Annotated in this window: 47 protein-coding genes and 3 tRNA genes (1 of these 50 cut by a window edge); 27 read left to right on the top strand and 23 right to left on the bottom strand. The window is 72.8% G+C overall.

Annotated features, from left to right (window positions below):
• Positions 1-962, top strand: partial view of an ATP-binding protein gene (locus GFH48_RS08310; RefSeq protein WP_153287648.1) — the 3' end only. It extends 1,720 nt beyond the left edge of the window; the window shows 962 of its 2,682 coding nt (coding positions 1,721-2,682); its start codon lies beyond the left edge, outside the window; the stop codon is at positions 960-962.
• Positions 963-980: 18 nt separating this feature from the next.
• Here GFH48_RS08310 and pcaDC read toward each other — a convergent pair whose 3' ends face one another.
• The 6 genes from pcaDC to GFH48_RS08280 all read right to left on the bottom strand — a co-directional run bounded on the left by pcaDC (position 981) and on the right by GFH48_RS08280 (position 6,614).
• A complete protein-coding gene (gene pcaDC, locus GFH48_RS08305; RefSeq protein ID WP_153287647.1) occupies positions 981-2,186 on the bottom strand; it encodes a bifunctional 3-oxoadipate enol-lactonase/4-carboxymuconolactone decarboxylase PcaDC in 1,206 nt (401 codons plus the stop codon).
• On the bottom strand, positions 2,183-3,529 hold the full coding sequence (pcaB, locus tag GFH48_RS08300; protein ID WP_153287646.1) for a 3-carboxy-cis,cis-muconate cycloisomerase: 1,347 nt from the start codon (positions 3,527-3,529) through the stop codon (positions 2,183-2,185). The genes pcaDC and pcaB overlap by 4 nt, the downstream gene beginning before the upstream one ends.
• Before the next feature lie 134 nt (positions 3,530-3,663).
• Positions 3,664-4,227 (bottom strand): protocatechuate 3,4-dioxygenase subunit alpha, encoded by a 564-nt coding sequence (pcaG, locus tag GFH48_RS08295; RefSeq protein ID WP_153287645.1) that lies wholly within the window; start codon positions 4,225-4,227, stop codon positions 3,664-3,666.
• Positions 4,228-4,229: 2 nt separating this feature from the next.
• Positions 4,230-5,000, bottom strand: coding sequence for a protocatechuate 3,4-dioxygenase subunit beta (pcaH, locus tag GFH48_RS08290; protein ID WP_153287644.1), 771 nt, complete (start codon positions 4,998-5,000; stop codon positions 4,230-4,232).
• Between the two features lie 187 nt (positions 5,001-5,187).
• Complete coding sequence (locus GFH48_RS08285) at positions 5,188-5,832, bottom strand: CoA transferase subunit B (protein ID WP_153287643.1); 645 nt, start codon at positions 5,830-5,832, stop codon at positions 5,188-5,190.
• The gene (locus GFH48_RS08280; protein ID WP_153287642.1) at positions 5,832-6,614 is read right to left on the bottom strand and encodes a CoA transferase subunit A; all 783 of its coding nucleotides are present in this window, start codon (positions 6,612-6,614) and stop codon (positions 5,832-5,834) included. Before GFH48_RS08280 ends, GFH48_RS08285 begins: the two co-directional genes overlap by 1 nt.
• Before the next feature lie 250 nt (positions 6,615-6,864).
• On the opposite strand from GFH48_RS08280, the gene GFH48_RS08275 reads away from it, so the two are divergent.
• Complete coding sequence (locus tag GFH48_RS08275; protein ID WP_153287641.1) at positions 6,865-7,329, top strand: MarR family winged helix-turn-helix transcriptional regulator; 465 nt, start codon at positions 6,865-6,867, stop codon at positions 7,327-7,329.
• A 297-nt stretch (positions 7,330-7,626) separates the two neighbouring features.
• Here GFH48_RS08275 and GFH48_RS08270 read toward each other — a convergent pair whose 3' ends face one another.
• Positions 7,627-8,622 carry a DUF3048 domain-containing protein gene (locus tag GFH48_RS08270; protein WP_407698703.1) on the bottom strand — a complete coding sequence of 332 codons (996 nt, stop codon included), beginning with the start codon at positions 8,620-8,622 and terminating at the stop codon, positions 7,627-7,629.
• Positions 8,623-8,938: 316 nt separating this feature from the next.
• Positions 8,939-10,009 carry an ATP-dependent DNA ligase gene (locus tag GFH48_RS08265; RefSeq protein ID WP_153287640.1) on the bottom strand — a complete coding sequence of 357 codons (1,071 nt, stop codon included), beginning with the start codon at positions 10,007-10,009 and terminating at the stop codon, positions 8,939-8,941.
• A 74-nt stretch (positions 10,010-10,083) separates the two neighbouring features.
• Between GFH48_RS08265 and ligD the strand changes: the two genes are divergently transcribed.
• Positions 10,084-11,106, top strand: coding sequence for a non-homologous end-joining DNA ligase (ligD, locus tag GFH48_RS08260; protein WP_153287639.1), 1,023 nt, complete (start codon positions 10,084-10,086; stop codon positions 11,104-11,106).
• 139 nt (positions 11,107-11,245) lie between these two features.
• Positions 11,246-12,292: a LacI family DNA-binding transcriptional regulator gene (locus tag GFH48_RS08255; RefSeq protein ID WP_153287638.1), complete on the top strand. Its 1,047-nt coding sequence runs from the start codon at positions 11,246-11,248 to the stop codon at positions 12,290-12,292.
• Between the two features lie 293 nt (positions 12,293-12,585).
• Here the strand turns inward: GFH48_RS08255 and GFH48_RS08250 are convergent, their stop codons facing one another.
• Positions 12,586-13,377, bottom strand: coding sequence for a VOC family protein (locus GFH48_RS08250; RefSeq protein ID WP_153287637.1), 792 nt, complete (start codon positions 13,375-13,377; stop codon positions 12,586-12,588).
• Positions 13,378-13,659: 282 nt separating this feature from the next.
• On the opposite strand from GFH48_RS08250, the gene GFH48_RS08245 reads away from it, so the two are divergent.
• The 5 genes from GFH48_RS08245 (at position 13,660) to GFH48_RS08225 (ending at position 16,903) form a co-directional block, all read left to right on the top strand.
• Positions 13,660-13,908, top strand: a complete 249-nt coding sequence (locus GFH48_RS08245; RefSeq protein ID WP_194280530.1) for a WhiB family transcriptional regulator — start codon at positions 13,660-13,662, stop codon at positions 13,906-13,908.
• A 195-nt stretch (positions 13,909-14,103) separates the two neighbouring features.
• Positions 14,104-14,175, top strand: a tRNA-Ala gene (locus tag GFH48_RS08240).
• Positions 14,176-14,206: 31 nt separating this feature from the next.
• Positions 14,207-14,278: transfer RNA gene (locus GFH48_RS08235), tRNA-Asp, on the top strand.
• Between the two features lie 28 nt (positions 14,279-14,306).
• A complete protein-coding gene (locus GFH48_RS08230; RefSeq protein ID WP_153287635.1) occupies positions 14,307-15,650 on the top strand; it encodes an SDR family NAD(P)-dependent oxidoreductase in 1,344 nt (447 codons plus the stop codon).
• Positions 15,651-15,727: 77 nt separating this feature from the next.
• Positions 15,728-16,903: a leucine-rich repeat domain-containing protein gene (locus tag GFH48_RS08225; RefSeq protein WP_153287634.1), complete on the top strand. Its 1,176-nt coding sequence runs from the start codon at positions 15,728-15,730 to the stop codon at positions 16,901-16,903.
• Positions 16,904-17,404: 501 nt separating this feature from the next.
• Here the strand turns inward: GFH48_RS08225 and GFH48_RS08220 are convergent.
• Positions 17,405-19,219, bottom strand: a complete 1,815-nt coding sequence (locus tag GFH48_RS08220) for a MoxR family ATPase (RefSeq protein WP_153287633.1) — start codon at positions 19,217-19,219, stop codon at positions 17,405-17,407.
• Complete coding sequence (locus GFH48_RS08215; protein ID WP_153287632.1) at positions 19,216-20,643, bottom strand: DUF2201 family putative metallopeptidase; 1,428 nt, start codon at positions 20,641-20,643, stop codon at positions 19,216-19,218. The genes GFH48_RS08220 and GFH48_RS08215 overlap by 4 nt, the downstream gene beginning before the upstream one ends.
• Before the next feature lie 90 nt (positions 20,644-20,733).
• Between GFH48_RS08215 and GFH48_RS08210 the strand changes: the two genes are divergently transcribed.
• A tRNA-Gly gene (locus tag GFH48_RS08210) sits at positions 20,734-20,808 on the top strand.
• A 22-nt stretch (positions 20,809-20,830) separates the two neighbouring features.
• Here the strand turns inward: GFH48_RS08210 and GFH48_RS08205 are convergent.
• From GFH48_RS08205 to GFH48_RS08190, 4 genes are all read right to left on the bottom strand, one after another.
• A complete protein-coding gene (locus tag GFH48_RS08205; RefSeq protein ID WP_153287631.1) occupies positions 20,831-21,697 on the bottom strand; it encodes a hypothetical protein in 867 nt (288 codons plus the stop codon).
• Between the two features lie 272 nt (positions 21,698-21,969).
• Positions 21,970-22,947 (bottom strand): acyl-ACP desaturase, encoded by a 978-nt coding sequence (locus GFH48_RS08200; RefSeq protein ID WP_153287630.1) that lies wholly within the window; start codon positions 22,945-22,947, stop codon positions 21,970-21,972.
• 366 nt (positions 22,948-23,313) lie between these two features.
• Positions 23,314-24,090 carry a dimethylargininase gene (ddaH, locus tag GFH48_RS08195; RefSeq protein WP_153287629.1) on the bottom strand — a complete coding sequence of 259 codons (777 nt, stop codon included), beginning with the start codon at positions 24,088-24,090 and terminating at the stop codon, positions 23,314-23,316.
• A 192-nt stretch (positions 24,091-24,282) separates the two neighbouring features.
• Positions 24,283-25,908 carry an ABC-F family ATP-binding cassette domain-containing protein gene (locus tag GFH48_RS08190; RefSeq protein WP_153287628.1) on the bottom strand — a complete coding sequence of 542 codons (1,626 nt, stop codon included), beginning with the start codon at positions 25,906-25,908 and terminating at the stop codon, positions 24,283-24,285.
• Positions 25,909-26,227: 319 nt separating this feature from the next.
• On the opposite strand from GFH48_RS08190, the gene GFH48_RS08185 reads away from it, so the two are divergent.
• The gene (locus tag GFH48_RS08185) at positions 26,228-26,908 is read left to right on the top strand and encodes a GOLPH3/VPS74 family protein (protein WP_153287627.1); all 681 of its coding nucleotides are present in this window, start codon (positions 26,228-26,230) and stop codon (positions 26,906-26,908) included.
• A gap of 259 nt (positions 26,909-27,167) precedes the next feature.
• On the opposite strand, the gene ssgD is transcribed toward GFH48_RS08185, so the two are convergent.
• Entirely contained in the window at positions 27,168-27,584 is a 417-nt protein-coding gene (gene ssgD, locus GFH48_RS08180) for a spore wall synthesis regulator SsgD (RefSeq protein WP_153292785.1), read from the bottom strand.
• Positions 27,585-27,852: 268 nt separating this feature from the next.
• On the opposite strand from ssgD, the gene GFH48_RS08175 reads away from it, so the two are divergent.
• The 3 genes from GFH48_RS08175 to mmpA all read left to right on the top strand — a co-directional run bounded on the left by GFH48_RS08175 (position 27,853) and on the right by mmpA (position 30,085).
• On the top strand, positions 27,853-29,001 hold the full coding sequence (locus GFH48_RS08175; RefSeq protein ID WP_153287626.1) for a WD40/YVTN/BNR-like repeat-containing protein: 1,149 nt from the start codon (positions 27,853-27,855) through the stop codon (positions 28,999-29,001).
• Positions 29,002-29,100: 99 nt separating this feature from the next.
• Entirely contained in the window at positions 29,101-29,841 is a 741-nt protein-coding gene (locus tag GFH48_RS08170; protein WP_153287625.1) for an endonuclease V, read from the top strand.
• A gap of 82 nt (positions 29,842-29,923) precedes the next feature.
• On the top strand, positions 29,924-30,085 hold the full coding sequence (gene mmpA, locus GFH48_RS38495; RefSeq protein ID WP_194280529.1) for a morphogenic membrane protein MmpA: 162 nt from the start codon (positions 29,924-29,926) through the stop codon (positions 30,083-30,085).
• Positions 30,086-30,390: 305 nt separating this feature from the next.
• Here the strand turns inward: mmpA and GFH48_RS08165 are convergent, their stop codons facing one another.
• Entirely contained in the window at positions 30,391-31,563 is a 1,173-nt protein-coding gene (locus tag GFH48_RS08165) for a saccharopine dehydrogenase family protein (RefSeq protein ID WP_153287624.1), read from the bottom strand.
• Between the two features lie 513 nt (positions 31,564-32,076).
• Here GFH48_RS08165 and GFH48_RS08160 point away from each other — a divergent pair.
• From GFH48_RS08160 to GFH48_RS08140, 5 genes are read left to right on the top strand one after another with little or no spacing between them, the layout of a single operon-like run.
• Positions 32,077-33,228 (top strand): CaiB/BaiF CoA transferase family protein, encoded by a 1,152-nt coding sequence (locus GFH48_RS08160; RefSeq protein ID WP_153287623.1) that lies wholly within the window; start codon positions 32,077-32,079, stop codon positions 33,226-33,228.
• The gene (locus GFH48_RS08155; RefSeq protein WP_153287622.1) at positions 33,228-33,497 is read left to right on the top strand and encodes a hypothetical protein; all 270 of its coding nucleotides are present in this window, start codon (positions 33,228-33,230) and stop codon (positions 33,495-33,497) included. Before GFH48_RS08160 ends, GFH48_RS08155 begins: the two co-directional genes overlap by 1 nt.
• Positions 33,494-34,636 (top strand): acyl-CoA dehydrogenase family protein, encoded by a 1,143-nt coding sequence (locus GFH48_RS08150; RefSeq protein WP_153287621.1) that lies wholly within the window; start codon positions 33,494-33,496, stop codon positions 34,634-34,636. Before GFH48_RS08155 ends, GFH48_RS08150 begins: the two co-directional genes overlap by 4 nt.
• 29 nt (positions 34,637-34,665) lie before the next feature.
• A complete protein-coding gene (locus tag GFH48_RS08145) occupies positions 34,666-35,880 on the top strand; it encodes an acetyl-CoA C-acetyltransferase (protein ID WP_153287620.1) in 1,215 nt (404 codons plus the stop codon).
• 47 nt (positions 35,881-35,927) lie between these two features.
• Complete coding sequence (locus GFH48_RS08140) at positions 35,928-38,132, top strand: 3-hydroxyacyl-CoA dehydrogenase NAD-binding domain-containing protein (RefSeq protein WP_153287619.1); 2,205 nt, start codon at positions 35,928-35,930, stop codon at positions 38,130-38,132.
• Positions 38,133-38,619: 487 nt separating this feature from the next.
• Here the strand turns inward: GFH48_RS08140 and GFH48_RS08135 are convergent, their stop codons facing one another.
• Positions 38,620-39,318, bottom strand: coding sequence for a MerR family transcriptional regulator (locus GFH48_RS08135; RefSeq protein WP_153287618.1), 699 nt, complete (start codon positions 39,316-39,318; stop codon positions 38,620-38,622).
• A gap of 197 nt (positions 39,319-39,515) precedes the next feature.
• Between GFH48_RS08135 and GFH48_RS08130 the strand changes: the two genes are divergently transcribed.
• The 4 genes from GFH48_RS08130 (at position 39,516) to GFH48_RS08115 (ending at position 44,143) form a co-directional block, all read left to right on the top strand.
• Positions 39,516-41,366 (top strand): AMP-dependent synthetase/ligase, encoded by a 1,851-nt coding sequence (locus tag GFH48_RS08130; protein WP_153287617.1) that lies wholly within the window; start codon positions 39,516-39,518, stop codon positions 41,364-41,366.
• Between the two features lie 186 nt (positions 41,367-41,552).
• Positions 41,553-43,022, top strand: coding sequence for an amino acid permease (locus GFH48_RS08125; RefSeq protein ID WP_153287616.1), 1,470 nt, complete (start codon positions 41,553-41,555; stop codon positions 43,020-43,022).
• A gap of 64 nt (positions 43,023-43,086) precedes the next feature.
• The gene (locus GFH48_RS08120) at positions 43,087-43,566 is read left to right on the top strand and encodes a macro domain-containing protein (RefSeq protein WP_153287615.1); all 480 of its coding nucleotides are present in this window, start codon (positions 43,087-43,089) and stop codon (positions 43,564-43,566) included.
• 100 nt (positions 43,567-43,666) lie between these two features.
• A complete protein-coding gene (locus tag GFH48_RS08115; protein WP_153287614.1) occupies positions 43,667-44,143 on the top strand; it encodes a F0F1 ATP synthase subunit B family protein in 477 nt (158 codons plus the stop codon).
• A 205-nt stretch (positions 44,144-44,348) separates the two neighbouring features.
• On the opposite strand, the gene GFH48_RS08110 is transcribed toward GFH48_RS08115, so the two are convergent.
• On the bottom strand, positions 44,349-45,848 hold the full coding sequence (locus tag GFH48_RS08110; protein ID WP_153287613.1) for a M1 family metallopeptidase: 1,500 nt from the start codon (positions 45,846-45,848) through the stop codon (positions 44,349-44,351).
• Between the two features lie 215 nt (positions 45,849-46,063).
• Here GFH48_RS08110 and GFH48_RS08105 point away from each other — a divergent pair, with 215 nt between their 5' ends.
• Positions 46,064-48,028, top strand: a complete 1,965-nt coding sequence (locus GFH48_RS08105) for a Xaa-Pro dipeptidyl-peptidase (RefSeq protein ID WP_153287612.1) — start codon at positions 46,064-46,066, stop codon at positions 48,026-48,028.
• Between the two features lie 120 nt (positions 48,029-48,148).
• Here GFH48_RS08105 and GFH48_RS08100 read toward each other — a convergent pair whose 3' ends face one another.
• A complete protein-coding gene (locus GFH48_RS08100; RefSeq protein ID WP_228120447.1) occupies positions 48,149-49,120 on the bottom strand; it encodes an FAD-dependent oxidoreductase in 972 nt (323 codons plus the stop codon).
• 452 nt (positions 49,121-49,572) lie between these two features.
• Between GFH48_RS08100 and GFH48_RS08095 the strand changes: the two genes are divergently transcribed.
• Entirely contained in the window at positions 49,573-51,213 is a 1,641-nt protein-coding gene (locus GFH48_RS08095) for an ABC-F family ATP-binding cassette domain-containing protein (RefSeq protein ID WP_153287611.1), read from the top strand.
• 498 nt (positions 51,214-51,711) lie between these two features.
• Here GFH48_RS08095 and GFH48_RS08090 read toward each other — a convergent pair whose 3' ends face one another.
• Together GFH48_RS08090 and GFH48_RS08085 are read right to left on the bottom strand one after the other, a co-directional pair.
• A complete protein-coding gene (locus GFH48_RS08090) occupies positions 51,712-54,111 on the bottom strand; it encodes a Tex family protein (protein WP_153287610.1) in 2,400 nt (799 codons plus the stop codon).
• A gap of 88 nt (positions 54,112-54,199) precedes the next feature.
• Entirely contained in the window at positions 54,200-55,066 is an 867-nt protein-coding gene (locus GFH48_RS08085; protein WP_153287609.1) for an SCO6745 family protein, read from the bottom strand.
• A gap of 125 nt (positions 55,067-55,191) precedes the next feature.
• Here GFH48_RS08085 and GFH48_RS08080 point away from each other — a divergent pair, with 125 nt between their 5' ends.
• Positions 55,192-56,145 carry a GlxA family transcriptional regulator gene (locus GFH48_RS08080; protein WP_153287608.1) on the top strand — a complete coding sequence of 318 codons (954 nt, stop codon included), beginning with the start codon at positions 55,192-55,194 and terminating at the stop codon, positions 56,143-56,145.
• Between the two features lie 17 nt (positions 56,146-56,162).
• Complete coding sequence (locus GFH48_RS08075) at positions 56,163-56,798, top strand: DJ-1/PfpI family protein (RefSeq protein WP_153287607.1); 636 nt, start codon at positions 56,163-56,165, stop codon at positions 56,796-56,798.
• A gap of 49 nt (positions 56,799-56,847) precedes the next feature.
• On the opposite strand, the gene GFH48_RS08070 is transcribed toward GFH48_RS08075, so the two are convergent.
• Complete coding sequence (locus GFH48_RS08070) at positions 56,848-57,612, bottom strand: enoyl-CoA hydratase/isomerase family protein (RefSeq protein ID WP_153287606.1); 765 nt, start codon at positions 57,610-57,612, stop codon at positions 56,848-56,850.
• Positions 57,613-57,671 lie beyond the last annotated feature (59 nt).

Genomic DNA, 57,671 nt, shown 5'->3' with positions numbered 1-57,671 from the left:
CGATGACCCGGGGCGAGAACGCCGAGGAGGTCGTTGAACTCTGCGACCGGTCCCTCGTCAACGGCCGCCTGGCACCCGGACTCGGCTGGACCGACAGCGAGTGGGGCGTCGAACTCCTGATGATGCTGGGCAGTTCGTACGCCTACGCCGACCGGCTGGACCGGGCGGAGAGCCTCTTCTCGGAGGCACTGCGCTCGTACACGACCGCCGGCTGGAGCGGTGGCCATCTCTCCCTGGCCCACGCCTTCGTCGGTCTCGCCCACCGCAGGCGGGGCCGGCTGAGGGACGCCGAGACCACGTTGCGCGAGTCCCTGCGCATCGCCGAGCGGGTCGGACGCGGGCTGCCCCTGTACTGGTCGGCGACCTGCGGACTCGTCGACACACTGCTCGCCCGCGGTGACGTCGGGGAAGCCTGGGCGATCGCCGAGCAGTACGGCTTCGCACCGCCGTACCCGACCACCATCGTGCTGCCCGACACCCGCTCCGTACGCGGCCGGCTGCTGATCGCCGTCGGCCGGGTCAAGGACGGCGTCAACGAACTGGAAGCCGCCGAAAAGGCCTCCGCGGTACGGGGCCACCACAACACGGTGATGGCGCCCTGGTCGATCGACCTCGCCCGCGCGCTCGCGTCGGAGGACCCGGTGCGCGCCGCCGCTCTGGCCGTCGACGCCCGGAGCCGCGCCGAGCGTTTCGGCACGGACACCGCCATCGGTGAGGCACTGCGCTGTGCGGCGGCCCTCGAGTCGGGCCAGCGCGCGGTGCGCCTCGCGGCGCAGGCCGTCGCCTATCTGGAGGCCTCGCCCTGCCAGTACGAACACGCGGCGGCCCGTGTCGAGTACGGCATCGCGGCACGCTCGGCCTCGGAGCTCAACAAGGGCCTGACGCTGGCGCGTTCGTGCGGGGCCGACGGACTGGTCGCCAAGGCGGAGGAGGTCCTGGCGACGGGTCGCGGACTGCGGTAGCCGGCCGCCGAGCGGGGATCACTCAGGCGTCCTCCGGGTCGTCGCCGCATCGGGTTCACCGGGTTCACCGCCTTCATCGCTGTCGGGCGCACCGGGCCCATCGAGTTCGTCGAGGACCCGCTGGGCCACGGCGAACGCCGAATTGGCCGCCGGGACACCGCAGTACACGGCTGTCTGGAGCAGCACCGCCCCGATCTGTTCGGGGGTCAGGCCGTTGCGGCGCGCCGCCCGGACGTGCATCGCCAGCTCGTCGAGGTGGCCGTGTGCCACCAGCGCCGTCAGTGTGACCAGGCTGCGTTCGCGGCGGGACAGCGTCGGGTCCGTCCAGATCTCTCCCCACGCATAGCGCGAGATGAAGTCCTGGAAGCGGGCGGTGAACGGGGTCTGCCGGGCCTGTGCGCGGTCCACGTGCGCGTCGCCGAGAACCTCGCGGCGTACCGCCGTGCCGCGTGCCGGGTATCCCTCGAAGTGCCCCCGCAGTGCGGTGAGTACGGCCTCGGGACGCTCCGCGGGCGCCAGGTGTGAGGCACCCGCGATCTCGGTGAGCGAGGCGCCGGGCACCGCGTCCGCGATCTCCCGCAGATGCGCGGGCGGTGTCGCGGGGTCCTCACGGCCGGCGACCAGGAGGGTCGGCGCGGTGATCGACGTCAGCCGGTCGCGCAGGTCGAAGGCGGCGAGCGCGTCACAGCAGGCGGCGTACGCGTCCGGGTCCGCGGTCCGGTGGTCCTCGATGAGCCGCGGAACACTGAAACCGGGCGTGAACCAGCGGGAGTTCGCGTTCTCAGCGAGTGCGGTCAGTCCCTCTTCGCGCACGGTGCGAGCGCGCTCCTCCCAGGGCTTGGAGCCGTTGAAGTGGGCCGAGGAGCAGATGACGGCGAGAGCGGCCACCCGGTCGGGGTGGTGCACGGCGAGGTGCAGACCGACCGCGCCGCCGAGTGAGACGCCCGCGTAGGCGAACCGGTCGACGCCGAGCGCGTCCGCGAGGGTGAGGACCAGTGCGGCGAGGTCGGCGACGGTCGCGCCGGGCCCGATCAGGTCCGCGGGGGACCTTCCGTGCCCCGGCAGGTCCCAGCGCACCACCCGGTGGGTGACGGCCAGCTCGGGCGCGACCTCGTCCCACAGAGCGGTCGACGTGCCGAGAGAGGAGCCGAGAAGGAGTGGGGGAGCGGTGGCGGCCCCTTCGGCGCGGTAGTACGGCAGCCTGCCTTCGGGATGGGTCTTCAACGTCGCTCCAGGGCACGGTCGGTGAGGGCTCCGGCGGAGCCCGTGCAGCGGGCCGGGTCGGTGAGGTCTGCCAGGTCGACGTCCTTGAGCGCCGGCTCCTCGTCCAGTACGTCCACGAGGGGTCGGCCCTCGGTGACGGCCCGTTCGGCGGCCCGGGCCAGCAGATCCCTGGCGCGGGCCCGTCCGAGCACGGGGGCGAGCTCGACGGCCAGCCGCTCGGAGACGATCAACCCATGGTTGAGGCCCAGGTGTTCACGCATGGCGTCCGCGTTCACCCTTAGTCCCTCTGTCAGTTCGGCCGCGTTGCGGGCGGCACCGCCGACCAGCCGCAGCAGCTCACGCAACGGCTCCCACTCGGCGTGCCAGGCACCGGCCGGCCGTTCGTCCTCGGCGGCCATCGACGCGTACAGGGTGGCGGCGAGCCCCGGTGCGCGCCGGGCGGCGGCCGCGATCAGTGTGGCCGCCACCGGGTTGGCCTTGTGCGGCATGGCGGACGACCCGCCGCCGCTTCCCTCGGCGACCTCGGCGATCTCGGTACGGGAGAGGGTGAGCACGTCGGCCGCGGTCTTGCCGAGGGCTCCGGCCGTCAGGGCCAGCGCGCCGGCGAGGTCACCGATCGGGGTGCGAAGGGTGTGCCACGGCAACACCGGTTCCACGAGCCCGAGTTCCCGGGCGTACGAGGAGACGAGGGCCTGCGGGTCGTCGGCACCGAACGAGGCGAACGCGGCCAAAGTGCCTGCCGCGCCGCCCAGTTGGGCAGGGAGACGCAGGGCGGCCAGCCGGTCCCGGGCGTCCAGGACCAGCGCGCGCCACCCCGCCACCTTCAGTCCGAAGGTCGTCGGGACCGCGTGCTGCGTCAGCGTCCGCCCCGGCAGCACCGTGTCCCGGTGGGTGGCGGCGAGAACCCGTAGCGCCCGTGCCGTGCGTTCGAGGTCTTCGAGGACCGGCCGCAGCGTGCGCCGGGCCACCAGCATCATCGCGGTGTCCATGATGTCCTGGCTGGTCGCGCCGCGGTGGACGTAGGGGCCGTACTCGCCGCCCACGGCCGCTGTCAGATCGGCGACCAGTGGGATCACCGGGTTGCCGCCGTGCCGGGCGCGCAGTGCGATCGACGTGGTGTCGAGGTCCGTGGCGGTGACCGCGGACAGGGCCGACGCGGCGGCGGCCGGCGCCAGGGAGAGTCCGGCCCAGGCCCGCGTCAGCGCCGTCTCCGCGTCGATCAGCGCCTGTAGGAACGCCCGGTCCGAGGTCGAGGCCGACGCGGGGGAGCCGGCCCATCCGGGGGCGAGCAGACCGGCGTCGATGCCGTCGGGGTCACCCCGGTCGCCGGACGCGCCGGACACGCCACGATCGTGCCGGTCGCCGGGAGCATCGGGAGCATCGGGAGCATCAGGAGCACCGGGAGCACCGGGAGCACCGGGGTCGCCGGGATCGACGGGATCGACGGAGCCTGCGGGATCGGCGGGGTCGGCAGGTGTCACTGGAACTCCAGGAAGACCGTTTCGCCTTCGCCCTGAAGACGGATGTCGAAACGGTACGTGCGGTCCGGCGCGCCGGCCGCGATCAGCGTGGCGCGCCGGTCCGCCGGGAGCGAGTCGAGCAGCGCGTCCGCGCCGTCGGCGAGATACGCGCGGGTGAAGAGGTGGTGCGTCAGACCGCGCGCGAACACGCACACGCTGAGGTACGGCAGCCCGGCGTTGCCCGGCGGCAGCGTACGCAGGGTCCAGTGCCCGTCCGCGTCCGTACCGGCCCGCCCGAAGCCCGTGAAGTCGACGCCGTTGCGGCCGAGGAATCCGCCCGTCGAGGGGTCGCGGCGCATCGAGCCGGGGGCGCCGGTCAGCGAGCCGTCGGGCGCCGCCTGCCAGAAGTCCAGGAGGGCGTCGGGTACCGGTCTGCCCGCGCCGTCGAAGACGTACCCGTGCACGGTGATCGTGTCGGGGTGCCCCGGGGGCGCCACCTGCTCGCCGCCGGGGAAGGGCAGGGCGTGGCCGTAGAAGGGGCCGATGGTGTGGGACGGGGTGGGGAGCAACCGCTCGGTCATGCTCAACGGCCTTCCTCGATCCAGGTGGCGGAGGGACCGTCGAGGACGATGTCCCATGCGTAGCCGAGCGAGAACCCGGGCTGGGAGAGAGCGTGGTCGTAGGCGGCGACCAGCCGGTTGCGGGCCGACCCGTCCGTCACGGACCGCAGGATCGGGTCGTACGGGAAGAGCGGGTCGCCGGGGAAGTACATCTGCGTCACCAGGCGCTGGGTGAACGCGGTGCCGAAGACGGAGAAGTGGATGTGCGCGGGCCGCCACGCGTTGGTGTGGTTGCCCCACGGGTACGGTCCCGGTCTGACCGTCGTGAACCGGTACCGCCCCTGATCATCCGTCAGGGTCCTTCCCACGCCGGTGAAGTGGGGGTCGAGCGGCGCCGGGTGCTGTTCGCGCAGGTGCGCGTAGCGGCCGGCGGCGTTGGCCTGCCAGATCTCGACGAGCTGGCCGCGCACGGGCCGCCCGTCGCGGTCCAGCAGCCGGCCGGAGACGGTCACGCGCTCGCCGACCGGCTCGCCCCGGTGCTGCCGGGTCAGGTCGTTGTCGATCTCGGTGATGTCGGTGACGCCGAAGACCGGACCCGACAGCTCGACCGTCTCCGGGTCGCCTCCCTCGACCGCGACGAGCGGCTGCCGGGGGTGGCGGAGCAGGGAGCCACGGTACGGGGCGTAGTCGCGGGCCGGATGGTGGCGGACCGGAGCGCCGGCGGCGACGGCCTTGTCGTACGCGTCCTGCCGGTCCTTGATCTCGGCGTCGATGTCCGACTGGGTGAGAGCCATGCGGGGGCTTCCTCTCGTGCGAGGCCGGCGGCGACGTCCTGGCGGACTCCGGCACACAGGGCGGCGACGCCGGTGCCGGAGTCCTTGCGGACGGGTCGACGGGGCCCGGCGTGTCCGGTGAGGCGGGTGGTGGACGGGCCGGAGGCATCGGGCGGGGTGCGGTCGGCGTGGACGACGCGGCCGTACCTCAAGACAACTCCCGCGGGATGAGCAGTCCGGCGCCGGTTCTGGCGGCGACCTCCCGGGCGGTGACGCCGGGCGCCGTCTCCACCAGTGCGAGACCGTCACCGGTGATGTCGAGGACGGCGAGGTCGGTGATGACCCGGTCGACACAGGCCTTGCCGGTGAGGGGCAGCGCGCACTCCTGAAGGATCTTCGGCGAGCCGTCCTTCGCGGTGTGGGTCATCACCACGATCACCGTCCGGGCCCCGTGCACCAGGTCCATCGCGCCGCCGATGCCCGTGATCATCTTTCCCGGGACGGCCCAGTTCGCCAGGTCACCCCCTGCCGAGACCTGCATGGCGCCCAGCACGGCTACATCGATGTGCCCGCCGCGGATCATCGAGAACGACAGCGCCGAATCGAAGTAGGAGGCGCCGGGCAGGACCGTCACGGTCTCCTTCCCCGCGTTGATCAGATCCGGATCGACCTGGTCCTCGGTCGGGTAGGGGCCGGTGCCCAGGATCCCGTTCTCCGACTCCAGGATCACCTCCACCCCCGCGGGAAGATGGTTGGGGATCAGCGTCGGCAGTCCGATCCCCAGGTTCACGTACTGCCCGTCGCGCAGTTCGAGCGCCGCACGGGCCGCCATCTCCTGTCGGCTCCACGCCATCACGCACCCCCCGATCCACCGGCCGCGGGCGGGGAGACCGTCCGGTTCTCGATCATCTTCGCGCCGGCCTGCCGCGGAGTGAGGGCGACGACGCGCTGCACGAAGACGCCGGGCAGATGCACGGCGTCCGGATCGATCTCCCCCGGCTCGACCAGTTCCTCGACCTCGGCGACCGTCACCCGCCCGGCCGTCGCGGCCAGCGGGTTGAAGTTGCGGGCGGACTTGTTGAACACCAGGTTCCCGTGCCGGTCGCCCTTCGCGGCCCGCACCAGGGCGAAATCCGTGCGGATCCCGCGCTCCAGCACGTACTCGGCCCCGTCGAAGACACGGACCTCCTTCGGCGGGGAGGCCACCGCCACCCCGCCCCGGCCGTCGTAGCGCCACGGCAGTCCGCCGTCGGCGACCTGTGTACCCACCCCCGCCGGAGTGAAGAACGCCGGGATCCCCGCGCCGCCCGCGCGCAGCCGCTCCGCGAGCGTCCCCTGCGGGATCAGCTCCACCTCCAGCTCCCCGGCCAGGTACTGCCGGGCGAACTCCTTGTTCGCCCCGATGTAGGAACCCGTCACCCGCGCGATCCGCCCGGCCGCCAGGAGCACCGCGAGGCCCGACTCCATCGCCCCGCAGTTGTTGGAGACCACCCCCAGACCGGAGGACCCGCGCTCGTACAGGGCCTGGATCAGCACGTTCGGTACGCCGCTCAGCCCGAACCCGCCCACCGCGAGCGTCGCGCCGTCCGGCACGTCGGCCACCGCCTGAGCGGCCGTGGCGACCACCTTGTCCATCCGTGGAGCCCCCTCTCTCCCGAGCGTCCCGTGCCGTCATCGAACAGGACGCAAATAGTCAGGGCACTGAGTATTTTCTCAAGACTTCGTTCACGCTGCCATCCGGCCGTCCTGTCGTCAAGAGTCCTCGCAAGCAGTCGATTGGGGTTCGATCCGGGCGGGAGACAGGCCGGGATGCGGGCGATATCGTTCAGTACACATACCAAAAAATGCTGGGCATACGACCGTGCCGCCGACCTCTGGAGCGCATATGGCCGCGGTGGACCTCTCCACCCACCCCGGGCACCTGGCCCGGCGGTTGCAGCAGGCGCACTACCTGCTGTGGAACACGATGGTCTCCGAGGAGATCACCTCGCCGCAGTTCGCGGTCCTGAACGCGCTCGTCGCGGAGCCGGGGCTGGACCAGCGCACGGTGGGGGAGCGGGTGGGCCTGGACCGCTCCACCATCGCCGAGGTCATCAGCCGGCTCGGCCGCCGGGGCCTGCTCGACAAGGTGCGCGACCCGCAGGACGGCCGACGCTCCCTGCTGCGCCTCACGGAGGACGGGACACGCACCCACCGCAAGCTGACCGTGCGTACGGCACGGATGAACCAGATCTTCCTGGCTCCGCTCTCCGCCGAGGAGCAGACCGTGTTCCTCGACCTCATCCGGCGGGTGTCGGACGCCGCGGAGGGGCTGCGCAACCCGGCGGAATCCCTGCCGGCCCCGCGATAGGCCGCGCCGGACGCCGCCCGGCGGGAAGGGACGGCCCCGTCCGGGCGAACGACCGGGCAAAGGCCGGGCGAACGACCGGGCATGACCCGGCATGACCTCGCGTGGTCTGGCCGGTCGAGGCGCCCTGGCGGTGGGAACGGCGGGTCCTTGCGCCGGGACCCGACGGGCGACCCTTCCGTGGCGGCTACAGGCGGCCCTCCGGTCCCGGCGCGGGCGCGCCCGCGCCGGGACCGACGAGCGCTCCGCGGTGGGGGTGGGGGTGGGCGAGGACGCGGCCCGGTCGCGGGGGCGCCGCGCTCACGCCTGGGCGAAGACCACCCACACCTGGCCGCTCGCGAAGTTCATCGGGGCGCCGTCGTTCGTCGTGAACTCCGTGCCGTCCGTCGCGGCCGGCCGCTTCCACTCGGCGTCGAAGACCCTGCCGTCGCGCAGCACCTTCGCGGTGCCCGAGCCGACCGTCTGTGTGAAGGGCGTGTTGTTGCCGAGGACGTCGTGGTACTTCGACTTGACCAGCTTCACGTACTGCACGACGACGGTCGCGGGAGCCACCCTCTTGCCGTCCGTCGTGACCGTCGGCGTCCCGTCCATCGACACCAGCCAGCGGTGTGCGCTCGCCGACCAGGAGAAGGTGAAGCGGGCGGCCGGGAAACGCACCGTCCGGGACGTCAGCGGGCTGCCTCCCGCGGGGGCCGCGCCGAAGCGGAACCCGGTGGTGAGGGCGGCGGCGCCCGGGGCCGACCGCAACAGCCGGGCGGGCCGCAGATAGAGATTGTGCGGGGCGGGCTTGGCGGTGCCGCGGTAGTAGGCGGCCGCGTTCTGCTCGGGCGGTGCCGGCCGCAGCGGTGCCTTGTCGATGACCGACAGCAGTTTGTGCTGCGCGCCCGAGAAGGCCAGCGTCGGCTCGTCGAACTGGCGCAACAGCTCCAGGTCGGACTCGCGTGCGCTGCGCACCGGTCCGATCGCCTTGGGGAACCGGGTCGCGTAGATCGCCATCAGCCGGCTCAGGCCGCCCTCGACCTGCTCCGCGTACACGATGTCAGCCGCGTCGAGGCCCGTCTGGGGGCGGGCCGGCCCCACGTTGTCGATCTTCACGGCGAGGAGGGAGCCGACGCTGTCGGCACTGGCGTGACCAGGACCCGGCGCGGGCGTCCGGCTCTGGCCGGGAGTCCGGGCGCCTCCGTCGGCGGACGCGTCGCCGCCCGACCCGCAGCCCGTCGCCAGGGAGCCCATCGCCGCGACCGTCAGCAGCGCCGCTGCCATCGCGCCGCGCCGCGTCGACACCTTCCGTCGTATGCCCACCGTGTCACCCCGTCCCGTGCCACCAATTGTATGTTCGTAGGTTCATCGGTGCTCATACCCGTTCGTTTTGCGGACGTGCGTGGTGAGCGGGCCGATCGGCGCACGGATCGATCCGCCGCGGACCCGAGGGCGAGGGCCCGCCCGGGGGATCGGCGAACGGGACCCGCGGACGCGACCGGCGAACGAGACCCGCGGACGCGACCGGCGCCCGCGACCGGCGGGCGGGACCGGACGAGGGCCGGGCCGCACAAGACGACGGCCGGGCGGGACCGAGCCGGACGGACCCGGCGGGAAACCCGGTGCGCGGTCGTCAGCCCGGCGGCCCGAGGATCTCCGCGAGGTCGTACCCCACGGGCTCGTCCAGTTGGCCGTACGTGCAGCTCTCGGCGGTCCGGTCCGGGCGCCAGCGGCGGAAGCGGGCGGTGTGGCGGAACCGTACGCCGTTCTCCATGTGGTCGTACGCCACCTCCGCCACCCGCTCCGGCCGCAGCGGCACCCAGGAGAGATCCTTCTTCGCCGACCATCTGCTGGGCGCGCCCGGCAACCGGGCGGACTCGTGCGCCGACTCCTGCGACCACGCGGCCCAGGGATGCCGCTCGGCGTCCTCCATGCGCAGCGGTTCCAGCTCGGTCACCAGCTCGGCCCGCCGCTTCATGGGGAAGGCGGCGCTCACTCCGACGTGCTGGAGGGTGCCCGTGTCGTCGTACAGCCCGAGCAGCAGGGATCCGACGATCGGACCGCTCTTGTGGAAGCGGTACCCCGCCACGACGACGTCCGCGGTGCGCTCGTGCTTGATCTTGAACATGGCCCGTTCGTCCTGCCGGTACAGCAGGTCGAGCGGCTTGGCGATCACTCCGTCGAGCCCGGCGCCCTCGTACTGCTCGAACCACCGCTCCGCCACCTCCCGGTCGGTGGTCGCCGGTGCCAGATGGACCGGGGCCGTCGTCCCGGACAGCGCCGCCGTCAGCAGGGCGCGCCGGTCGACGAGCCCCAGGTCGAGCAGGGACTCGTCGGCCAGCGCGAGCAGATCGAAGGCCACGAAGGAGGCGGGGGTCCTCTCCGCCAGCGTCCGTACCCGCGAGGCCGCCGGGTGGATGCGCTCGGTGAGCGCGTCGAAGTCGAGCCGGCCGTCCCTGGCGATCACGATCTCGCCGTCCATCACACAGCGCTCCGGCAGCCGCTCGCGCAGCGCCTCCACCAGCTCGGGGAAGTACCTGGTCAGCGTCTTGCCGGTGCGGCTGCCGAGCTCGACCTCGGCTCCGTCGCGGAACACGATCGCGCGAAACCCGTCCCACTTGGCCTCGTAGTGCATGTCCGGCGGGATCTTCGCCACGGACTTGGCGAGCATCGGCTTCACGGGCGGCATCACCGGTAGATCCATGGTCCGATTCTCCGGCGGCACGGAGCGGTTCGCCCGGTGTGCGGGGCAGGCGGGCTGCGCCTACCGTGGCCCGCATGGGCGAAGCGGTGGAACTCGAGGCAGCCGGCAGGATCGTACGTCTGTCCAGCCCGGACAAGATCTTCTTCCCGGAGCGCGGCTTCACGAAGCTGGATCTCGCCCAGTACTACCTCGCCGTCGGCGACGGCATCCTGCGCGCCCTGCGCAACCGCCCCACCACTCTGGAGCGCTACCCGGACGGAGTCGAGGGGGAGAACTTCTTCCAGAAACGGGCGCCCAAGAACATGCCCGACTGGATCCCGACCGCCCACATCACCTTCCCCAGCGGACGCAGTGCCGACGAGATGTGCCCCACCGAGGTGGCGGCCGTGCTCTGGGCCGCGCAGTTCGGCACGCTCACCTTCCACCCGTGGCCGGTGCGCCGCGACGACGTCGACCGCCCCGACGAACTCCGTATCGACCTCGACCCGCAGCCCGGCACGGACTACGAGGACGCGGTGCGCGCGGCCCACGAACTGCGCGAGGTTCTCCACGAGTACGGCGACCTGCGCGGCTGGCCCAAGACCTCCGGCGGCCGCGGCCTGCACGTCTTCGTGCCGATCGCGCCGCGCTGGACCTTCACCCAGGTGCGCCGCGCCGCCATCGCCGCCGGGCGTGAACTGGAGCGCCGGATGCCCGAGCGGGTGACCACGGCCTGGTGGAAGGAGGAGCGCGGCGAAAAGATCTTCGTCGACTACAACCAGACGGCCCGGGACCGCACCATCGCGTCCGCCTATTCCGTACGTCCCCGTCCGCACGCCCCCGTCTCCGCGCCGCTGCGCTGGGAGGAGGTGCCCGAGGCCCGCCCCCGGGACTTCGACCTGGCGACCATGCCGAAGCGCTTCGCCGAACTCGGCGATGTGCACGCGGACATGGACGACCACGCCTTCTCCCTGGAAGCGCTGCTGGAACTGGCGGCCCGCGACGAGCACGACCACGGTCTCGGGGATCTGCCCTATCCGCCCGAGTACCCGAAGATGCCGGGCGAGCCGAAGCGGGTGCAGCCGAGCCGGGCCAAGCGCGCCGAAGGCGAGGCGTAGACCGGCGGTTCGACGGTGCGGGTGACGGGCGGCCGGTCGTTCCCGCCGGGCGGGGGTGCCGCCCCGGGCGCCGGGAGCGCTCTCATCGGGCGGTTCCCGGGGCTATCCTGATCGGCAACCGCCGAGGAGGAGCCCTGAGGTGACCGAGACAGTGTCGCGCCCCACACTGGAGGCCGTGGCCGCGAGGGCGGGGGTCTCCCGGGCCACCGCGTCGCGCGTGGTCAACGGCGGCGACGGAGTGCGCGAACCACTCGTCGAACGGGTCCGGCAGGCCGTCGAGGAACTCGGTTACGTTCCCAACCAGGCCGCCCGCAGCCTGGTCACCCGGCGCCACGACGCGGTCGCCGTCGTCATAGCCGAACCGGAGACGAGGGTCTTCGCCGACCCCTTCTTCGGTCTCCAACTGCGAGGTATCAGCAAGGAGTTGACGGCGCACGACTCTCAGCTCGTCCTGCTGCTGACGGAGGGCCGCGACGACCACGCGCGCGTGGGCCGCTACCTCGCGGGCGGACACGTCGACGGCGCGCTCGTCTTCTCGCTGCACCTCGACGACCCGCTGCCCGAACTGATCCACGGCGCGGGCGTGCCGACCGTGTTCGGCGGACGGCCCGGCTGGGGCGACGGCACCCGCGACACCGCGGCCCCGGTGTACGTCGACAGTGACAACCGGGGCGGTGCCCGCGCGGCCGTACGCCACCTGGTCGCGCTGGGGCGCACGCGCGTCGCGCACATCACCGGCGCCCTCGACCAGACCTCCGCGGTCGACCGGCTCGACGGGTTCCGGGACGTCATGGCCGACGCCGATCCGCGGCTCGTGGTCGAGGGTGACTTCACCCCGGCGGGCGGCGAGCGCGCGATGCGCGAACTGCTGGACCGCTGCCCCGACGTCGACGCGGTGTTCGCCGCGAACGACCTGTCCGCCGCGGGAGCCCTGCGGGTGCTGCGCGAGCGGGGGCGGCGGGTGCCGGACGACGTCGCGGTGATCGGGTTCGACGACATGCTGCCGGTGGCGGAACAGACGGATCCGCCGCTCACCACGGTCCGTCAGGACATAGAGGAGATGGGGCGGTTGATGGCCCGTCTGCTCCTGCGCGATCTCGACCGGCGGACGGCGAAGGAGCGCGCGGTGCGCGGCCCCTCCGATGTGGTCCTGCCGACGACGTTGGTACGGCGGGCTTCCGCGTAGCCGGACGGGGCGGCGCGGCGCGCCGCCGGAGTCGGAGTCGGCACCATGCGGCGGGGCCGCGCGACGACGGGAGCGACCGCCGGCCGGTCCGGCGGTGACCGGAGCGACGGGCCGGCCACCGCCGGACCGGCCGGCCAGGGTCAGGAGGACCGCCGCCGGTCCGCCCGGCCGGGGACTGGACGACCGCGCCGGCACGGCCGCCGCGGACGGGTGCGCAGGGGGCCCCGACGGGTCGGCCGGCCCCTGGGCGGGGTCGGCCGGCCCGGGTGTGCCCGGCATCGCCGCGGCCGGGATCAGCTCGGCCGCGGGGCGCTCTTGATCACCGCGAAGCGCGCACCGTACGGGTCGGCGAGCTTGGCCATACGGCCGACGCCCTCCAGATCCGTGGCGGGCATACGGACCGTGCCGCCCAGCTCCTGTGCCCTGGCGACCGTCGCGTCCGTGTCGGTCACCGCGAAGTACGGCAGCCAGTACGCACCGGACGCGGCCTCGGTCGGGTCGTCGGCCAGCGGGACGACGCCGCCGAACATGTCCGTCTCCTCGGCCCCGGCCGGGTTGACACAGGTGTACGTGCCGCCGGGGAACGGCGCGGCCGAGGTCTCCCAGCCGAACACGGAGTTGTAGAACGCGGCGGCCGAGGCGATGTCCGGGGTGTAGAGCTCGACCCAGCACAGCGAACCGGGGTCGCCCGCCACGTCGACGCCCTTGGTCCTGGCCGGCTGCCAGAGGCCGAAGGGCACGCCCGCCCGGTCGGTGAGAATCGCCATGTGGCCCTCGCCCATGACATCCATGGGCGGGAAGACCGCGGTGCCCCCGGCCTGCTCGGCGGCCTTGGTGGTGGCCTCCGCGTCGGGGGTCTGGAAGTACACCGTCCAGGAGGGCGGGCCCTGTTCGGCGGTGCTCTGCATGCCGCCCGCGACGGTCTTCCCCGCGAGCTGGAAGAAGCCGTAGCCGCCGGCGTCGGGCCCCGCCGACTGGAACTGCCAGTCGAAGAGGCCTCCGTAGAAGGAGGTGGCGCCCTCGATGTCGGGTGTGCCGATATCGAGCCAGTTCGGAGCGCCGGAAACAAAGCGGGTGGTGAGCATGAATGCCCTCCTTTGAGGGGTCCCGTTGTCTGCTCCGCCGAGTCTTGCACCGCCCACTGACAATCGCTGTGGGGACGCGGGTCCCGGCGCGGGCCGTGCCACGAACGACCGCACCGGTCACCAGGGGTGACCGGGAATGTTTGTTTTGTTTGCGCGGCGCCCGCGCGCCGCCGTGCTCCCGTGCGGTCGGCGGGAGCATCATCAGGGCCGCCGGAGCGATCGGAACGTGGCGTTGATCCGGCGTTGATCGAACGTTTTTCGACGCGGGGCACGCTCTACGGCATGCACACCGACACCATCATCCCGGCCGACTCCGACTGGCAGGAGCAGGCGCTGTGCGCGCAGACCGGGGCAGAGTTCTTCTTTCCCGAGCCGGGCAGCTCGGTGCGTGAGGCGAAGCGCATCTGCGGCATGTGCGCGATGCGCCCGGCCTGCCTCGAATACGCGCTGAACAACGACGAGCGGTTCGGCGTCTGGGGTGGTCTCTCCGAGAAGGAGCGGCTCAGCCTCCGGCGCGCGGACCGCCACTGACCGGGCGCCCTCCCACACGGACGGCTCCGCATCACACCGACACCACTCTCCCCACCCGCGATCCGGCGAACCGGCACCGGCACCCACGGCCTCCCCGTGGCCGGTGCCCCCGATCGGCGCGCTTCGATTTGGCGCGGCGGCCCGACAAACGATGTGCCGGCGCGGCCGGAGTGCGGTTAGGATCCGCTGGCGCGCCCGGGTGTCGAGCAGAGGCAGACTCGCCGTTTTGGCAAAACGGATACGCCGGTTCGAATCCGGCCGCCCGGGCTGCGTCCGGACCGTCCGGCCGGGGGAACGGGGCCCTGTAGAGCAGAGGCAGACTCGCCGCCCTATCAAGGCGGATACGCCGGTTCGAATCCGGCCGGGGCCACGACAGCGTGCACGCGGGGCGGGAACACATGGGCGAGGGCGGCGTCACACCGGACGAGCTGGCGGCATTCCACCGTACGGTCGGCAGGCTGCGGGACCTGCCCGTCGACGACCCGGTACGGCTGCGGGCGGAACAGGTCGCCGCGTCCTTCGCGCGCGACGGGCGGCTGCGCAGACGCAAGGCGCGCGGCGCCGAGGTGTCCACCGCCGACGCGGCGGTGATGGCCGCGACCGCGACGGGCGCGCTCGACCGGCGGGAGGACGCGCCGCTCGCGCACCCCGGAGACGGCGCCACGACGGGTGGCGTCTTCGTGAAGTCCCGTACCTGCTACGTCTGCAAGACGCCCTACCGGCAGGTCGACGTCTTCTACCACCGGCTCTGTCCGGACTGCGCCGCCGACAACACCGCCCGGCGCGCGCTCGCCACGGACCTGGGCGGGCGGCACGTGCTGCTCACCGGAGGCCGGGTCAAGATCGGTTTCCAGCTGGCCCTGATGATGCTGCGCGACGGCGCCGAACTCCTGGTCACCAGCCGCTTCCCGCACGACACCGTGCGCCGCTTCCGCGCAGAGCCGGGCAGCGGGACATGGCTGGACCGGCTGACGGTGCTGGCGGTGGACCTGCGTGATCCGCGTCAAGTGCTGGGACTGTGCGAGCAGTTGCGACAGGAGGGCGAGCCGCTCGACATCCTGGTGAACAACGCCGCGCAGACCGTGCGACGGCCCGTCGAGTCGTACGCCCTGCTGGCCGCGGGGGAGCGCGCCGGACTGCCCGAAGGCGCCCGGCAGGCACCGGGTTTCACCCCGATGCGGGCGTTGGGCAGCGGCCGTGCGGCACTGCCCGCCGCGCTGCGGGAGGCCGACGAGGCCGGACTGCTGCCCGACCCGTCTCCGGAGAACTCCTGGTCGGCGCGGCTGGGCGGCCTCGACCCGGCCGAGGTGCTGGAGACCCAGTTGGTCAACGCGCTGGCCCCGGCGCTGCTCTGCGACCGCCTGCTGCCCCTGCTGCTGGCCTCACCCCATCCTCGTCGTTACGTCGTGAACGTGACGGCCGTGGAGGGTCGCTTCGCGGTACGCAACAAGATGGCGGGCCACCCGCACACCAACATGGCCAAGGCCGCCCTGAACATGCTCACCCGGACCAGTGCGGCCGAACTGGCGGACAGGGGCGTGCACATGTGCGCGGTCGACACCGGCTGGATCACCGACGAGAACCCCGCTCCGAAGAAGGAACGGATGGCGGGCGCGGGGTTCCGCACCCCGCTGGACGTGGTGGACGGGGCGGCCCGGGTGTACGACCCCATCGTGCGGGGCGAGGCGGGCGCGCCGGTGTCCGGGGTGTTCCTCAAGGACTACCAGGAGGCGGAGTGGTGAGCGGTACCGGGGCGGAAAGGGCGGCAGCGGAGCCCCACGCGACGGCGCACCCGAAGCGGCGTCCGGAGCCGGGGAGCGTGCCGGAGTTCGCGGGCGTGCCGTCCGTCGTGCCGCGTCCCACGGCCGAACTCGAGCCGCTGCTCTCCTGGTTGCGCGGGGGCCGTCCGGCGGGGGAACGGCTGGACTTCACGGCGGGTACGGCGCTGCCCGACGGGCGCCTCGACCTGTGCAAACAGGGGATCGGCGCGCGAGGCGCGGCGTTGATCGCGAAGGCGCTCTCCGAGGGCGCCTCCCCCGTACGGCATCTGCTGCTCGGCACCGACGGGCTCGGCGACGAGGGTGCCGTCGCGGCGGCGGGCGGCGGCGCGGACGTCGAGACGCTGTATCTCGGCTGCAACGGGATCACCGCCGGCGGGGCCTGCCGGATCGCCGATCAACTGCGCGCCTCTCCACGGGTCGTCACCGGCGTATGGCTCAAGCGCAATCCGCTCGGCAGCGGGGGAGGGCGCGCGGCCGCCGAACTCGTCGAGGCCGCGCGGTCGCTGCGCACCCTGGACCTCGTGCAGACCGGGCTCGACGCGGTGGGCGCGGTCGTTGTCGCCGACGCGCTCCTCACCGCGGCGGACAACGGCCGCCGCGTCGAGCGGCTGTTCGTGGGCGGCAATCCGCTGGGTGCGGCGGGCGCCGAACCGCTGGCCGAACTGATCGTCGCCGGTGCGGTCGACGAACTCTACGTATCGGCCGCGCGGTTGGGGGACTCGGGTGCGCTGCGGCTGGCCGCGGCGCTGGAGCGGGCGCCGTACGGACGGCTCACGCGCCTGTCCGTCGCGAGCAACGGCATCGGGGCCGGGGCCGCCGCCCGGCTGGTGGTGGCGGCGACCACGGCCGGGGTGACCCTGCTCGATCTGGGCCGGGTTCGCGCGGCCGCGGTGCTCGGCGCGGCCGACAACCATGTCGACCTCGCCGCGGCCGGTGCCGTCGCGGACGTGCTGGCGGGCGCCGAACACCGTCTCGCGCACCTCGTCCTCACCCACACCGGGATGCGCAGCCGTGAGGCCCACCGCCTCCTCGACACCGCGCCGCGCGCCACCACCGCGACCCGCTTCGTGCTGGGCGGCGGCATCGCCACCAGCGTGAAGCGGCGGCTGGCGGCGCTGAGCGCGCACGTCCCCGCCCCGGCGGTGCCGGCGGACGTCGCCGCGGTACGCAGCGTCCACCGCACGGCGCCTCCCGAGACGGCGGCGGGAAGTTAGACCCGGCGGGGCGGAGGAGCGGGGCCAAGGCCTGGCGGGGCGAGGAGTACTGCCGGCGCCCGGCGGTGCGGACGAGCGGGACCAGTGCCTGCCGGCGGCGGGAAGCCGGAGGCCGGCACCGGGAGGCCGGCACCGTACGGCCAGAACCCGGAGGCTGGGGGCACCGCTGACGTTTGCCCGGTGTCGGCCACCGGACTAGGCGCCGGCCACCGGAACACGTGGTCGGGTCAAGACCCCGTGGTCGGGCACCGGGCCGCGCGGCGGGCACCGGGCCATGCGGCGGCCACCGGAACGCGCGGGGAGGCCCAGACCCGGTGGCGGGCACTGGGACACGCCGCGGGCATGGGACGCCTCGGCGAGGTCCGGGCGGCGGGTGGGGCGTCGCGCGGCAGGCATCGGGTGTCGCGGAGGCGCCGGGGTGTCAGCGGGGCGGGACCGCCGCGGGGGCGCGGGGTGGGGCGCCGCGCGGCAAGCACCTGGCGTGGCCGGGACGCCCGGGTGTCAGCGTCGCATGGCCGTGAACATCTCCGTCCAGAAACGCTGTTGCTGTGCCGACGCCCCCACCAGATACGTCGCCCGCAGCTTCGGCGGCAGCAGGGGGACCAGCCGTGCCACCACTGCCCGGTGCTTCTTCAGCTGGGACAGCTCCGCGTTGGCGAGGATCTGGTGGACGACGTCACTGTCGTCGGTGCCCTCGTCGGAGTGATGGGCCGCGTTCCGCAGCCGGGCCTCCCAGGCGTCGGCCTCGCGGGCGAGCTCGCGCAGACCCGTCACCGGGCGTCCGCGCAGCCGGTCGACGAGCGCCGTCAGTGAGACGGGAGCGTACTCGCCGTCGCCGAGGTAGACCGTCGCCATCTCCAGTTCGAGCCCGTGCCGGTGCAGCTTGATGAGCCGCTCCAGCGTGCGCTTGGTGATCCAGGCACGACCCTCGTCGTCGATGTCGTTCTTCCACCACTCCAGGACGGTCTCGGCGTCCGATCCGTACCGCGCGAGCAGCCACTCGTTCGCCGGGATGTCCTGCGGCTCGACCGTCAGCGAGGCCGTGAACCGGCTGGCCTGCGCGATGTTGTTCCGGGCGACCAGGAGCTTGCGGCCCAGGTGGTACGGCGGATTCTGGACGGCGATCTGCGCGCGCAGGTTCTCGATCCGGCGCCCCGCCAGCGACCACTCCTGGGTGATCTCCATCAGCTTGGCGAACGCGGCCTTGTCCTTGGGCCGGTTGTACTCGTCCCAGATGATCGCCTTCGGCTCGGGACCCGTGAAGTTCGCCGCGAGCAGGTTGTCCAGGGTGCCGTCCGCCGACGGGATCGGGGCGCACAGGTCCTCGACGTTGGTCACCGGCAGCGAGAAGTACAGCGGCTCCCTGCCGAGCCCCTCGCGGACCGTCTGCCGTACGAGCTCGGTCTTTCCGCAGCCGGGCGGCCCCTGCAGCAGGACGGTCCAGCGATTGCGCAGGGCCGCCCTGACGACCTGGCGGACCGGGTCCGGGATCGTCGCGGGATTGGGCACACCGAGCTCGTCCGCGATCCGGTTCAGGATCTCCGTGGTGCGGTTCTGCCCGGGCCGGCCGTCGGGGCGGGGCTCGACGAGACGCAGCCGCTCTCCGCCCACCAGGGGCAGGGCCCACCGCAGCGGGAAGCCCTCCCGGGCGTTGGCCAGGATGTGGTCGAGGGTGCGCGGTGAGAGCAGCTCGCGCAGCGCGGGGGACAGGGAGGCCCACAGCGAGAAGACCGGTGTCAGGTCCCATTCCCGGTACACGGCGGACAGATGGCGGCGCCACGAGGTGTCCTTCGCCGTGACGCGCAGGGTGACCATGCGGTCGAGGAGCGCGAGGTCACCGCGCCGCGCCGAGGTCTCGGCCAGCGACTCGTTGTCGGTGAGGAAGACGCCGACACAGCCGAGGGCGCGGAGATCGTGCTCGCCGAGCGTCCAGTCGCAGGCGATCTGCATCAGCTGGGACTGGACCGTGTCACCGGCCTGCAGTGAGTCGTCGATGAGCAGGACGAAGGGGGTGCCCGGCTTGAGCTGGCTCATCACGAGCTGGCGCAGCACTAGTTCACCGCTCAGGGCGTCCCGTACCGGCGCGTTGACCAGCAGGTCGTCCGGGGTGAGGTTGGCCGCGGGCACGTACACCAGGGTGGTGTCGGGGTGGGCGCGCGCCACGTGCGAGAAGAACGTGGCCGTCTTGCCGATACCGTGCTCGCCGAAGATCTGGCCCGTCTGCCCCATGGCGATCAGGGCGTCGATGAACGCCTCCAGACGGGAGGGTACGGGTGTGCCGCGACCGGTGCGGCCGGGGTCCGTTGCGGTGGTCATCGGTGCTGCTCCTGTACTGAGGCGCGTCGGTGCGAGCCGGTGGTCACACGGTGGCAGTCCATGGCCGGGCTGTGGGTCTCGGGCCAGTCGCTGCCGCCCTCGGTGATCAGCCAGATCCACCGGTCGGGCTCGGCGGGGGTGATCGGCGGGGCGCAGCCGTCGGTGAGCACCACCACGGCGTCCGGACGCACCTCGCAGCGGCGGCCGTTCACCTCGGTGCGCCCCTCGACGTAGTCGGCGACGGCCTGGAAGTCCGTGCCGCCCCCGCCGAGGACGCGGCCACCCGGCTCGAAGGGCATCACCTCGGCGTCGAAGGACAGCCAGTGCGCCTCGACCCCGTCGATTTGCCCCACCAGGCCGGTGAGCCAGTCGATCACCCGGTCCGGCATGGAGCCGGAGGTGTCGTAGGCGATGACGAGCACCTTGTCCCGTACCGGACCGCGCCGCGAGAGCATCGGCTCCTGGCCGAGCGCCGCGAGCAGCGCGCCGCGCTTCTTGGGGTACACCAGCCGCTCGCCGTCGCGGAGTTTCGAACCCAGCACGTCGACCAGCCAGCGCTGCCACCAGTCGACCGTCCGCGTCCGGACGGTCTCGCCGCGCAGCGCTCCGGCACCGAGCCGCCCCCAGATCCGCGCGGTCCGTGCCGAGGCGTCCTCCGTACGGCCCATCAGGTCGAGCAGCTCCCGCTCGGCGCCCGCGTGGCCGCGGCGGGCCGCGAGCAGGGCGTTGAGCAGCGCCGAGGAGGAGACCTCGTCGACGGTCCCCTGATCGGCGGGCACCTCGGTCGTCAGACGGACGCACATCCGCGGGGCGGCTACCGGAGGGTGGCGCATCCGCTTCAGCTCGCCGTACACCGTCATGTCCGTCTCGGTGAACTCGTCGTAGCCGACCGGCTCCAGCCCCTGGGCGAGCAGGTCCTGCCGGTACGCCGTGTGGATCAGGCGCGGGTCGACGCCCGTGGGGCGCCCGTCCAGCAGGGGCAGGGATTCCCGGCGCAGCCGCGCCAGCGCCACGTGGTTGATCGACACCTCGGTGGCCATCTCGAAGACCGGGTCGGCGCGCAGCTCCGGGTCGGCGAACAGGTGTCGTTGCACCAGATGCCGCGCCTCGTGGAACAGCACGAACTTCACGCCGTCCAGGCCGAGTCGTACGAAGAAGTCCGGGTTGTAGAGCAGCAGGCAGGTGCCGTCGCCCGAAGCCACCACGGCCGCCGTGTCCACCGCGGTCGTGGCGAGTTGGTGGTGGCACTTCGCGTACAGCCAGGACGCCACCGCCGACTCGGTCAGGCCGAAGTCGAGCAGCGCGGCCTCCTTGAGCCGTCGTGCCCGCTCGACCACTTCCGGGCCGGCCGGCCGGTACCGGCCGAGCGCCCTGCGGTCCGCCAGATCGACGACGGGCCGCCGCCCCCGCTCCCTGTACGCCATGTCCCGCCCCCGTGTCCGTGCTTCCCCGTCACCTCCTTGGTACCAGGCCCCACCGACATCGGGCGAAGGCATTACGCTCGATGCCAAGGGCGGGGCCGTAGCGCAGAGGCAGGCGCGATTGGTCTCCCAAACCAGAGCACGCTGGTTCGAATCCAGCCGCCTCGCCCCCCTCGCGCCGTCGCGCGGTTCAGGCGACGGCCCCGGCGGTCGCGAGCAGTTCGGGAACCGTGCCGTAGTACGTGCCGACCAGCTGGGCGAGTACGGCCCAGGCGTCCTCGCGGTCGCCCAGATGCTCCCGCACCAGCGGCCGCAGTGCGTCCTCGGCCTCCCGGACGCGGGCCGGGAACATCGTCCGGCCCAGCGACAGCACCCGCAGTACCCGGTCCGCGGGGTTCCACGTGGTCGCGTACCGCGCGGGACCGTCGACGACACCCGACTGCCGGACCCGGTGGGTGAACTTCGCGTGCGAGCCGAAGCGTTCGCGAAGCGCGGGCGGACAGTCGGGGCGCACGGCCAGCGCCCAGCGCGCGTAACCGGGCAGCGCCCGCTCCTGGTCGGCCAGCGCTACCGCCTCCCAGCCGGGGCGTCCCACCACCATGGAAGCGGCCTTCCGCGCCGGGTCCATGGACCGGCAGGCCCGCAGCGCGCCGACGAGCCCGAACCGGCTGAAGTGCTCGGGCACCGGTGGTTCCGGCTCCCGGCGCACCGACTCGGCCAGCGGTACGGCCCTTCTGCGGCCGGGACCGTGCGGTATCCCGCGTACGATCGCGCGGCGCATCGCGTCGTCCGCCGAGAGATGCCGCCACACCAGGGCGTTGAGCTCCGGATCGTCCTCCTCCAGAACCCACAGCAGAACGGAGGACGGCACGGGCGTGCGCGTCCACCAGGAGTACACCGCGCGCCGGGCGTCGAGGGCCTCCTCGGACTCTCCCGACTCCCCGTCGGGTGGCGGAGGCCGCAGACCGATCCGCCGCCGCATCCGCTCGGCGTCCGCGTCCCCGAGCAGGCCCAGCAGGAACGCGGTCGCCCGTTCCGACGTGGTGGTGTCTCGCATGGCCGCATGATGCCGCAGCCGGGTGCGGGTGCGCACCGGAAAATCGGTCGGCCGCGCGGTCGCGGGCGGACAGGGTCCCCGTGGGGACCGCGCTCCCGGGCAGTGCGCCGGGAGCCCGTTGAGCCTCATCCGTCACCGTCGAAGGGGCCGGGAGCACGACGCCGCCACCCGGTGGCCGGCGCGGCGGGGAGCAACGCTGGACCAGGTGACGGCGTACGAGCGGGGTGGCAGGTCCGGGGCCGTCGGCCCCGGCGGTGCGACGGGCGGGGGTGTCAGCCGGCGGCGCGCGCGGCCATCCGCGCCTTGCGTGCCGCGAGCTTCTCGTCGAACTTCGAGGCCTCCGCGTCCAGGCCGCCCATGAAGAAGCCGAGCTCCTCCTGGGCCTGCAGGCCCTCCGGGCCGAGGCCGTCCATCTCCAGGACCTTGAGGTGGCGCAGCACCGGCTGCATCACGTCGTCGTGGTGGATGCGCATGTTGTAGACCTCGCCGATGGCCATCTGGGCGGCGGCGCGCTCGAAGCCGGGCATGCCGTGTCCGGGCATCCGGAAGTTGACGACGACGTCGCGGACGGCCGACATGGTCAGGTCGGGGGCCAGTTCGAACGCGGCCTTGAGCAGGTTCCGGTAGAAGACCATGTGCAGGTTCTCGTCGGTCGCGATGCGCGCCAGCATCCGGTCGCAGACCGGGTCGCCCGACTGGTGACCGGTGTTGCGGTGCGAGACGCGGGTCGCGAGCTCCTGGAAGGCGACGTACGCGACCGTGTGCAGCATCGAGTGACGGTTGTCCGACTCGAAGCCCTCGTTCATGTGCGCCATACGGAACGCCTCGAGCTTGTCGGGGTCGACGGCGCGCGAGGCGAGCAGGTAGTCGCGCATGACGATGCCGTGCCGGCCCTCCTCGGCGGTCCAGCGGTGCACCCAGGTGCCCCAGGCGCCGTCACGGCCGAAGAGCGCGGCGATCTCGTGGTGGTAGCTGGGCAGGTTGTCCTCGGTGAGGAGGTTGACGACCAGCGCGATCCGGCCGATCTCCGTGACCTTCGACTGCTCCTTGCCCCAGGCCTCGCCGTCCTCGAACAGGCCGGGGAAGTTGCGCGCGTCGCTCCACGGCACGTACTCGTGGGGCATCCAGTCCTTGGCCACCTTGAGGTGACGGTTGAGCTCGGTTTCGACCACTTCCTCCAGCGCGTACAGCAGCCGAGCGTCGGTCCAGGCCGCGGACGGGCTGCCGAGGTGGGGAGAAGTAATCGTCACGGGTGCTCCAGGGGGACGTGGAAGTACTGAGCGATTTGGAGAGTCGGTGCGTCGCCGCGCGGGTCACCGGGTGCACCGGGTGACCCGGCCGAGCTGCTGAAACGACTGGCCGAGCTGCTGAAACGGATGACCGGCCGAGCTGTTTAAACGGATGACTGGACGAACGGCTGAGCGGGGACGCAACCTACGGCATCGTAGGCTACGTTTCCGTAGGTTACGAAACCGTAGGTTAAGTTCGCTGTAAAGAGTGCCTGATCAGCGGGGTTCGGCAGGCGGTACAGCGGCCCTCGGGGCTCGCTCCGGAGTCCCGTCGACCCGCTCCCGCCGCACAGGTCCCGGAGCCGAACGGGTGGGTCGTTCACTCGTTCAGGTGTACAACTCCCGGAGTCTCACCGAGAGACAGGTCACGCAGCCCTCGAGCTTCTCGAACTCGCCGATGTCCACGACGACCGGCTCGTGACCGAGGCCCGCGAGCAGCTCCGCGGTCTTCGGCGCGCTCGCCGCCATCAGCACCTTCTCGCCGCCCAGCAGGACGACATGGGCCCCGGACTCCTCCGGCACCGGCAGGAAGCGCGGGAACAGCGACGGCGTGTCCACCAGCGGCTCATGGCCGATCACCGTCCCGTCGGGCAGCGCCGTGACCGCCGACTTCAGGTGCAGCACCTTGCTCACGGGCACGGGAACGACCCGCGCCCCGAGCGGTTCCAGGGCCGCGCGCAGCTGCTGGACCCCGGCGGCGTTGGTGCGTCCGCCGCGGCCCACGTAGACCGTGTCGCCGACCTTGAGGACGTCGCCGCCGTCCAGGGTGCCGGGCTCCCAGATCCAGTTCACCGAGCAGCCCAGCCGGGCCACGGCCTCCTCCACCCCGGCCGTCTCGCCGCGCCGGGACTCGGCGCCGGGGCGGGAGATCAGCGCGACGTTGCGGAAGACGACGACGGCGTCCTCCACGAACACCGAGTCGGGGCAGTCGTCGGCCGGATCCACCTCGACGGTGTCCCAGCCGTGCGTGCGCAGGGCCCGCGCGTACGCCTCCCACTGCTCCATCGCCAGGTCGACGTCCACCTTCTCGCGCTCGATGTGCGTCACGAGCCCCTCGGCGAGACGGGGGCTGGGTCTGCGGATGAGTGCTTTCTGGCTGGGCACGTGCGGTCTCCGAATCGGCAGGGTGCGTCGGCGCACATCATGCAGCGCCGTTCGCGCGCGCAACACCCCCCGCCGGACGCGACGCGGTTCCGGCCCGACGACAGGAGGCCGCCGGCCGGCCCCGGGAACTCCGGGACCGGCGCCGGGCGGCCCCGCGTTCCGACCGACGTTAGCCAGCCCCGCGGGTCCCCGCTATGCGGGATACCCGACAGCTTCCGGCGTGGTTTCTTTCAGTTCTCCTCCTTCCAGCACCAGCCAGCGTGTGATTCCGATCGACTCCAGGAACGGCATGTCGTGGCCGGCGACGATCAGCGCGCCCTCGTACGAGTCCAGGGCCGTGGTGAGCTGCCGGACGCTCGCCATGTCGAGGTTGTTCGTCGGCTCGTCGAGCATCAGGAGCTGCGGCGCGGGATCGGCCAGCATCAGTGCCGCCAGCGCCGCCCGGAAGCGTTCGCCGCCGGAGAGGGTCGCGGCCCGCTGATCGGCCCGTGCCCCCTTGAAGAGGAAGCGGGCCAGCCGCGCCCGGATCCGGTTGTTGGTGGCGTCCGGCGCGAAGCGGGCCACGTTCTCGGCCACCGTCAGCCCGTCGTCGAGGACGTCGAGCCGCTGGGGCAGGAAACGTGTCGGCACATGGGTCCTGGCCTCACCGGACACCGCGGCCAGCTCCCCGGCGATCGTCCGCAGCAGCGTGGTCTTGCCCGCGCCGTTGCGCCCGATCAGCGCGATCCGCTCGGGTCCGCGCAGATCGAACATGCCCGCCACCCGCGCGCCGTACCTCAGCTCCAGGTTCTCCAGCGTGAGGACGGCGCGGCCGGGCGGCACCGCGGTGTACGGCAGGTCGACGCGGATCTCGTCGTCGTCCCGGACCGCCTCCACCGCGTCGTCGAACCGTTCCTTCGCCTCGGCGAGCCGCTCCTCGTGCATGATGCGGTGCTTGCCCGCCGATTCCTGGGCGGCCCGTTTGCGCGCCCCCATGACGATCTTCGGCTCCCGCTTCTGGTCGTTCATCTTCTGCCCGTACCGCTTGCGGCGGGCCAGCTTGACCTGCGCGTCGACCAGCTCGCGCTTCTGCTTGCGCAGATCGGCCCCGGCGACGCGCACCATGCGCTCGGCCGCCTCCTGCTCTTCGGCGAGCGCCTCCTCGTACGCGGAGAAGTTGCCCCCGAACCAGGTGACCTCGCCGGCGCGCAGATCGGCGACATTGTCGACCAGGTCGAGCAGCTCACGGTCGTGGCTGACCACGACCATGACCCCGGACCAGGCCTCGACGGCCGCGTACAGCCGGCGGCGCGCGTACAGGTCGAGGTTGTTGGTGGGTTCGTCCAGCAGCAGTACGTCGGGCCGCCGCAGCAGGAGCGCGGCCAGCCGGAGCAGCACCGACTCGCCGCCCGACACCTCGCCGATGGTGCGGTCCAGCTCGACGTGGCCGAGACCGAGTTCGCCGAGCATCGCGAGCGCGCGCTCCTCGACGTCCCAGTCGTCGCCGACGGCCTCGAAGTGTTCCGCGGCCGCGTCGCCCGCCTCGATGGCGTGCAGCGCGGCGCGGGTGGCGGCGACACCGAGTGCCTCGTCGACCCGGAGGCCGGTGTCGAGGGTGACGTTCTGCGGGAGGTACCCGACCTCGCCGGCGACGCGCACCGTGCCGTCGGCCGGGGTGAGTTCTCCCGCGATCAGCTTCAACAGGGTCGTCTTACCCGATCCGTTGACGCCTACGAGACCGGTCCTGCCGGGACCGAAGGCGATCCGGAGGTCGTCGAAGACGGTGCTGCCGTCGGGCCAGGCGAAGGAGAGTGAGGTACAGGTGATGGATGCGGACATGGGGCCTCGCGGTCGCTCGATGGGGTCAAGGGCAACGCGTGTGAGACACCGCTGAGCGACGGCGGACCGGAGAGAAGAGGTGGGAGTCCCGTGACAGAAGGGCGGCTCACGCACCGAGGTCGCACGCCACGCACGGGCCGGCCGGAAACGGCGGGTCGTGTGGAGCGGTGTCATCCGACCTCAGTAGAGCAACGTCCTTCTCCGTTCGACGGCAACAGAACCGCTGTACACCGTAGGAACGGGTACAAGGCGTGTCAACGCATTAACGGGGCCGGCCCCGTCCCCGTGCCGGCCCCGCCCGCCCTCCGAAGGAGCCCCCGTGCCCAACGGCCCGCTGTCGCTGCCCGCCCGGCTCTACCTGCTGTCCTGGGACACCACGCGGCTCAAGGTCACCGGCGAGACCCATCTCCACCATCTGGTCCGCGCCGGCGCGCTCACGGAGCTGGCCCAGCGCGGACTGCTCGCCGATGTGGACGGCATCGCCACGCCGGTGGACATCGACGCCCGCACGGGTGATCTCGCCCTCGACGGACTCCTGGAACTCGTCGAGGAGTCCCGGCCGCGGAAGTGGAAGACCTGGGTGACCCTCCGGGCGCGCGTCACCGTCGACGCGGTCCGCGCGCAGCTCGCCGCCGAGGGATATCTGCGGGCCGGCAAGAAAAGGGTGCTGGGGCTTTTCCCGTCCGTGGACTACCGGCTGGAGCGGGTGGAGGCGGTGGAGGCGCTGCGGGAGGAGGCACGGGCGGTCCTGCGGGGACCCCTGTCCGTCACGGAGGTCTCCGACCGGGACGCGGCCCTCGTCGCGCTTGCCGCCGCGGCCGAGCTGCGCACCCTCGTACCGGGCAAGGACCGCAAGCTGTACAAGGAGCGTATCGAGGAGCTCACCGAGCGCAGCGGAGCCGCGGCCCCGGCGCTGAAGAAGGTCATCCAGGAAGTGCGTACGGCGATGATCGTGGCGGCCACCGCGGCCTCGACCGCGGGAGCGGCGACGGGCGGCTGACCGGGGTGGGAGCCGGCCCGTGGTGCCGTGGAACGTACACACGGCGCGGCGCGCCGCCAGGTGTCGCGGGGCTCGCGCCGCCGGGTTCGCGCGGCCGGGGTTCGCGTCGTCGGGGCCGTCGACCCGCGGACGCCCATGTCGTTCGTGGCGGGCACCCGGGCCCGCTCCGTCCCCGCTCGCACCGGCTCGGCGCACCGCCCGCCGAGGGGCCGGGCCGCGCACGGCTCCGCAGGCGCGTGCCTGCCCGCGGGGCACCGTCCTAGCAGGTGCCCCGCAGGAGCTCCGCCAGGTCGTGGTCCAGGTCGACCTGGAGGTGTTCGTTCCCGACCGGCACCAGCTCGGTCGTGCGCCGCAGGAAGTGCCGCATCTCGCCTGAGCGCACATGCACCACGGCGGTGCCCTCGGGGGCGTGGAACTCCAGGACGGTGCGGTCGTATCCGTACGGCCGCACCCGGACGTCGCCGTAGCCCACGGCGTCCTCCATGCCGGAGACGAGCAGTTCGCGCGCGAACGTCCAGCACACCTCCACGCCCTCCAGCGTGGCCGGGGCCGGGAAGGTCATACGGACGGCGAAGGGGTCGCTCCGGTCGTAGTGGAGCGTTGCGGGAATGCTCGGCATCCGCGGCGCGGCGGCGACGAGACGGGCCTCTACGGGCTGCTCGATGACGGTGGACAACGCCTTGCTCCCTTGTGACGGCTGGACGAACTTCGGGCGGATGAGGCCAGGCATCTGTTGAGACGAACGAACGAGCCGTTCAGTGCACCTGTGACCCGAGTGACATCTGTCACCGAGCCCTTCCTCGCGGTGGCCCGCGGCGGACCGTGATGATCCATTTCCAGTCCCCCGCGTGCCCGCGATACCGGTGAGGACACCAACAGGCGTCACGGGGTTCCCGCCGAGGACATCTGGACGGCGCCGGGCGAGTGGGCTAGCTTCGCCCGCCATGAGGGGCTTGGGGAAGTCGAGACGCAAGAGTCGGGCGAGTCGGACGGTCACCGTGGGACTGTGCGCGGCCGCGTTCGCCGCAGCGCTGACGGCGGCGGCGCCCGCGCAGGCGCACGAAGCGCAGGCGCACGGAACGCGGGCGCACGGAACGCGGGCGCACGGAAGCGGGAAGGCCGTCGTCCACTGGGAACTCAAGGCCGGCGGTACGGACGCGCGGTTCCGCGGGCTGTCCGCCGTCGGCCGGAACACCGCCTGGGTGGCCGGATCGAAGGGCACCGTGCTGCGCACCACGGACGGCGGCGCGCACTGGCACGACGTCTCGCCGCCCGGCGCGGCCGGACTGGAGTTCCGTGACATCGAGGCGTTCGACGCCCGGCGCGCCGTGGCCCTGACCATCGGAGAGGGGGAGGCCTCCCGGGTCTTCCGCACCGACGACGGCGGCGCCACCTGGACCGAGTCCTTCCGCAACACCGATCCGAAGGCCTTCTACGACTGCCTCACCTTCTTCGACCGGCGTCACGGCCTGGCGATGAGCGACCCCGTGGACGGCAGGTTCCGCATCCTGTCCACGAGCGACGGAGGGCGTTCCTGGACGGTGCTGCCCGGTGACGGCATGCCCGCCGCGCAGGACGGCGAGGCGGGATTCGCGGCGAGCGGGCAGTGCCTCGTGAGCGCGGGACCGCGGGACGTGTGGCTGGCCACCGGCGGGGGCGCCCACACGCGCGTGCTGCACTCCGGCGACCGGGGACTGACCTGGAAGGCGGCCGACACTCCGATCCCGGCCGGCGACCCGGCACGCGGTGTCTTCGCCCTCGCCTTCCGCGACCGCGCCCACGGCCTCGCGGTCGGCGGCGACTACCGCGCCGACCAGACGTCCCCCCGGTCGGCGGCCGTCAGCGGCGACGGCGGCCGCACCTGGACCCCGGCCGGCCGCCCGCCGCCCGCCTACCGCTCCGGAGTCGCCTGGCTCCCGCACAGCCGCGCCTCCGCCCTCGCGGTCGGCCCGACCGGCACCGACCTCACGACCGACGGCGGCCGTACCTGGCGGACCCTGGACACCGGCTCGTACGACACCGTGGACTGCACCGCCGACCTGGGCTGCTGGGCCGCCGGTGAGAAGGGCCGGGTGGCACGCCTGGAGCGCTGACCCCGTGGCCGTGCGAGGAGCGACGGGTCCCGGCCGGCAGGCCCGGGGCGACCGCGGCCCGTCTCGCCCGCCGGACGGCCCCGTAGGCTCGTCGGCACCATGAAGACCGTACGTAATCCCGCGGGTTGGCCCGCGACGCAGGAGCAGGCCCGCGCCGCGCAGGACGAGCTGCGCGGGCGGGTGGTGCTCGACGAGCCGGGTCCGCCGCCCGGCACCGGCACGGTGACGGGGGTCGACGTGGCCTACGACGACGAGCGGGACCTCGTCGTGGCCGCCGCCGTCGTGCTCGACGCGGTGTCCCTCCAGGTCGTCGCCGAGGCCACCGCCGTCGGACAGGTGTCCTTCCCGTACGTCCCCGGGCTGCTCGCCTTCCGTGAGATCCCGACGGTGCTGGCCGCGCTCGACGCGCTGCCGTGCCCGCCGGGCCTCGTCGTCTGTGACGGTTACGGCCTCGCCCACCCGCGCCGCTTCGGCCTCGCCAGTCACCTCGGCGTGCTCACCGGGCTCCCCACGATCGGGGTCGCCAAGAACCCGTTCACCTTCGCGTACCAGGAGCCCGGCGCCCCGCGCGGCAGTACGTCACCCCTGCTCGCCGCCGCCGACGTCGACGCCGCGCACGAGGACGCGCACGAGGACGCGGACGAGGACGCGGACGAGGTGGGACGGGCGCTGCGCACCCGGGACGGCGTCAAACCGGTGTTCGTGTCGGTCGGCCACCGGGTGAGCCTCGACAACGCGTGCGCGCACACGCTGGCGCTCACCCCCGAGTTCCGCCTGCCGGAGACCACCCGGCGTGCGGACTCCCTGTGCCGGCGCGCCCTTCGGGAGACAACGCCCTGACAGGCCGGCGCCGTTGACGCGTACGCGTTCTGAGTACTTGTACGGATGTGCCGGCGGCCGGGGTATCGGCAGGCTGTGCCGTATGCCGACGCACCGATCCCCGAAGCCCGCCGCCCGCCGAGCGCACCCCGGCCCCGCCCAGCCCGTCGAGCGTGCCGTGACGGCCGCGCTGGTCCTCTCCGTCGTCGCCGGGGTCGGCTGGGTGGGCGGAATGATCTACACGGTGCTGGAGTGGCCGCTGTAGGCACCCCGGGCTGCTCCGGGCTGCTCCGGGCAGCCCCGGGCAGGCTCGGACCGCGCGGACCGCGCGGACCGCGCGGACCGCGCGGGCCGCCGGGCAGCCCTTCGTGACGGCCCGCGAGGTCGGCGCCCATGACGGTCCGTCACGACGCGGCTCGGCGGACGTCCGCCGGGCGGGCCCGTGACGGGGAGGGGACCTGTGGACGGACGGGGGCGGTTCCGAGGGCCGGGAGGGACCCGGGCGCACGCGGCAGGGGAAGCGGCGGGGAAGGCCCGCGCGCCGGGCGCGGGCCGGGGCCCCGTCGGCCGCTACCGGATGGCCGCGACCCGGAAGGTGATCCCCGCCGCGCGGAGCCGTGCGATGAGCGCGTCGCCCATCGCCACCGCCGTCGTGACCTGACCCGCCGTCCGCGGCAGGTCGTCGAAGGCGAGCGACAGCGCGGACTCGGCGAACATCTTGGCGGTCTCGTCGTAGCCGGGGTCGCCGCCCGCGACCTCGGTGAACACCCGCTTCCCGCCGCCCTCGCCCACGAACCGCACGGAGAACCAGCTCCTGGCCCGGCGTTCGGCGCTCGGTCCCTCGCCCGGCTTGATCCGGTCGGACAGCCAGCGCCGCGCGGGCGGCAGCTGGGCCGCCGCGAACACCGCGCCGACGGCGGCGACCCCGCCCACCGCGATCGGCAGCCGCTGCACGGCCGCGTAGTGGCGGTAGCGGAAGTCGGGCCCGTACCGCCCGAGTTCCCGCGCCGAACGGCGCACGATCTGCGGATCGATCGTGGGCAGCGGAAGCGCCCAGGCGCCGACCTCCTTGGCGTACCGGGGAGCGCCCACCGGCGCGGACGCACGCCGTTCCAACAGCCGCGGCTCGTGCCGCCCGCGGTCCCGCGCCGCGGTCAGGATCTGCCGGCCGCGCGCGAACTGGGTGAGCGCGGAGGCGAACGTTCCGCCCGAGAACATCGCCTGCGTACGTACGAAACCGTCGACCCTCAGCGGTACGCCCTCGGGCAGCTGCCGCACCGTGAAGTACGCTCCCAAATCGTGCGGGATCGAGTCGAAACCGCAGGCGTGCACGAGCCGGGCCCCGGTCTCCCGGGCGCGCGCGTCGTGCCGGACGTACATCAGGTCCACGAACTCGGGTTCACCGGTGAGGTCCAGATAGTCGGTGCCCGCGTCGGCGCAGGCGGCGACCAGCTCCTCGCCGTGCACGATGTACGGTCCGACCGTGGTGGCCACCACGCGCGCGCGGTGGGCCAGTTCACGCAGCGACGCCGGCTCGGAGGTGTCCGCCCGGATGACGTCGGGGGCACCGGCGAGCCCTTCGCGCAGCCGCTCCAGCTTCTTCCGGTCGCGCCCCGCGATCGCCCAGCGCAGCCCCTCGGGCGCGTGCGCGGCGAGGTACTCCGCGGTGAGCGCCCCGACGAAGCCCGTGGCCCCGAAGAGCACGATGTCGTACGCGCGATCCGTCTCTTTTGCCCTGCTCATGACACTCCCACTCTCGACCGCTCCCGAGCGGTGCCCCCGCTGCCCTGCGCGAAGCGCCGTTGTCGGTGGCTGAGGCTAGCGTGAGGTACGAGCAGCCGGACGACGAGGTCGCAAGAAGAGGCCGGAGGTGACCGTGGCCGTGCCGCGGAAGGTGCCGAGCCGGTGCGCGCGGGCGCGCCGGTCCGCCCGTCCGCTGCCGCGCGCGGCCGGGCCCGCCCGTGTCCCGCCGAGTGTCCCGGGCGCCCCCGTGTCCGGCCCGCTCGGATCCGGCCGGACACGGACACCCCCGATACCCCTGCCGGGGGCCGATGCCGAGGCCGTTCGGCGCGGACCTCGGTACGCGGCCCGCTGACCCGTTCGCGGCCGGGGCGCTTCGACGGGGAACGGACGGTCTCTCCGTAATTCCCTCGCAGGGATTTAACTAAGCGCTTGCTCGCCAGGTCTTGCCCGGCGTGGAACACGTTCTTAACATCTCTGATGTCACATCAGTGGTGTCACAGTGCTGGGGGCTTGATGGCAGGGGCAGGGACGACGACGCACGGCCCGCTGACCGGAGTGCGCGTGGTCGAGCTGGCGGGCATCGGGCCCGGACCGTTCGCCGCCATGCTGCTCGCCGACCTCGGCGCGGACGTCGTCCGCGTGGACCGGCCCGGCGGCCCGGGGCTCGGGATCGATCCGGAGTACGACGTCACCAACCGCAACAAGCGGTCGGTCGTCATCGACCTGAAGTCCGAGGACGGTCCGGCCCGCGTCCTCGACCTGGCCGAGCGCGCGGACGTCCTCGTCGAGGGCTTCCGCCCCGGTGTGGCCGAGCGCCTCGGCGTCGGCCCCGGCGCCTGTCACGCGCGCAACCCCCGCCTCGTCTACGGACGCATGACCGGCTGGGGCCAGGAGGGCCCGCTCGCCGAGCGCGCCGGGCACGACATCGCCTACATCGCCCCGACCGGCGTCCTCGGCATGACCGGCGGTCCTGACGTGCCCCCGACGGTCCCCGCGAACCTCGTCGGGGACTACGCGGGCGGCTCGCTCTACCTCGTCGTCGGTGTGCTCGCCGCGCTCCACCACGCCCGCGCGACCGGCGCCGGACAGGTCGTGGACGCGGCGATCGTCGACGGCACCGCGCACCTCGCCTCGATGATCCACGGCATGGTCGCCGCCGGCGCCTGGCAGGACCGGCGCGGCGCCAACCTCCTCGATGGCGGCTGCCCGTACTACGGGACGTACGAGACGTCCGACGGGAAGTACATGGCGGTGGGCGCCCTCGAAGCCCGGTTCTACGACGAGTTCGTGCGGCTGCTCGGCATCGAGGAGCACGCGGGCGCCCGCACGGACGTGGCCCGCTGGGACGCGCTGCGCGCGACGGTCGCCGCGCGCTTCAGGACCCGTACCCGGGAGGAGTGGACCGCGGTCTTCGACGGCTCCGACGCGTGTGTGGCCCCCGTCCTGTCGCTGCGGGAGGCTCCCGCGCACCCCCACCTCGCCGCCCGCGGCACCTTCACCGACCACGGCGGCATCACCCAGCCCGCCCCCGCGCCCCGCTTCTCCGTGACCCGCACGTCCGTCCGTTCCGGCCCCGCCCGGCCCGGCACGGGCGCGGCCGGCGTCGCCCGCGACTGGGACGTGCCCCACCTGGCCGAGGACGACCGGGCGAAGGACGGCGGCTGATGGAGCCCTCCCGCCCGCCCGGCCCGGCGCGCGACCTCCGGCAGGCCGTCACCGAGGCCGCCGCCCCGATCGAGGAGGGCGAGGCCGCCGTCCCGGCCGTGTGCCGGGCGCCGGTCTCCCCGCGCGGGCCCGGCCGCCGGGTACGCGAGCGTGTCGAGGCACTCCGGGAGACCGGGGCCGACATGCTCGACGTCATCCCGATCGGGGTCCGGGACCGGACCGGCCGGCCGAGACCGTCAAGAGCCGACTCCAGGAGGGGACCCGCATGAAGCGGCAGATCTTCGGCACCGAGCACGACGCGTTCCGCGAGACCGTACGCACCTTTCTCGCCAAGGAGGTGACGCCGTACTACGAACAGTGGGAGAAGGACGGCATCGTCTCGCGCGAGGCCTGGCGGGCGGCCGGGACGCAGGGGCTGCTCGGACTCGCCGTACCGGAGGAGTACGGAGGCGGCGGCAACCCCGACTTCCGCTACAGCGCCGTCCTCGCCGAGGAGTTCACGCGCGCGGGAGCCTCGGGGCTCGCCCTCGGCCTGCACAACGACATCATCGGGCCGTATCTGACCGGTCTGGGCACCGACGAGCAGCGGCGGCGCTGGCTGCCCGGCTTCTGCGACGGCTCGCTGATCACCGCGATCGCCATGACCGAGCCCGGCGCCGGATCCGACCTCCAGGGCATCAGGACCCACGCCGAGGACCGGGGCGACCACTGGCTGCTCAACGGCTCCAAGACCTTCATCTCCAACGGGATCCTGGCCGACCTCGTGATCGTCGTCGCCCGGACGACCCCCGAAGGCGGCGCCCACGGCCTGTCTCTGCTGGTCGTCGAGCGCGGCATGGAAGGCTTCGAGCGTGGCCGCAATCTCGACAAGATCGGACAGAAGGCGCAGGACACGGCCGAGCTGTTCTTCCACGACGTCCGCGTCCCCAGGGAGAACCTGCTCGGTGAGCTCAACGGCGCCTTCGTGCACCTCATGACGAACCTCGCGCAGGAGCGCATGGGCATCGCCGTCGCCGGGATCGCCGCCGCCGAACACCTGCTGGACATCACCACGCGGTACGTCAAGGAGCGCGAGGCCTTCGGACGGCCGCTGTCCAAGCTCCAGCACATCCGCTTCGAGATAGCCGAGATGGCGACCGAGTGCGCCGTCACCCGGACGTTCCTCGACCGCTGCATCGTCGACCACTCGAACGGGGAACTCGACGCCGTGCACGCCTCGATGGCCAAGTGGTGGGCCACCGAACTGCAGAAGCGTGTCGCCGACCGCTGCCTGCAACTGCACGGCGGCTACGGCTACATGACGGAGTACCCCGTCGCCCGGGCCTTCACCGACGGCCGCATCCAGACCATCTACGGCGGGACCACCGAGATCATGAAGGAGATCATCGGGCGCTCCCTGCTCGGCTGACCCTCCGCACCCTCCCCGAAAGGCTCAACGTGACCACCGAAGCGTACGTGTACGACGCGATCCGCACCCCGCGCGGCCGCGGCAAGGCGAACGGCGCCCTGCACGGCACCAAGCCCATCGACCTGGTCGTCGGGCTCATCCACGAGATCCAGCGCCGCCTCCCGGGCCTCGACCCGGCCGCGATCGACGACATCGTGCTCGGCGTCGTGGGCCCCGTGGGCGACCAGGGTTCCGACATCGCCCGTATCTCCGCGATCGCCGCCGGACTGCCCGACACCGTCGCCGGCGTCCAGGAGAACCGCTTCTGCGCCTCGGGTCTGGAAGCCGTCAACCTGGCCGCGATGAAGGTCCGCTCCGGCTGGGAGGACCTGGTGCTCGCGGGCGGCGTCGAGTCGATGTCGCGGGTGCCGATGGCCTCGGACGGCGGCGCCTGGTTCGCCGACCCGATGACCAACATCGCCACCAACTTCGTGCCCCAGGGCATCGGCGCCGACCTCATCGCCACCATCGAGGGCTTCTCACGCCGGGACGTCGACGAGTACGCGGCCCTGTCCCAGGAGCGCGCCGCCGCCGCATGGAAGGACGGCCGCTTCGAGAAGTCCGTCGTCCCCGTGACGGACCGCAGCGGGCTCGTCGTCCTCGACCACGACGAGCACATGCGCCCCGGTACCACCGCCGACTCGCTCGGCAAACTGAAGGCGTCGTTCGCGGACATCGGCGAGCTCGGCGGCTTCGACGCCGTGGCCCTGCAGAAGTACCACTGGGTCGAGCGGATCGACCACGTCCACCACGCGGGCAACTCCTCCGGCATCGTCGACGGCGCCTCCCTCGTCGCCATCGGCTCGAAGGAGGTCGGCGAGCGTCACGGCCTCACCCCGCGCGCCCGGATCGTCGCCGCGGCCGTCTCCGGCTCCGAGCCCACCATCATGCTCACCGGCCCCGCGCCCGCCACCCGCAAGGCGCTCGCCAAGGCCGGGCTGACCATCGACGACATCGACCTCGTCGAGATCAACGAGGCCTTCGCCGCGGTCGTCCTGCGCTTCGTGAAGGACATGGGCCTCTCCCTGGACAAGGTGAACGTCAACGGCGGGGCGATCGCGCTCGGCCACCCGCTCGGCGCCACCGGCGCGATGATCCTCGGCAGCCTCGTCGACGAACTGGAGCGCCAGGACAAGCGCTACGGCCTCGCCACCCTGTGCGTGGGCGGCGGCATGGGCATCGCCACCATCGTCGAGCGCGTCTGACCTTTCCCACGGATCAACGGACCCACGCATCTAACGGAGCACCCCTGATGAGCACTGAGCCCACCACCATCCGCTGGGAACAGGACGAGACCGGTGTCGTCACCCTCGTCCTCGACGACCCCAACCAGTCCGCCAACACGATGAACGAGGCGTTCCGCGCCTCCCTCGCCGCGGTCACCGACCGGCTCGAAGCCGAGAAGGACTCGATCCGGGGCGTCATCCTCACCTCCGCCAAGAAGACCTTCTTCGCGGGCGGCGACCTGCGCGACCTGATCCGGGTCACGCCCGAGACGGCCCAGGACCTCTTCGACGGCGGCCTCGCCATCAAGCGCAACCTGCGCCGCATCGAGACCCTCGGCAAGCCGGTCGTCGCCGCGATCAACGGCGCGGCCCTCGGCGGCGGGTTCGAGCTCGCCCTCGCCTGCCACCACCGGGTCGCCCTCGACACCTCCGGCACCAAGATCGGCTGCCCCGAGGTCACGCTCGGCCTGCTCCCCGGAGGCGGCGGAGTCGTCCGCACCGTACGCCTGCTGGGCATCGCCGACGCCCTGCTGAAGGTCCTCCTCCAGGGCACGCAGTACAACGCGACGCGCGCCCGGGACAACGGCCTCGTCCACGAGGTGGCCGCCACCCCGGAGGAACTGCTGGCCAAGGCCCGCGCGTTCATCGACGCCAACCCCGAGTCGCGGCAGCCCTGGGACAAGCCCGGCTACCGCATCCCCGGCGGCACCCCGTCGAACCCGAAGTTCGCGGCCAACCTGCCCGCCTTCCCGGCCAACCTGCGCAAGCAGACCAACGGCGCGCCCTACCCGGCCCCGCGCAACATCATGGCGGCGGCCGTCGAGGGCTCCCAGGTGGACTTCGAGACGGCCCAGGCCATCGAGGCCCGCTACTTCGTCGAGCTGGCCGCGGGCCAGACCTCGAAGAACATGATCCAGGCGTTCTTCTTCGACCTCCAGGCCGTCAACTCCGGCGCCAACCGACCGCAGGGCATCGAGCCGCGTCCGGTCCGCAAGGTCGCCGTCCTGGGCGCCGGGATGATGGGCGCGGGCATCGCCTACTCGTGTGCGCGGGCGGGCATCGACGTCGTCCTCAAGGACGTGTCCGCGGACGCGGCGGCCAAGGGCCGGGCCTACTCCGAGAAGCTCTGCGCCAAGGCCGTGTCCCGGGGCCGCACCACCCAGGAGCAGGCCGACGCGCTCCTCGCCCGGATCACCCCCACCGCCGACCCGAACGACCTGGCCGGCTGCGACGCCGTGATCGAGGCCGTCTTCGAGGACACCTCGCTCAAGCACAAGGTGTTCCAGGAGATCCAGAACATCGTCGAGCCCGACGCGCTGCTCTGCTCCAACACCTCGACCCTGCCGATCACCGTGCTCGCCGAGGGCGTGGAGCGGCAGGACGACTTCATCGGACTGCACTTCTTCTCGCCCGTCGACAAGATGCCGCTCGTCGAGATCATCAAGGGCGAGCGGACCGGCGACGAGACACTGGCGCGCGCCTTCGACCTCGTCCGCCAGATCAAGAAGACCCCGATCGTCGTCAACGACTCGCGCGGCTTCTTCACCTCCCGTGTCATCGGCCACTTCATCAACGAGGGCGTCGCGATGGTCGGCGAGGGCATCGAGCCCGCCTCCGTCGAACAGGCCGCCGCCCAGGCGGGCTACCCCGCCAAGGTCCTGTCCTTGATGGACGAGCTGACGCTCACTCTGCCGCGCAAGATCCGCAAGGAGTCGAAGCAGGCCGTCGAGGAGGCGGGCGGCACCTGGCAGACGCACCCGGCGGAGGCGGTCATCGACCGCATGGTCGACGAGTTCGGCCGCCCCGGCCGCAGCGGCGGCGGCGGCTTCTACGAGTACGGCGAGGACGGCAAGCGCGGCAGGCTCTGGCCGGGACTGCGCGAGCACTACACCAAGCCCGGGTACGAGATCCCGTTCCGGGACATGCAGGAGCGCATGCTCTTCTCCGAGGCGCTGGACACCGTCCGCCTGGTGGAGGAGGGCGTGCTGACCTCCGTCGCGGACGCCAACATCGGGTCCGTCCTCGGCATCGGTTTCCCGGGCTGGACGGGCGGCGTCCTGCAGTACATCAACGGCTACGAGGGCGGCCTGCCCGGATTCGTGGCCCGCGCGCGGGAACTCGCCGAGCGCTACGGGGAGCGGTTCACCCCGCCCGCGCTGCTCGTCGACAAGGCGGCGAAGGGCGAGCGTTTCAGCGACAGGAAGGGCGCGGCGTCGTCCGCCGGAAGGTGACCCGCCGCTGAGCGGTACGCCGCTCCAGCTCCGCGGGGCGGGGACCGGACGCCGACCGGCGAACCGGCCCCGCCCCCGGCGATGCCCCCCGTGCGTGCAGGGGCGGTCCGGCGCGCCCGCCAGGCGTGAAACCCGCCGTCCCGGCGCAGGCGCCGACCCGCCGTGCCGGCCGCCGGGCCGTGGTTGCGGCAGAGGGGCCGACTCGCTGTTCGGGCCGCCGGGCCGTGGTTCCGGCCCGAGTTGCCGACCCGCAGCCTCGGTCGACGTGTCGCCCACCCGACTGAGGGGCTGACCGCCCCCCCGGTCGGCGGGTCGCCCTCCCGGCCGAGTTGCCGACCCGCAGCCTCGCTCGACGTGTCGCCCACCCGACTGAGGGGCTGACCCGCCCCCCGGTCGACGTGTCACCCTCCCGCCCGGGCGGCCGACCCGCCGCCCCGCCCGTCAGGTCATGCTTCCGTCCGGGGACCGACCCGCCGCCCCGGCCGGCTCAGGACTCCTCCAGCCACTCCCGCAGCTCCCGCTTGAGGGAACGCTGGAACGTGGTCAGCAGCGCCTGCACCACCAGCGGCTGCATGTGCGCCGACAGCGATCTGACCGCCGCCGCGGACTCGTGCCGGCCCACGGCCTCCCGCAGCAGCGTGGACAGTTCGTGCGCCACGGCACGCGAGTGCTCCAGCAGGACACCCTGCGCCGCCAGGATCGTCCCGTGCGCCAGCGGTACGTCGAGGAGCTGGACGCCGAGCCCCAGCAGCCCGGGATCGACCCGGAAGGACTCCCCGGCCCGCTCGACGACGTTCATCGCGACGAGCCGCTCCAGATGCTCCTCCTCCAGTGGCCGGCCCGCCCGCCGCTCCAGCTCCTCGCGCGTCACCTCCTCCGCCGCGTCCGGTGCCCAGGAGGCCACCACCGCACGGTGGAGGGCGAGATCGCGGGCGCTCAGGTCGGACGGCAGCTGCCGCAGATGGCGTTCGATGGCGGCCAGGGTCATGCCCTGGCGCTGCAACTCCTCGATGAGCGCGAGCCGGGCCAGGTGTTCCTGGCTGTAGTGCCCCACCCGGCGGGGGCCGATCACGGGCGGCGGCAGCAGACCCCTGGTGCTGTAGAAGCGGACCGTACGGACCGTGACGCCCGCGCGCGCGGCCAGCTCGTCGACCGTGAGCGCCGGCCCCTCGGTGTCCGTCGTCATGGCAGGTCCTCGCCCCTTCGGAGGTGCAGCGATCAGGTGCAACAGTATTGCTGTCTCACCGGTGTTGTGAAAGCGTCCTGAGCGGTTCCCGCCCGACACGCTCCGTGGAACCACCGGCACGCTCCGTACGTTCATCCGTCGTCCCGGCAGGACGGCCGGGATGTGCGATGCCGAGCCGATGGCGCCAGGAGGCGGTCATGACCACGATCCTGCGACTCCCCGGGGACCCCGCCCAACTCACCCTCCCCGCCCTGCTGTTGCGCAACGCCGAGGACCACGGGGATCTCCCGGCCCTGTCCTGGCGCACCGACGCCGCTGCCGGCTGGACCACGCTGACCTGGAGCGAGGTGCGCCGGGAGACGGCCGTCCTGGCCGCCGGGTACGCGGCACTGGGCGTCGAGCGCGGCGAGCACGTCCTGATGATGATGACCAACCGGCCCGAGCACTGGCTCAGCGACCTCGCCCTGACGCACCTGGGCGCCGTCCCGGTCACCGTCCACGGCACCGCGGCGCCCGAGCAGGTCGCCCACATCGCGCGGCACAGCCGCTCACGCCTCGCGATCGTAGAGGGCGCCCGCGAACTCGGCCTTTGGGAGCCATCGCTGGCGGACCCCGGTATCCGCCTGGAGCGCCTCGTGGTGACCGAGGCGGCGCAGGCGGGACCGCATCGGACGTACGAATCCCTCAAGAGACACGGATTCCCCGGGTCGTTGGCGAATCTGGGCGTCCTGGAGAAGAACGGCGGGGTGCTGGAGAAGAGGAGTCTGCCGAGGGCGGGCACCCAGGAGCGGACGGATCTCTTCGAGAAGGCCTGGCGCGAGACCCGTGCCACGGACACCCTGACCGTCGTCTACACCTCGGGCACCACCGGGGAGCCCCGAGGCGTACGTGTCACCCACCGCAACGTCCTCCTGAACGCCCACGCGCTGAACCGGCTGGTCGAGCTCCCGGACCACGTCGAGCATCTCTGCTACCTCCCCTTCGCGCACATCGCCGAGCGCATGCTCGGCATCTACCTGCCGGTGTTCCGCGCCTCGCACGTGTACCTGTGCCCCGATCCGGCGCGGGTGGGGGCCGACGCCCGGGAGCTGCGTCCGGCACAGTTCTTCGGCGTGCCGCGGGTGTGGGAGAAGCTCGCCGCCGCCGTACGGACCGCGCTGGCGGCGCTCCCGGCACAGCGGCGCGCGGCCGTGGACGCGGCCAGGGAGACGGCCCACGCGCACGTGGCGTGCCGCGAACGGGGCGAGAAGCCGTCCGCCGGGCTGGAGGCGGCGTACCGGACGGCGAAGGAGCGGGTGCTCGACCCGATCCTCGCCCTCGCCGGATTCGACCGCCTGGTGTGGACGGCGAGCGCCTCCGCACCGATGCCCCCGGACGTGGCGGACTTCTGGGCGGGCTTCGGACTGGTGATCATGGATGCCTGGGGGCTGACCGAGACCATGGGTGTCGCCACGACCAACAGCCCGGCGGCCTTCCGCCGCGACTCGGTCGGCAGACCCCTGGACGGCCTGGAGCTGCGCACCGCCGGGGACGGCGAGATCCTGGTGCGCGGCGCGACCGTCTTCGACGGCTATCTGCGCGCCGACGGCACGGTCGAGGACGCCCGCGACGCTGAGGGCTGGTTCGCCACCGGCGACATCGGGCGGATCGACGAGGACGGCTTCCTCCGCCTGACCGGCCGCAAGAAGGAGATGATCGTGACCTCGACGGGCAAGAACGTCTCGCCCGCGCACGTGGAGAACACGCTCAAGGAACACCCCGCCGTCGACCAGGCCTACGTCCACGGCGACGGCCGGCCGTACCTGGTGGCCCTGCTCGTCCCGGACCCCGCCGCGGCGGGGGATGCCGCGGACCTGGCGGAGGCCCTCGCGCACGCCGTGGCGCAGGCGAACACACGGCTGAGCCGCACCGAGCAGATTCGGCGCTACCGCGTGCTCGACGGGGAATGGGGTCCCGTGACGGGCGAACTCACACCCTCGCTGAAGCTGCGCCGCACGGTGGTGCAGGAGCGCTACGGGGACGTAATAGAGGAGCTGTACACCTCCTGACCTGCGGTGATGTCGCTGTTGATCAACATGTGAGATGTCACGCGATGTGAGCTGTGCCATCGCGTACCCGGGGACTCGTGGGGAAGGTGGCTCCTTGGTCCGTGCCGCGACAGGGGAGGTACGGGCCGCGACATGTCCGGACCCGCGTGCACAGTGCGCCGGGCGCACCAGAGAGTGGATCCACCCGTGAGCAAGGACGCCGTAGACACGGCCAAGGCCACCGCATCCCGCACCGACGCGTCCCGCCGGCCCGCGGACGCGGGCGACGCCGGATACAGCAAGGACCTCAAGGCCCGCCACGTCAACATGATCGCCATCGGAGGCGCGATCGGCACCGGACTCTTCCTCGGTGCCGGCGGCCGCCTCCACGACGCGGGCCCCGCACTGGCGATCGCGTACCTCGTCTGCGGAACCTTCGCCTTCTTCGTGGTGCGCGCCCTCGGCGAGCTGGTGCTCTACCGGCCCTCCTCCGGGTCCTTCGTCTCGTACGCACGCGAGTTCCTCGGCGAGAAGGGCGCCTACGTCGCCGGGTGGATGTACTTCCTCAACTGGTCGACGACCGGCATCGCCGACATCACCGCGATCGCGCTCTACACGCACTACTGGAGCTTCTTCACCGACATCCCGCAGTGGGTGCTGGCCCTGATCGCCCTCGCGGTGGTCCTGGCCGTCAACCTGATCTCGGTGAAGATCTTCGGCGAGATGGAGTTCTGGTTCGCGATCGTCAAGGTCGCCACCCTGGTCTCCTTCATGCTGGTCGGCATCTTCCTGCTGGCCACCCAGCACCACGTGGACGGCCAGAAGCCCGGCCTGAGCGTCATCACGGACCACGGCGGCCTCCTCCCGCACGGTCTGATGCCGGTCGTCCTCGTGATGCAGGGCGTGATCTTCGCCTACGCGGCCCTGGAACTGGTGGGTGTGGCGGCGGGCGAGACCGCCGAGCCCGAGAAGGTCGTCCCGCGCGCGGTGAACTCGATCATGTGGCGCGTCGGTCTCTTCTACGTCGGCTCGGTCGTCCTGCTCGCGCTGCTGCTCCCCGGCTCGGTCTACTCGGCCGACGAGAGCCCCTTCGTCACGGTCCTGTCGAAGATCGGTGTCTCCGGAGCCGGCGACGTCATGAACCTGGTCGTGCTCACCGCGGCGATGTCCTCGCTGAACTCCGGCCTCTACTCCACCGGCCGCATCCTGCGTTCCATGGCCACGGCGGGCTCCGCACCCAGGTTCACCGCGCGGATGAACCGCAGTCAGGTGCCCTACGGCGGCATCCTGCTCACCTGCGCGGTGTGCGTGCTCGGTGTCGGCCTGAACTACCTGATGCCGGACCAGGCCTTCGAGATCGTCCTGAACGTGGCCTCCCTGGGCATCATCAGCACCTGGGTGATCATCATGATCTGCCACCTGGTCTTCGTCCGCCGTGCCAGGGCGGGCCTGCTCACCCGTCCGTCCTTCCGCCTGTCCGGCAGCCCCGTCACGGAGACCGTGACGATCCTCTTCCTGCTGGCCGTGCTCGCCCTGATGTGGAACGACCCGGAGGTCGGCCGCAAGACCCTGCTGCTCATCCCGGTGATCGCGATCCTGCTGACCGGCGGCTGGTTCGCGGTCCGTCGCCGCGTCACGAGGACCGCGGAGGAGGAGCTGAAGAGCCTGACCAGGTAGCGGCCGACCGCCGTTGGGCGGCCGTCCCTGGAGCGTTGTCAGAGTCGGCCCCTACGGTGGCGTCATGTCGGAGATCACATATGTCCGGGGTGACGCCACCGTTCCGTCGGCGCGGGGTGTCAAGCTGATCGCCCATGTCTGCAACGACATCGGGGGCCGGGGAAAGGGTTTCGTGCAGGCGCTCTCCCGCCGCCGGCCGGAGCCGGAGAAGGCCTACCGCGCCTGGCACCGCGACCGCGCGCACAACGACTTCGGTCTGGGCGCGGCCCGGTTCGTCCAGGTCGAGCCATATCTGTGGGTCGCGAACCTGATAGGCCAGCGGGGCATCCGGACGGGCGGCAAGGGGGTCCCCGTCCGGTACGAGGCGATCGACAGGGCGCTCGGGCGGCTCGCGGACCGGGCGGTCGAGCTCGACGCGTCCGTCCACATGCCCCGCATCGGGTGCGGCCTGGCGGGCGGCACCTGGTCGCGTGTGGAGCCCCTCGTGACCGGGCGGCTGGTGGCACGGGGGATCGCTGTGACGGTGTACGACCACGACGGGTGACGGCCGGACGGGACGGCCGTGGAGCCCGGCCGGTGTCGATTTCGGCCAACTGTGCCGCACGCGGGCTTGGTTCGTACGCGCGAGCGGGTACATCACGGTCATGGATCGCGTCCCGTACCCGATCGGCCCGCTCGACCCGAAGGTTCGGGATCTGCTTCTCGCGTTGCCGCTGTTCGCCCTCGTCTGTCTGCTCGTCGCCCGTGTCCGGCCCCGGGTGGACCGGCTGCTCGCGGCGCGCGACGACGCGAGCAGCGGCACCGGGGAGCGGTCCGAGGCCGTACGCGCCCGCGCCGAGCGTGAACGCGCCCTGACCGAGGCGCTGCTCGCCGAGGCCCGTCACGACGCCGTCCGGATTCCGTCGCGCGCCCAGGAGCCGGCTGCCGTCGTGACCGCCCCGGCCCGGGAGGACGGTCAGCGCGACCACGACACCGCCCCGGTCGGGGACCGCGCCCGTATCGACGCCGAGCGCGCGGCCGCCGAGATCGAACTGCGTATATCGGTCTCCGAGTTGGCCTCGAACCTGGTGAGCCGCATGGTGGGGGAGGGGCCCGGCGCCCCCGTGGAACAGGTCGGCTGAATCCCTTCGTCGCCGCGCCGGCCCGGTCGTCCGGCCCGCCGCGTTCCTGCCCGCGGTCGCTCGTGCCCGTCGGGTTGCACGACCTGGAACGGCCGGCCGCTCCTTCCCGGGAAGGAGCGGCCGGCCCGCCGCCCCCCGCCCCGGGAGGGACGGGCGACAGCACAGGAAGCGCGCCGGGCCCCGGCGGCCCGCCGGGGCCGCGCGCTCAGCCGGAGTGGACGGAGTCGGTCGCGGCGATCTTCTTCCACGACCTGGGCCGCGCGGGAATGCCCTGCGCGGTCCGCGCCCCCGAGAGCGAGGCGTCCCGCGCCGCGGGCCCGGCCGGCTTCGAGGGCTGGAACAGCCAGGTGTCGAAGAGAGCGGCGAGCGACCGGCCGGACACCGTCTCCGCGTACTCGCGGAAGTCCTGGACCGAGGCGTTCCCGTACGGGTGCTGCTTCGGCCACCCCTTCAGCACGGTGAAGAACGCGTCGTCCCCGATCTCGTCGCGCAGCGCCTGGATCGCCAGCGCCCCACGGTCGTAGACGGCGGCGTCGAACTGGTGGTCAGGACCGGGGTCACCGGGCTTCACCGTCCAGAACGCGTCGTCCGCCGGGTGCGACGCGTACGTGTAGTCCGCGAGTTCCTGCGTCGTCCCCTCACCCTCGTGCTCGGACCAGAGCCACTGCGCGTACCGCGCGAAGCCCTCGTTGATCCAGATGTCCTTCCACCCGGCCGGCGACACGTCATCGCCGTACCACTGGTGCGCCAACTCATGCACGACCACGGAGGTGTTGGAGCCATTGGCGAACTGCCGGGGGCTGTAGTAGACGCGTGTCTGGGTCTCCAGCGCGTACCCGGTGGTGGTGTTCGGGACGTAACCCCCCACCGAACTGAACGGGTACGGGCCGAAGTAGCCGGTCAGCCAGTCGACGATCTCCCCGGTCCGCTCCACGCTCGCCCGTGCGGCCCCGTCGTTGTCGCCGAGGTCCCTGCTGTACGCGTTGACGACCGGGACGCCGTCGGACGTCTTCCCGGTGGTGATGTCGAACCTGCCGATCGCGAGCGTCGTCAGATAGGTCGCCTGCGGCTTGTTCGAGCGCCAGTTGTAGCGGGTCCAGCCGCGCTGCGAACTCGTCGACTGGAGCGTGCCGTTGGAGATGGCCTGGGTGCCGTCCGGCACCGAGACCGAGACGTCGTAGGTCGCCTTGTCGCTGGGGTGGTCGTTGCTCGGGTACCACCACCAGGCCGACTCGGGCTCGTCGGCCGCGACGGCGCCGTCCGGAGTACGGTGCCAGGTCGAGAAGCCGTACGCGCTCTTCGTGGAGGGAACGCCGCTGTAGCGGACCACCACCGTGACGGGCGTGCCCTTGGGCAGCGGGGCCGCCGGCGTGATCTCCAGCTCGTGCTGGCCCGAGGTGGTGAACGAGGCCTTCGCGCCGTTGACCCGTACCTCGCTCACATCGAGGAGGAAGTCCAGGTCGAAGCGTGAGAGGTCCTGTGTGGTGGTGGCCAGGAGGGTCGCCGTGCCCTCCAGTTGGTCGTTCGTCGGCCGGTAGGTGAGCCGGAGGTCGTAGTGCGAGACGTCGTACCCGCCGTTGCCGTAGGCCGGGTAGTAGGGGTCGCCGATGCCCGGCGCCCCGGGGGTGTAGTCGGCCGCCGATGCCGGGATCGCCAGCAGCAGGGAGGCGGCGAGCGCGCCCGGGGCGATGAGTCTGCGGTGCACGTCAAGCTCCAAGTCGTGGGGGCACATGGTCTGTTCGGAGCCTATTGAGTCCCTGTGACCCCGGCCGTGTCCATGGCCACCCCTGTCACACGATCGCCATTCGGCCGACACCGTTCGCGGGGACGCCGCACCCGCCCCGTCCGTACCGGGCCTTCCTCCGCGGACCGTCCAAGTGCCCCCTTTTGCACAGGAGTTGACCGGGGTACCGTCCGCGCATGCCGATAGCAGCGCGCCGCAGGCGCTTCACGACCTGGAGATCGCTGGCGACGGTGGCCACGGCCGCCCTGATGGCCGCCTTCCTCACCCCCGCCGCCGCGCACGCCACCGCCGTGCGGGAGAGCACCCCGGTCTACTCCTACGACAACGCCGTCCGCGAATCCGTCTGGGTGGACACCGGCCTCGACGGCGACGGCGACGGCAGGAACGACCGCGTCGCCGTCGACATCGTGCGGCCCCGGGAACCCGCCCAGCAGGGCCGCAAGGTCCCCGTGATCATGGACGCCAGCCCGTACTACTCCTGCTGCGGACGTGGCAACGAGAGCCAGCTCAAGACGTACGACGCGCACGGCGACGTCGTCCAGATGCCGCTCTTCTACGACAACTACTTCGTTCCCCGCGGCTACGCCTTCGTCGGCGTCGACCTGGCCGGAACCAATCGCTCCGACGGCTGTGTGGACGTCGGGGGCCGCTCCGACATCCAGTCCGCGAAGGCGGTCGTCGACTGGCTGAACGGCCGGGCCCGGGCCTACACCACCCGGACCGGCGCGGACCGGGCCAGAGCGACCTGGACCAACGGCCGCACCGGCATGATCGGCAAGAGCTGGGACGGCACCATCGCCAACGGGGTCGCCGCCACCGGCGTCAAGGGCCTCGAGACCATCGTGCCGATCAGCGCCATCTCCTCCTGGTACGACTACTACTTCGCCCAGGGCGCCCCGCTCTACGACTCGGGGCCGGACTGGCTCTCCGACTACGTCGACAGCCCCGACGCGCGGGCCAGGTGCGCCGCCGTGCAGCAGAAGATCGTCGCGGGAGCCCCGCGCACGGGCGACCGGACACCGTTCTGGACCGAGCGCGACTACGTGAAGGACGCCGGCAAGGTCAGGGCCAGCGTCTTCCTCGTGCACGGCATGCAGGACCTCAACGTCCGCACCAAGAACTTCGGTCAGTGGTGGAGCGCCCTCGCCAAGAACGGTGTCGAGCGCAAGATCTGGCTCTCCCAGACCGGTCACGTCGACCCCTTCGACTTCCGCCGTGCCGCCTTCGTCGACACCCTGCACCGCTGGTTCGACCACGAACTGCTCGGCTACGACAACGGCATCGACCGCGCGCCCATGGCCGACATCGAGCGCCACCCCGACCAGTGGGTCACCACCTCCGTCTGGCCGCCCCGCTCCACCCGGACGGCCATCCTGCGCCCCGGCAGCGGCACCCGGCCGGGCGTCGGAACCCTCGGACTGCGCAAGGGCGCCGGAACGGAGACGTTCACCGACGACCCGCGACTGAGCGAGACCGACTGGGCCGCCCACATCGACTCGTCCACCAGCGAGAAGGCCGGGTTCGTCACCAAGCCGCTCACCCGGGACCTGCGGCTGTCCGGCTCCTCCGAGGTGACGGTCACCGCCACGCCGACCACCTCCACCGCCCACCTCAGCGCGGTCCTCGTCGACCTCGGCCCCGACACCATCCGCGACTACGCCGCCGGCGGCGAGGGCATCACCACCCTCACCGACCGCACCTGCTGGGGATCCAGCACCACCGGCGACAGCTCCTGCTACAAGGTCACCCGGGCCGCGACGACCGACGTCGACGCCACCGTCCTCAGCCGGGGCTGGGCCGACCTCGGCACGTACGCCTCGGCGGGCAGGGGAGTACCGCTCACCCCCGGCAAGGCCTACACGATCACGCTCGACCTGGCCGCCACCGACCACGTCGTGCCGGCGGGCCACCGGCTCGCGCTCGTCGTCGCGGGCACCGACCGGGATCTCATCGACCCGCCGTCGAGCACCCCGACCCTGACGCTCGACCTCTCCCGTACGTCGGCCCGGGTCCCGGTGGTCGGCGGCGCCGAGGCCTTCGGCAGGGCGACCGCGGGGACCGGCACGGCCACGAGTCCGCCCGTCCACGACGGCGTACGCGATCCGCGCACGGTCCAGCGGATCCCGGGCGACCGCCACTGACGGCGTCCCGCACGCGCGCCGGAGCCGTGTCGGTCACCCACCGGCACGGCCCCGGCCGCACCCGGCACCGGGCATTGCCCGCAACGACGGCCGGCGGTCGCGCGCCCGCGCGAGGGCGGTTCAGCACGCCGGGGCCGGGTCCTCGCCCCCGGCGAGGGCGGCCGCCTCCCGCGCGCATCCCCAGGCCACCGTGACCCCCGCGCCGCCATGGCCGTAGTGATGCACCACGACCCGCCCGTCGGCGCGCACCTCGCGCTCCAGCCGCACCGGGGTGCGCACCGGCCGCAGCCCCACCAGATGACCGAGGACACGCGCCCCCGCGATCTCGGGGCGCAGGGCGGTGCACCGCTCGACGATCCGCGCGGCCGCCGCCGGATCGGGCGTGAGCGACCAGTCGTCCTCCTCGGTGGTCCCGCCGAGCACCAGCCGGTCCGGCTGCGGGAAGACGTATGTGCTGGTCCCGGCGATCGCGTCGCTCGCGACGATCCAGGAGTCGAGGCCGGGGTTCTCCGTGATCACGAGCTGTCCGCGCACGGGCCGTACGGCCGGATCCGGGACCAGTGCGCGCGCCCCCAGCCCCGCGCAGTTGACGACGACCGGCGCCGTCACCCGGGCGAGGTCGGTAACCGTGCGGCTCTCGACGGTCCCGCCCGCGGCCGTGAACCTCTCGCGCAGCCACCGCAGATGCACCGGCATGTCGATCAGCGGGAGCCGCGCGCGCAGCCCGACCCCCGCGTACTCCTCGGCCGTGGCCGCCCGCAGCCCCGGTACCCTGGCCGCCCACGGGCCCTGCTCGTCCAGCCGCGACCCGGCCAGTACGCCGTCGACCATGCGTACACCCGTCGTTCCGGGCCGCTCCGCCAACTCCTCGTACACGGAGAGTGATCGGAGAGCCCATTCGCCGGCGAGGGCCTCGGGTTCGATGCGGTACGGCCACCACAGCGCGCCGGCGACCGCCGAGGTGGCCCGCTCGGCGGGCTCCCGCGTCCACACCCGCACCCGCCGGCCGCGTTCGGCGAGGACGACGGCCGTCGTCAGTCCGATGACACCGCTGCCGACCACGATCACGTCGTCGCTCCGTGTGTTCTCCACGCGGGGACGCTAGCGGACGGGTCGTGCCGTGCTCACCTCACTCCCTGCCCGGGGACCCGCACGGCACGCGTCCGAACGTGAACGCGATGGACGCACGGCACCGCGACGGACCTGCGGCGAGCTGCCGGACGCACGGCGCCGGGAGCGGGAGACCCGCGACGGCGGGAGCGGGAGCGGGAGCGGGACGGGCGAGGGCGAGGGTGGCGGGCGCGCCCGCGCGGGGCGAGGGCGCCGGGAGCACGGAGCCCGGGGTGGCGGGCCCGCGAGGGCGCGAGCGGGGCGGTGCGGAGCCCGGGGTGGCGGGCCCGCGAGGGCGGGAGCGGGGCGGGTGCGGAGGCAGGGGCGCGGAGACGCGTGGCGGTGAGCGCGGCCCACCCGTGCGTGCGGGCCGGTGGCGGAGAGAAATCCGGGGTCCTGGCCCGGCCGGCCGGGCCGTTAGGATCGGCCTCCTGATGACTGCCACTCTCGTCGCCAAGAACCTCGCCGCCGGACACGGCGACCGCTCGCTCTTCACCGGGCTCGACCTCGTCGTCGCGCCCGGCGATGTGATCGGGCTCGTCGGTGCCAACGGCGCGGGCAAGTCCACGCTGCTGCGGCTGCTCGCCGGGCTGCTCACCCCCGAGCATGGGGAGCTGCGGCTCTCCCCGCCCTCCGCGGCGGTCGGGCACCTGCCGCAGGAGCCGGAGCGCCGGGACGGCGAGACCGTACGGGCGTTCCTCGCGCGACGCACCGGCGTCGCCGAGGCCCAGCGGGTGATGGACGAGGCGACGCAGGGGCTCGTCGACGGCACGCCGGGCGCGGACGACGCCTACGCGGAGAGCCTGGAGCGGTGGCTCGGCCTCGGCGGCGCCGACCTCGACGAACGGGCGGAGGAGGTCACCGACTCCCTCGGACTCGCAGTCGACCTGGACCAGCCGATGACGGGCCTGTCCGGCGGGCAGGCCGCCCGCGCGGGTCTGGCCTCGCTGCTGCTGTCCCGCTACGACGTCTTCCTGCTCGACGAGCCCACCAACGACCTCGACCTGGACGGACTGGAGCGGCTCGAACGGTTCGTCTCCGGCCTGCGCGCGGGCACCGTCGTCGTCAGCCACGACCGCGAGTTCCTCACCCGCACGGTCACCAAGGTGCTCGAACTCGACCTCGCGCAGCAGCAGATCACGCTGTACGGCGGTGGCTACGAGGCGTACCTGGAGGAGCGTGACACCGCCCGCCGGCACGCCCGCGAGGACTACGACGAGTACGCGGACAAGCGGTCCGCCCTCGAAGGACGCGCCCAGATGCAGCGCTCCTGGATGGACAAGGGCGTGAAGAACGCCCGCCGGAAGGCGAACAACGACAACGACAAGATCGGCCGCAAGTTCCGCAGCGAGGCCAGCGAGAAGCAGGCCGCCAAAGCCCGGCAGACCCAGCGCATGATCGAACGGCTCGACGTCGTCGACGAGCCGCGCAAGGAGTGGGAGCTGCGGATGGAGATCGCGGCCGCGCCGCGCTCCGGAGCGGTCGTCGCCACCCTGCGGGACGCCGAGGTACGGCGCGGCGACTTCACCTTCGGACCCGCCACCCTCCAGATCGACTGGGCGGACCGGGTGGCCGTCACGGGCGCCAACGGCGCGGGCAAATCGACCCTGCTCGGCGCCCTGCTCGGCCGCGTCCCGCTGGACGCCGGGCACGCCACGCTCGGCTCCGGCGTGATCGTCGGCGAGGTCGACCAGGCCCGCAAGCTCTTCCACGGCCCGGAGTCCCTGCTCGACGCGTTCTGTGCGGCCGTCCCCGACACCGAACCGGCCGAAGTCCGCACCCTGCTGGCCAAGTTCGGCCTGAAGGCGGAGCACGTGCTGCGCCCCGCCACGAGCCTGTCCCCGGGCGAGCGCACCCGGTCGGCGCTGGCCCTGCTCCAGGGCCGCGGGGTCAACCTCCTCGTCCTCGACGAGCCGACCAACCACCTCGACCTGCCCGCGATCGAACAGCTGGAGTCGGCCCTCGACACGTACGAGGGCACGCTGCTGCTGGTGACCCACGACCGCCGGATGCTCGACGCCGTCCGCACCACGCGCCGCCTGGAAGTGGCGGCGGGCAAGGTGACGGAGCGCTGATCCAGGGCGTGGCCGGCCGCCGCGCCGTCGTGGGGGTCCATGGCGTGACCCGCGACGTCGAACCCCTGATCGCCGTGGTGGTCACCGGACGGGAGACGCACGCGCCCGCCGTCCCCGTCCGGTGCCCTCGCCGTGGTGCCGCGGGTCGAGCGAGAGGGTGCCCGAGGCCTTCGCGCCGCTCAGGCACCGCCGCCCGGGTCACGAACCCGCCGATGGTGTCGCGCTCGTAGGAGATCCAGTACGGCTGGGAAACCGGCGAAACCGTCCCGACGGCACGCGCGCGCAACCGCGCACCCGCACGCCCGCGGAGAAGGCGGGCGCCGGACATGACCCAAGAGGTCTCGGAACACGACCCGCGAGGTCTCGGACCCTTGCTCCCGGCGGCTTCCCGGGTAGGGCCACGCCGGCCGACCACGCGGTCACTTCAGGAGCGTGGTCGCGGTGCCCCGCCCCTTCCGGGGCCCGGGGCACCGCGACCGGTCACCGCTCAGCCGCGGGTCAGCGACGGCCCTTCTTCGGGTCCACCAGCCCGGCGCGCCGCAGCGCGTCGGCCATCGCGCTGTTGGCCGGCGGCGGAGCGGCCTGCCGCGAACCACCACCACCGCCACCGCCGGCCCCGCCCCGCGGCTGACGCTGCTGCTGGCGCTGCTGCGGAGGCCGTCCGCCCCGCTGCGGACGCTCGCCCCCGCCCTGCTGGTCCGACGCGGCCGCCTCGTCGTCGAGGCGCAGCGTCAACGAGATCCGCTTGCGCGGGATGTCGATGTCGAGCACCTTCACCTTGACGATGTCACCCGGCTTCGCGACGTCCCGCGGATCCTTCACGAACGTCCTGGACATCGCCGAGACGTGCACCAGACCGTCCTGGTGGACGCCGATGTCCACGAAGGCGCCGAAGGCGGCCACATTCGTGACGACCCCTTCGAGCACCATGCCGGACACCAGGTCGGAGATCTTCTCGACACCCTCCTTGAAGGTGGCCGTCTTGAACGCGGGCCGCGGGTCACGGCCCGGCTTCTCCAGCTCCTTCAGGATGTCCGAGACGGTCGGCAGACCGAACGTCTCGTCCACGAAGTCGGCCGGCCTGAGCGAGCGCAGCACACCGGTGTTGCCGATCAGGGTCGCGACCCCGCTGTCCGCCGACTTCACCATCCGCCGCACCACGGGGTACGCCTCGGGGTGCACGCTGGACGCGTCCAGCGGGTCGTCCCCGTCCCGGATCCGCAGGAAGCCCGCGCACTGCTCGTACGCCTTCGGGCCGAGCCGGGCCACGTTCTTGAGGGACGTACGGGAGCGGAAGGGGCCGTTGGCGTCGCGGTGCGCCACGATGTTCTCGGCGAGTCCGGAGGTGATGCCGGAGACCCGGGAGAGCAGCGGGGCGGAGGCCGTGTTCACGTCCACGCCCACGCCGTTCACGCAGTCCTCCACGACCGCGTCCAGGGAGCGGGAGAGCTTCACCTCGGACAGGTCGTGCTGGTACTGCCCGACACCGATGGACTTCGGGTCGATCTTCACCAGCTCGGCCAGCGGGTCCTGGAGCCGGCGCGCGATGGAGACGGCGCCGCGCAGCGACACGTCCATGTCGGGCAGCTCCTGCGAGGCGAACGCGGACGCGGAGTACACCGACGCCCCGGCCTCGGAGACCATCACCTTGGTGAGCCCCAGCTCGGGGTGCTTGGTGATCAGCTCACCGGCGAGCTTGTCGGTCTCGCGGGACGCCGTGCCGTTGCCGATCGCGATCAGGTCGACCGTGTGCTCCTTGGCGAGGCGGGCGAGCTTGGCGACGGCCTCGTCCCACTTGTTCGCCGGCACATGGGGGTGGATGACGTCCGTGGCGACGACCTTGCCGGTCGCGTCGACCACGGCGACCTTCACGCCGGTGCGGAATCCGGGGTCCAGCCCCAGCGTCGCGCGCGTGCCGGCCGGAGCGGCCAGCAGCAGGTCCCGCAGGTTCGCCGCGAAGACGTCGACCGCCTCGTCCTCGGCGGCGGTGCGCAGCCGCAGCCGCAGGTCGATGCCGAGGTGCACGAGCAGGCGGGTCCGCCAGGCCCAGCGGACCGTGTCCTTCAGCCACTTGTCGGCGGGACGGCCGCGGTCGGCGATCCCGAAACGGTGGGCGACGATCCCCTCGTACGACGAAGGGGCCGACGGGGACTCGGCGGGCTCCTCGGGCTCCAGGACGAGGTCGAGGACCTCCTCCTTCTCGCCGCGCAGCATGGCGAGGACGCGGTGCGAGGGCAGCTCCTTGAAGGGCTCGGCGAAGTCGAAGTAGTCGGCGAACTTGGCGCCCGCCTCCTCCTTCCCGTCCCGCACCTTGGCCGCCAGGCGTCCACGCACCCACATGCGCTCCCGCAGCTCGCCGATCAGGTCGGCGTCCTCCGAGAACCGCTCGGTGAGGATCGAGCGGGCGCCGTCGAGCGCCGCCTGCGGGTCGGCGACGCCCTTGTCCGCGTCGACGAAGGCCGTCGCCGCGGCGACGGGGTCGACCGACGGGTCGTCGAGCAGGCCCACGGCCAGCGGCTCCAGACCCGCCTCGCGCGCGATCTGCGCCTTCGTGCGCCGCTTCGGCTTGAACGGCAGATAGATGTCCTCCAGGCGCGCCTTGGTCTCCGCGCCCCGGATCCGGGCCTCGACCTCCTCGGTGAGCTTGCCCTGCTCGCGCACCGATTCGAGGATCGCCGTGCGCCGGTCCTCCAGCTCCCGCAGATAGCGCAGCCGCTCCTCGAGGGTGCGCAGCTGCGCATCGTCGAGCATCTCGGTCGCTTCCTTGCGGTAGCGGGCGATGAAGGGCACCGTCGAACCGCCGTCGAGCAAGTCGACGGCGGACTTGACCTGCCGTTCCCGTACGCCGAGCTCCTCGGCGATCCTGCTTTCGATGGACCCTACGAGGGGTGTCGTCACGATCCCGTACCGCCTTCTCCACTGAGGTTGCGCGGCAATTGTGGCAGGTGACACCGACATCGGGGGGTCAGGGCGCCGATCGGCGGTGTCAGCCCTTGCCGGTCATGCCCTCGGGGAACGCTCCGGCCGCGAGCGCCGTCATCAGCAGTCCCTTCGCGAGCTCGCTGAGCCGCTCCACGCCCGCGGCGCCCAGATGTTCGTACGGGGCGCGGTCCAGCTGATCCGTCCGGGCCTCGACGTCCTGGCGCAACGCGACGCCGGCCTGCGTCAACTCGCCCTCCGCGTCCAGCAGTCCGCGCTCGCGCAGCCGCTCCACCGCCGCCTCCCAGTCGGTACGCGACCAGCCGCGGGTGCCCAGTGCCCACTTCGGAGCCATGCCCTTGCCGGTCGCGGTGTGGCTCACCAGGGCCTCGACCGGATCGAGTTCCGCCGCGAGCAGCACCGTGAGGTGACCGTCGCCGCGGTGCTCGCGCAGCAGCGTGGCGCCGTGCCAGAGCGCGAGGTGCGGCGCGTCGGGAACGGGCAGGTCCGCGTGCGCCGCGTAGAGCGGACGCGCGGTCCTGGTGCAGGCCTCGGCCGCGCGCAGTGCCAGCTCGGCCGCCTCGGCCAGCTCCTTGGAGGCGAGCACGTCCTCGCCGAGCAGTCGGCGCAGCGTCGCGTCGACGGCGCGCGAGCGTGCCGCGAGAACGGTCTCGGGGGAGGCCTTCTCCCACACCTCGGGCACGTGCCGGGCCACCAGTTCGTGGCGGAAGTTGTAGAAGGTCGCGGTCACCGTGCCCGGGCCCACCGGCCCCATGGCCGCGGCCCGCACCGCGAAGTACGCGCCCCGGCTGTCGTCGATGCCGACCGCGGCGAGCTCACGGCCGAGGTCCGGCGAGAAGTAGTGGGTCGAGTGCAGCGGATTGAGGACGTTGTGGCAGCGCCGTCCGGCGCGCTCGGGCAGAGGAGTGGTCATGACCGCAGGTTACCGACTGGTCAGTACGCGGGGAACGGGTGGGCGCGGGGACTTGTGCGACCGTGGCAGGAAAGGTGGGATGCCCGTCCTTGCGGCCGTCGCCGGCCCCGCCGAGAATCGAGGACATGCGAACCGTCCTGGTCGTCCTCTTCGACGCGGTGCAGAGCCTCGACGTCACGGGTCCCACGGAGGTCTTCGCGGGCGCCGAGACCTGCCGCGCCGGCTCGTACCGCGTCCGCACCGCCTCCCTGGACGGCGCGCCGGTCCGCACCTCCAGCGGGCTGACCCTCGTCCCCGACGGCACCCTCGCCGAGGCGCCCGCCCCGCACACCCTGCTGGTCCCGGGCGGGCGGGGCACCCGGCGCCCCGACCCACGCCTCACCGGCTGGCTGCGGGAGCACGGACCCCGCGCCGACCGTCTGGTCTCCGTCTGCACCGGCGCCCTCCTGCTCGCCCGGGCGGGCCTGCTCGACGGCCGCCGCGCGACCACCCACTGGGCGTACTGCGACCGGCTCGCCCGCGACCACCCGGCCGTCCGGGTCGACCCCGACCCCATCTACGTGCGCGACGGCCGGGTGTCCACCTCCGCGGGCGTCACCTCCGGAATCGACCTCTCCCTCGCGCTCGTCGAGGACGACCTCGGCCGCGAGGCCGCCCTCACCGTCGCCCGCCATCTGGTCGTGTTCCTGCGGCGTCCGGGCAACCAGGCCCAGTTCAGCGCACAGCTCGCCGCGCAGACGGCCCGTCGCGAACCCCTGCGCGAGGTCCAGCAGTGGATCACCGAACGCCCCGGTGAGGACCTCCGCGTCGAGGCGCTCGCCGCCCGGGCCCGGCTCTCGCCCCGGCACTTCGCGCGCGCCTTCCAGTCCGAGACGGGCGTCACGCCGGGCCGGTACGTCGACCGGGTCCGCCTCGAACACGCCCGGCGCCTGCTGGAGGACACCCCGGACGGCGTCGCGGAGATATCCCGGGCCTGCGGCTACGGCACGCCGGAGGCCATGCGCCGCGCCTTCCTCCGGGCGCTCGGCGCGGCCCCGGCCGAGTACCGGCGCCGCTTCCGCCCCGCACCCACGCACTGAACCGGGAAGGGACCCCGATGCAGATCGCCATCGTCCTCTACGACCGCTTCACCGCCCTGGACGCGGTGGGCCCCTACGAGACCCTCGGCCGGCTGCCCGGCGCCGAGACCGTCTTCGTCGCCGAGCGCACCGGCCCGGTCCGCAACGAGACCGGCAACCTGGCCCTCATCGCCGACCGTGCCCTGGACCAGGTGCCGGACCCGGACATCGTGGTGGTCCCCGGCGGCCCGGGGCAGACCCCGCAGATGGACAACCGGGTCCTCCTGGACTGGCTGCGGGCCGCAGACGCCACGAGCGCCTGGACCACCTCCGTGTGCACCGGCTCGCTGCTCCTGGCCGCGGCCGGACTGCTCGACGGCCGCCGGGCCACCTCGCACTGGCTGGCCCTCGACACCCTCAAGGGGTTCGGCGCCGAGCCGACGGGGGAGCGGGTGGTCTTCGACGGGAAGTACGTGACGGCGGCCGGCGTCTCCTCCGGCATCGACATGGGGCTCCACCTGCTCGGCCGGATCGCGGGCGACGAACACGCCCAGGCCGTGCAGCTGCTGACGGAGTACGACCCGCAGCCGCCCTACGACGCGGGGTCCCCGCGGAAGGCGCCCGCGCACCTGGTGGCGGAGCTGCGCGCGAAGAGCCGGTTCATCCTGGGGTGACCTGTCCATCCCGCGGTGGCCGGTTCTTCGCCAGGTGGTCGGTGCATCGTCAGGTGGTCGGGCCGGAACCCGGCGTGGACCAGGTGAACCGTGGCGGGCGGCGCTCCAGGAACGCGGCGACGCCCTCCGCGGTGTCGCCGCTGCCGCGCGCCTGCTCCGTCCAGTGGGCGTCCCGGTCGGTCCGTCCGTTCGCGAACTCCTTGGCGGCGGCCTGCGTCAGCAGCGACCGTGCCGCCAGTACCAGGGTGAACTCCGCGACCCGCTTGTCGAGTTCGTCCCCCGGCAGCACCTCGTCCACCAGGCCCGTGCGCAGCGCGCGGCCGGCGTCGATCAACTCACCCGAGAACAGGAGGTACTTGGCGGTCGCCGGTCCCACGAGCGACACCAGGCGCCGGGTGGCGGACGCCGGGTAGACGATTCCCAGCTTCGCCGGGGTCACCCCGAACAGCGCGCCGGACTCCGCGAACCGCAGATCGCAGGCCGCGGCGAGCTGTGAACCGCCGCCCACGCAGTACCCGCGGACGGCCGCGAGCGTCGGCTTGGGGAAGGCGGCGAGCGCGTCCTCGGCCCGCACGGCGAGACCCTGTGCCTCGTCCGAGGAGCCCCGCAGGGTCGAGATGTCGGCCCCCGCGCAGAAGGTCCCGCCCTCCCCGGTGAGCACCAGCGCGCGGACGGCCGGATCGGCGGCCAGCCGGTCGAGCAGGGGCGGCAGCGCCCGCCACATCCCGGCCGTCATGGCGTTGCGCTTGGCGGGGTGATGGATGACGACGGTGGCGATGCCGTCGGCGACGCTGTGCAGCAGCTGCGGCTCCATACGCCGGATGCTATCCGCACCCTCCGACGCGTGATCGGCGCGGGCGGGAGCGTCCTGGG

The sequence above is a fragment of the Streptomyces fagopyri genome (genome assembly GCF_009498275.1).
GTDB classification, from domain to species: domain Bacteria; phylum Actinomycetota; class Actinomycetes; order Streptomycetales; family Streptomycetaceae; genus Streptomyces; species Streptomyces fagopyri.
Note: the sequence above shows the minus strand (reverse complement) of the source record. Positions and strands in the feature narration are given on the sequence as shown.

Coding starts and splice junctions, on each gene's coding strand:
- GFH48_RS08080 (WP_153287608.1), top strand. CDS start 55,192: ATGCGAACCGTCCTGGTCGTCCTCTTCGACGCGGTGCAGAGCCTCGAC.
- pcaG (WP_153287645.1), bottom strand. CDS start 4,227: ATGACCGAGCGGTTGCTCCCCACCCCGTCCCACACCATCGGCCCCTTC.
- mmpA (WP_194280529.1), top strand. CDS start 29,924: ATGCCGACGCACCGATCCCCGAAGCCCGCCGCCCGCCGAGCGCACCCC.
- GFH48_RS08190 (WP_153287628.1), bottom strand. CDS start 25,908: ATGTCCGCATCCATCACCTGTACCTCACTCTCCTTCGCCTGGCCCGAC.
- GFH48_RS08215 (WP_153287632.1), bottom strand. CDS start 20,643: ATGGCGTACAGGGAGCGGGGGCGGCGGCCCGTCGTCGATCTGGCGGAC.
- GFH48_RS08205 (WP_153287631.1), bottom strand. CDS start 21,697: ATGCGAGACACCACCACGTCGGAACGGGCGACCGCGTTCCTGCTGGGC.
- GFH48_RS08280 (WP_153287642.1), bottom strand. CDS start 6,614: ATGGACAAGGTGGTCGCCACGGCCGCTCAGGCGGTGGCCGACGTGCCG.
- GFH48_RS08120 (WP_153287615.1), top strand. CDS start 43,087: ATGTCGGAGATCACATATGTCCGGGGTGACGCCACCGTTCCGTCGGCG.
- GFH48_RS08095 (WP_153287611.1), top strand. CDS start 49,573: ATGACTGCCACTCTCGTCGCCAAGAACCTCGCCGCCGGACACGGCGAC.
- GFH48_RS08105 (WP_153287612.1), top strand. CDS start 46,064: ATGCCGATAGCAGCGCGCCGCAGGCGCTTCACGACCTGGAGATCGCTG.
- GFH48_RS08230 (WP_153287635.1), top strand. CDS start 14,307: ATGGGCGAGGGCGGCGTCACACCGGACGAGCTGGCGGCATTCCACCGT.
- GFH48_RS08220 (WP_153287633.1), bottom strand. CDS start 19,219: ATGACCACCGCAACGGACCCCGGCCGCACCGGTCGCGGCACACCCGTA.
- GFH48_RS08245 (WP_194280530.1), top strand. CDS start 13,660: ATGCACACCGACACCATCATCCCGGCCGACTCCGACTGGCAGGAGCAG.
- GFH48_RS08265 (WP_153287640.1), bottom strand. CDS start 10,009: ATGGATCTACCGGTGATGCCGCCCGTGAAGCCGATGCTCGCCAAGTCC.
- GFH48_RS08250 (WP_153287637.1), bottom strand. CDS start 13,377: ATGCTCACCACCCGCTTTGTTTCCGGCGCTCCGAACTGGCTCGATATC.
- GFH48_RS08070 (WP_153287606.1), bottom strand. CDS start 57,612: ATGGAGCCGCAGCTGCTGCACAGCGTCGCCGACGGCATCGCCACCGTC.
- GFH48_RS08165 (WP_153287624.1), bottom strand. CDS start 31,563: ATGAGCAGGGCAAAAGAGACGGATCGCGCGTACGACATCGTGCTCTTC.
- GFH48_RS08140 (WP_153287619.1), top strand. CDS start 35,928: ATGAGCACTGAGCCCACCACCATCCGCTGGGAACAGGACGAGACCGGT.
- GFH48_RS08275 (WP_153287641.1), top strand. CDS start 6,865: ATGGCCGCGGTGGACCTCTCCACCCACCCCGGGCACCTGGCCCGGCGG.
- GFH48_RS08170 (WP_153287625.1), top strand. CDS start 29,101: ATGAAGACCGTACGTAATCCCGCGGGTTGGCCCGCGACGCAGGAGCAG.
- GFH48_RS08155 (WP_153287622.1), top strand. CDS start 33,228: ATGGAGCCCTCCCGCCCGCCCGGCCCGGCGCGCGACCTCCGGCAGGCC.
- GFH48_RS08135 (WP_153287618.1), bottom strand. CDS start 39,318: ATGACGACGGACACCGAGGGGCCGGCGCTCACGGTCGACGAGCTGGCC.
- pcaH (WP_153287644.1), bottom strand. CDS start 5,000: ATGGCTCTCACCCAGTCGGACATCGACGCCGAGATCAAGGACCGGCAG.
- GFH48_RS08285 (WP_153287643.1), bottom strand. CDS start 5,832: ATGGCGTGGAGCCGACAGGAGATGGCGGCCCGTGCGGCGCTCGAACTG.
- ligD (WP_153287639.1), top strand. CDS start 10,084: ATGGGCGAAGCGGTGGAACTCGAGGCAGCCGGCAGGATCGTACGTCTG.
- GFH48_RS08130 (WP_153287617.1), top strand. CDS start 39,516: ATGACCACGATCCTGCGACTCCCCGGGGACCCCGCCCAACTCACCCTC.
- GFH48_RS08160 (WP_153287623.1), top strand. CDS start 32,077: ATGGCAGGGGCAGGGACGACGACGCACGGCCCGCTGACCGGAGTGCGC.
- GFH48_RS08115 (WP_153287614.1), top strand. CDS start 43,667: ATGGATCGCGTCCCGTACCCGATCGGCCCGCTCGACCCGAAGGTTCGG.
- GFH48_RS08175 (WP_153287626.1), top strand. CDS start 27,853: ATGAGGGGCTTGGGGAAGTCGAGACGCAAGAGTCGGGCGAGTCGGACG.
- GFH48_RS08075 (WP_153287607.1), top strand. CDS start 56,163: ATGCAGATCGCCATCGTCCTCTACGACCGCTTCACCGCCCTGGACGCG.
- GFH48_RS08150 (WP_153287621.1), top strand. CDS start 33,494: ATGAAGCGGCAGATCTTCGGCACCGAGCACGACGCGTTCCGCGAGACC.
- GFH48_RS08085 (WP_153287609.1), bottom strand. CDS start 55,066: ATGACCACTCCTCTGCCCGAGCGCGCCGGACGGCGCTGCCACAACGTC.